This is a genomic window from Hymenobacter defluvii (genome assembly GCF_017589435.1).
Lineage (GTDB): Bacteria > Bacteroidota > Bacteroidia > Cytophagales > Hymenobacteraceae > Hymenobacter > Hymenobacter profundi.
In genome coordinates, this window is sequence record NZ_JAGETX010000005.1 from 287,136 (window position 1) to 342,167 (window position 55,032).

Here is a 55,032-nt window from a genome sequence, read left to right on the forward strand (position 1 = left end):
AACTGCTGTGTGCCTTCAAGCACTGGCCTACCCGAATATGGGGCAACCAGAAACTGTTGAATGATAGTATACGAGAAGTTATATATGAAACGTTGTTTCATATATAACTTCTCTTCGTAGCTTTGCGGCGTACTTAATACGCATCGTATGTCACTTTTTTACGCTCGCCCAAAACGGACTCTGCTCACCCTCTTTCTGGTATTTGTTGGCTTGCTCACTAGCTTTGGGCTCTTTAGCTGTCAAAAAGAAGAGGTAATAGAAAACATCAATTACGGCTATTTACCCCCTTTTACGTTGCCTGATTCTTTGACGCTGGTCTATGGTCAGACGGTGCAGCTCTCCCTACCTGCTGAGTACAACAATCTGAAGGATGCCACTTTGGCTTTTGATTTCAAAGCCAACCCGCGTATCAAACTAAATGATACGGACTCACTGAGTACTTTTATGCGCAACGCTGTTACATTTAACAGCAGCACAAATACTGTGACTGTTGATGCTGGTAAGCTGTATCCTAACGGTATGACTTCCATCACGACCAGCTACCAAACGCCGCGGGTGTATACGGCTACGCTGGTAGCCACTTCCACAGCAGGCTTCCAACCCGTAAAGTCGACTATCAAGATTCGGGTGGTGCCTACACAACTGGCTATCAAGGACCTTAGTGCCACCGACAAGATTCCGTATGCGTACGCTATTTACAGCAAGCAGGAGGAACGATATACAGTTGACTACCAAGGCATCAACCCCGCCAATACCTACCTCTACCTCCACGTAAACGGCCGCCCCGATGGCAAAGTGAACTTGGTGAAAGACGAGGTAGTGGTGAGTGCCGACGCGGGTGACCCCGCGCAAAAGAGCGAGTGGATATACGACTTAATTCCCATTCTAACGAAAGATGGGTATGAAGTGGCCCGCAAGCAGTTCCGGGTGGTGTTGATGCCCAAGCCGAAGTTCTTTTTTGGCACCTACTACTCCGATTACGACCTGACGATTCTGGAAAACCGCATCGTTATGGGCCTGGGCAATGCCTACACGTCCAAGGCCCCTACCTTCTCACCCGATAAATACAAAGGCAAGTTCTCGATGATCGGTATCAAGAAAGACGGTGCCGCTTTCACGGATACACAACAGTTGTTTACGGTAGACGAAGCAACCGGCAAGGTATCGGTGGCTGCTAACACAACGCTAAAGGCAGGCGCTTACGAAGTGACGGTGCAGACGCAAGCCACTACGGGCCTCGTGCTTACAGCAACCTTCACGCTTGTGATGGAGCCAATAGACGGCTAACGCTACAACAGCGTTGGCGTCAGCCAGCATAGATTACCCCCAACAGGGCAGCCATCCAGGAAGTGGAGGACCGCCCTGTTGGGGGTAACGCTTGTTAGTATGCGTTGTTAGTATGCGCCCTTCACGCGCATTGGGAGCTTGTAAATTCCTTCTGAGGCGGTGATGAACAGCATTTTATGGTCTTTGCCGGCAAAACAGATGTTGCCGGTCCATTTTTCGGGTACGTCGAAATGGGCGAGTTTCTGGCCAGCGGCGCTGTACACGGTCACACCATTGCCGGTGAGATACACGTTGCCTTTTTCGTCCAGGGTCATGCCATCGGAGCCCTGCTCCACAAACAGCTGCTTGTCGGTGAGGTGGCCGTTGGGGCCGAACTGGTAGCGGTAGGTTTTGTCGCCGTCGATGTCGGCCACGTAGAGGTAGCGGCCATCGGGTGTGCCAATGATGCCGTTGGGCTTGCGTAGTTGGTCGTCTACTACCACCGGTTGGGTCTGGCCAGGGGCCAGGTAAAACACCTTTTGGCCTACCATATCGGGGCTATTGCGTGCCCAGTAGTCGCGCTGGTAGTAGGGGTCGGTGAAGTAGATACCGCCGGTTTTGGGGTGCGCCCATACGTCATTAGGGCCATTTAGTCGCTTGCCGCCAAAGTCTTTCACCAGCACCTTCACCTTCTTATTGTTGGGGTCGATGGACCACAGCTGGTTGTGCTCGTCGGCGCAGGCCAGCAGGTGGCCTTTGGCATCGAAGTACATCCCATTGGCTCGCCCCGCATCAGCCATAAACAACGACAGCTTGCCGCTGGTGTCGTATTGCCAGATGGTGTTATTAGGCTGATCGGTGAAAAACACGTTGCCCTGGCGGTCTACGGCCGGGCCTTCCGTGAATTTGAATTGCCGGGCAATAAGTTGGGGCGTAGCAGAATCGGCCACCAACTGAGCGGTTTGGTTGTCGGGTGTATCCATAGCAATAGTATCCGTAGCCATTGCGCGTTTGGTTACGACGGCGGGTATCACTAGCAGCACTGCTACCACAATGGCGGGCAATCGGCTACCGGGTTTCATCCATTTCATATACAGCATATAAGCGTTTTGCAAGCCGTTCGGACTTTCTGGCGGCTATTTAAGTAAGTAGAATCTTTTCGCAACGTCAGGTGGCGTGCCCCCTCCCCCAGCCCCTCCCCTCCGGGAGAGAGGTGCATTCAACAATTCTCGTGTGTATCGTCTGGCACCCCTATCCCGGAGGGGAGGGGTCAGCCTATTCGCGCACCATCTTCTTACTGATTTCCTCCAGCAGCTCGGGCGAAATATCCAGCGTACGAATGGGGAAAGGAATCACGATGCCTACCTTATCGAAGGCGCGCTTGATGCGCATGATGGCTTCGCTTTTGGCGCCCACGTAGTCGACCTGCTTACGGTAGGGAATCCAGAAGCGCAGGGTGAAGTCGATAGAGCTTTCGCCGAACCCCGTGAACATCACCTCCACGGGCCGGTCGGTGAGCAGGTTGGGGAAGCCGCGCATGCAGTCCAATACCACGTCGCGGGTTTTTTCCAGGTCGGTGTCGTAGGTCACGCCGCACTCCACGTCTACGCGGCGGTGGGTGGTCACGGTGTAGTTAATCACGGAGCTTTCGAACACCTTGCGGTTGGGCACGCGCACCAGCTCGCCCGTTACCTGGCGCAGGTCCAGGGTGCGCAGGTTGATGCTCTCGATGGTGCCGAAGTAGCTTTCCGTCTGAATAACATCGCCAACCGTGAACGGCCGCTGAATGGCGATGATGATGCCACTGATGAAGTTGGCCGCAATATCCTGAAACGCAAAACCCAGCGCCAAACCAATAATCCCGACGCCCGCCAGCAGCGACGTCACGGTTTTATCGAGACTGAGCACTTCTAAGGTGAAGAACAGCCCCACAAGCAGTACACCCACGTAGGTGATGGTGATGACCAAGTTGTTGAGCGTAGCGCTGTGCGACACGCGCGGCAACAGATTGCTTACCACCCGGCGCACCAACCGTGCTACAAAGTAGGTGATGACCAGAATCAGCACTGCCATGATCATATTGGGCAGCAGCAAAATAAACTGCCTTACCCAGCGGCCAAGCTTATCTGTTAGTAAAGTGAAAATACGATGGAAGTCAGTTAATCCGAACATAGGATAGTAAGTCTGTTGCCTAAACATACGGGGAACCCATAGGATTGGTCAAATTGTGCAGCGCGGGCACGCAGCCTACCCTGGCCATTGCGCGTATCTTTGGGCATGACAGCTTCTCCTATTCAAACAGGTTTGCTGGCCTACGGTATGTCGGGCCAGATTTTTCAAGCGCCCTTTGTGGCGGCTCACCCTGGTTTCGCGCTGCGCGCCGTAACGGAGCGCCACCAGCAGCGCGCCGCCCAAGACTACCCTACCATCCAGAGCTACCCCAGCGTAGAGGCGCTGCTGGCCGACCCCAAGCTGGAACTGGTGATTGTAAACACGCCCAGCAACACGCACGTGGACCTGGCTACCCAGGCCCTACTGGCAGGCAAGCACGTGCTGGTAGAAAAGCCCGTAGCCATTACCACTCCCGAATTAGAAGGGCTCTTGGAGCTGGCGCAGCGGCAAGGCCGGCACTTCCTGGCCTACCAAAACCGCCGCTGGGACAGCGACTTTAAAGCCGTACGGGCCGTGGTAGAAAGCGGGCAGCTCGGCAAGCTACACGAGGTGCACTTCCGCTACGACCGGTTCAGAACGCCGCTCAACGCTAAGAAATTCAAGGAAGAGCCCGGACCCGGCGCCGGTCTGTTCTACGACCTGGGGCCGCACCTGCTCGATCAGGCTATCAGCTTGTTTGGGGCACCGCTCAGCTGCACCAAAACCCTGACCAGCCACCGCCCTCATTCCCGGGTAGACGACTACTTCCACCTGCACCTGCGCTACCCCGAGGGGCTGGAAGTGTTTCTCACCAGCGGCTTACTTGTGGCGCAACCAAGCCCAGCCTTTGTGCTGCACGGCACGCGCGGCAGCTTCAGCAAGATGCGCTCCGACGCGCAGGAGGCCCAGCTGCAAGCCGGCATGCGCCCCACCGAGCCTGGCTACGGTCAGGAAGCACCCGAGCACGCTGGCCGCCTCACGCTGGCCGCGCCCGGCACCGACAACCTCACCACCACGCCCTACCCTGGCTTGACGAGCAACTACCTAGAGCTGTTCGAGGCCGTGTTTCAAACCATTCGGCACGACGCGCCCTACCCTATCCGCAAGGAGCAACTGCTGCAGCAGTTGGCGTTGTTGGAGCAGCCAGCTAGCTAAGCAAATGGGCGCCTCTCTCGGCCCCTCTCCCTTTTCGGAGAGGGGTCGAGGGAAGGACCCTACTAGAACGACTAGATGCTTGCATTAGCTCTGGCATTCCACTAACTCTGCTATTATATAAACCTTTTGCCCTGTATATTTGTAACCTATTCTGTTACACACTTTGTATATGAACACCCGCTTCGTCGTTGCTACCCATATTCTGGCTTACCTAGCCCGTGCCAACGGGCAGCCGGTATCATCGGAGGTGGTGGCGAAAAGCGTGGGCACGCACCCGGTGGTAGTGCGCCGTTTGCTGGGTGATTTGCGCCGGGCGGGACTAGTACGCACACAGTTGGGTACGGGCGGTGGTGCTCTCCTAGACCGCGCCTTGGACGATATCACGCTGCTGGATGTGTTGCACGCCATGCTGGAGCCCGAAGCCGACCTGTTCGCCGTCAACAATGCCAACCCGAATACTGGTTGCGACGTGGGCCGCGTCATCAGCGACTCGCTCGACGATTTGTTGGGGCCCGCCAAAAAGGCCATGCAAGCAGCCCTGGCAGCCGTGCCCCTCACTGAGGTGATCCGGCAAATCCGACTGCGCCTGAACAGCGAGGACTGCGGCTGCCCTGCCGATGATGGCAGCTAACAGCTTCTTTTTGGTGCTTTACCCCCGTGCGTTAAAGTAAACGCCCTTCTCAAACGTCATCTTATTTGTAAGCCGAAACAACGCTCACTACGCTCTGCTTACTGCCTTTAAATGTAACCGTTGCGATTACGGTTATTCTTTCCGCTTTGAAATCATGAAAAAAAACCTGGGATTTTTCTTTATCCCGCTAGCCGCCATCGGTAGTCTTACCCTACCTCACTGGCTGCATCCACATCGTGCTACCCCGCAAGCTGCCATTGTAGTAGAAGCTCCCGCCAATGCGCCACTGGTAGCAACGGGACAGGCAGTAGCCGCGGGTGTGCGGGGCCGCTTGTGGCAGCTCTACGTGGTGCCGGGCCAGCGGGTACGCCAGGGCGAGGTGCTGGCCAAAATGGCCTCTACCCTACCCACACAGGGCACGGCGCCGGCTGCCTTGGGCTTCGAGTACGTGGTGGCGCCCGCCGATGGCACCATTGCGGCTACCGTAGCCGAAACCGGCGCTTACCTTGCCGCCACCGAAACGGTGCTGTTATTTCAGCCTACTGAGTAAAGTAAACAGCCACTTTTTCGACTCTAGGTATACCAAACCTTTACTTCCCGGACGTTACACGTCCACCATTGTTTACCTTTTTCTTGCTTTTCTGATGGAACAACTCGTCCGCCAGCAAGTAGAGCGCCTGCTTCGTCGGAAGGGGCGCCGCACTACCCAGCCCCTCCTGCCTACCTCCCGCCTGGCCGAGGATATAGGGCTGGATTCGATTGAAACGGTGGAACTGGTGATTGATTTGGAGCATCGTTTCCACATCGAGATACCGGACCCCGAGGTGGAAACCTTGCGCACCGTGCAGCATGTGTTGGACTGCGTAGAGCATCACCTCACCAGCCACCACTTGGCCGTGGCGTAGTGCTCTGACACTTGCGTACACGACAAACTGACCCGCCCGCTGTTACTCTGGGCGGGTCAGTTTGCTTTCGGGGTAGGTGGGGTTGAGGTCGGCTAGGGTGTCGCGCAGGGTGCGGGCTACCTCGTAGGCTTTGTACCAGTTTTGGTCAGATGGCACAAGGTGCCAGGGGCAGCTGGGTGGGCTGCAATGCTTGAATACGTCCTCGTATACTTGGCGGTAGGCGGGCCACTGCCCAGCCTTGTGGTCATCGCCAGGCTCATACTTCCACTGCTTGCTGGGATTATTAACACGCTCCGCTAGGCGCTCCTCCTGCTCTTCCTCCGACACATTGAGGTAGAACTTCAGCACTGTGGTGCCAGCCTGCTGCAAGAGTTCTTCAAAGTGATTGATGGCCGCGAAACGCTGTTTAGCCGTAGCGTCATCGATTAGCTTATCTACGCGAGTGACCAGCACGTCTTCGTAGTGCGAGCGGTTGAACACGTGAATCATGCCGTGGCCGGGGGTGCGTTGGTGAATGCGCCACAGAAAATCGTGGGCCAGCTCGTCCTTAGTAGGCTCTTTAAACGAATACACCCGCACGCCCTGCGGATTGATACCGCTGAACACCCGCCGAATCAGGCCGTCTTTGCCGCTGGCATCCATACCCTGCAACACCACCAAAATGCTACGCTTGTTCTCAGCATACAGGCGTTCCTGCCACTCCACCAGTTCCTCCCGGATTTTGCGCATTTCGCGCTTGGTTTCGTCTTTGTGTACGTGCTTCGGTGCGCGAGTAGGCAGCTTGGTCAGGTCGACGTCGGGTAGGGTGGAGTTCATGAAGTGGTATTAGAGTAGTAAATACTATAGTACGAGCACGGCTTCAGCGCAGCTGAGTGGTGCTGCCCAGGGCAGCCAGCGTCACGGGGCCTTCTGATACGTATTGCAGGCGCGCCGGCAGGCCGGCTTCATCCAGATCATCGAGCAACGCCCGCCCATCGGCTTCCGACTTATACGAGTCGATGGTGGTAGCGATGACGGTGACAGGCCGGTTGGGTAGGGCTTTCAGGGTAGCGCGGCGGTCTATTTCGGGCGGAAACACGGCGGCGTACAGAATCAGGCGGTCGTAGCGGGTGCGCTGGCCGGCCAGCCAGCGGGCCGCCGCCGCGCCGCCGTGCCCGCAGCCCAGCACCGTCACGGTTACTTCGGGTGGGCACGCGGCCAGCACCTCCGCCGCCAACGTGTCGAGGTAGTTGCTCAAGTCCGTCAGGTCGGGCACCAGGTCGCCCACCGCAAACCAGTCAGCCCCAATGCGGCGCGGCGCTTGCCCATCAGATGGCAATCCGTAGCGCGACAGCGCCTCGGGCAGCACCAGCAGGCGCTCGGGCGTATCGAGGGCAACTAATTGAGCAGCCAGCTCCGGCACCGGCTGGTTTTCGCCGTGCAGACAAAACCATACCTGCTGAATAGCGGGTCCGGGCTCGCCCAACAGGTAGTAGCGAGCCGTGCGGGAAGTAGTAAACGTAATGGGCTGCATAGGCAGTGCGGAACAACGTATCTGAAAGCGGAGTGGTATTTTGTTGGTATCCAGTCTTCGCTCACCCGCTTAAGGGTAGCAATTGCCAGGTACTACGGTCAAATATCGGAAGCCTATACGCAGAATCGACTCCAACTGATCAGGCAAGAGCGAATAGTTTATTGCCGCATTATACCGTCAACATGGCACACTTGCTACATGAATCAAGTTGAAAATATGTCATTATGGCCATATTATGCGGTTTTCGCTGGTATTACTTGGCTGGTACACCGTTTGATTAAGTATAGTTGAAACTAAGAGAAGAGGAGACACCATGAATCTGATAAGCAAAGAATTTATTCATAACATCGCCCCGCAACTCGATCTGCTCAACACGATTGGCGGTGGTATTGCGCAGGCCATGCTGCGGGTAGATAAGCGCGAAAAGGGCGTGGTTATTCGGGTGGCGGCTCCCTCCATCAACCCCGAAAACTTCCACGTGCTGCTGAACGACCGTAACCTGACCATTTTCTGCGAATACCGCCACCAGCCCGATGACCAGCTGGCTGCGCCGCTGTTCAACCAAACACTGGCCATCCCCGCCGGCCTGGACCTGGAGCGCATCGACGCCGTGCACGAAAGCAACGAGTTGCGTATCCGTATTCCCTACAAGGACAACGCCACCAAGGGGCGCGAAATCGACATTAAAATTCGGTAGAACTCACTCCCTATCCTAACCAAAAGCCACCCTAGCGGGTGGCTTTTTTTGTGGCTATCCTACCCAAACAATGGAATCAGCAGCACAAAGCCCATCAGCAGCGATAGGTAAAACCAGCCCATCAGCTGGCCACGGTAGCGGCGCGGCAGTTGGTTGCTGAGCACCAACACGGCCACTACCACCAGCAGCAGGTGTAACAGCAGAAACACCACCGTCTTCACCCAGTTGCTGACAATGGTGTTTTCGGCCTGTAGCTGGTTGCTCTCGCCCAGGCCCGAGGTAGCAAACCGCAGCAGGTAGTACACCGCCACCTCAAACGCCACAAACAACCCTAGCCCTGCTAGCCACGTCAGAAAGCCGTTTTTTTGGGTTACATCAGCCATGAAGCGGTGAAGTTGTGAGTGGTGAGGTTGTGAGTAAATATACGTGTGTCATCCTGAGTGCAGCGAAGGACCTTCTCACTGTTGAACGAGTCGTTGGTATGGCTGTCGTTCTTATGTGAGAAGGTCCTTCGCTCTGCTCAGGATGACAGCCGTTTTTGCTACTGTCTATTCATCATTTCACTGTTCACCACTCACTTCCTTTGTGCGAGTATGGATGTAGAGGTCTTCTACCTTAGTGCGTGCCCAAGGCGTGCGGCGCAGAAACGTGAGGCTGGATTTGATGCTGGGGTTGACAGCAAAGCAGTTGATACGGATGCGCTCATCCAGCCCTTCCCAGCCGTAGTGCGCTACCAGATACTCCAGAATGTGCGCCAGCGTAACGCCGTGCAGCTCCCGGATGAGGTGGCCGTTTTCGTCGCGAGCTTCGGAGGCGGAAGAGGTAGGCATGGTAGCAAGTAAAAGTATTATACAGACCGAAAGATACGCATCAAGGTAAAAAAAGGCATCTTTTACGCGCCGGCGGGCACCATCGCGTCGAAATCCTGCGTTACTTTCGGTGTGGCTACTCTCACCAACCGCTCCCGTCGTGCTACCGCTGCTGCGGCTGCCCGCGCCGCCAACATTCGGCGCACGTGGCGGCTAGTGGCGGTGTTGCTGTTGGTAGGGACATTGTTCGTGTATGTGCGCTATCGGCGGCAGCTACACCGCTACGTGCGCCACACCTACGCCACCCTCATTACCGGCCACCTCACGGGCCTGGAGGCCACGCCGCTACTGGCCGGCTATTCCGTGCACGGCATCGATGTATCGTCTTACCAAGGCCGCATCAACTGGAAGCTGGTAGCGGGGCACCAAGTGCAATTTGCGTTTATTAAGGCCACGGAGGGCGTAACGCTGCGCGACCCGCGCTTCCGGGCCAACTGGCGGGGCGCCCGCAAGGCAGGCGTATACCGGGGGGCCTACCACTTCTTTCAGCCCAACTACGATGGCGCAGCCCAGGCCAACCTGTTTACCCGCACCGTGCCCCTGCAAGCCGGCGACTTGCCCCCCGTGCTCGACGTAGAGGCCCCCAATTTTCATGATGTAGCCACCATGCGCCGCAACCTGGCTACTTGGATGCGGCTGGTGGAGCGGCACTACGGCGTGCGGCCCATTCTCTACTCCAACTACGGCTTCTACCGGCGCTACCTGGCCGGACACTTCGATGAGTACCCGCTGTGGCTGGCGCACTACGAGGTAGACACCCCCCGCCTACCCGCCGATAAGTGGATTATCTGGCAGCACTCCGACGAATCGTATGTACCTGGCATCCGAGGCACCGTCGATTTCAACGTATTTCAGGGAAGCTTTGAGCGGCTACGCAGCCTACGGATTCCGGCTCGGCCGCGCCCTACCCCGAAGCCTAACCGGTAGGCAATTGCCGCTTTTCGCCTACTTTCGTGCCATGCCCATACCTCTTTTTTACCGGTTTTGCCTACGTTGGCCGGGGCTGTTTTTGGGTGGCTTGTTGCTGCTCACTGCCTGCGGTGGCGGACGCAACGCCTTCACCCAGACCGGCAAAGCTTCCTACTACGCCGATAAATTCAATGGCCGCAAAACGGCCAGCGGCAGCACCTACCGCCCTGGCCGGCGCACGGCAGCGCATAATACCCTACCCTTTGGCACGGTGGTGCGCGTGACCAACCCCAGCACCCACCGCTCCGTCAAAGTCACCATCACCGACCGGGGGCCGCACGTCAAAGGCCGCGTCATCGACTTATCGCGCAAGGCCGCTCGTAAGATTGGGCTGCTGGATGCGGGCGTGACGCCTGTGCAGCTGAAAGTGGTGCGGGCCGTTCGCTGATTCACCCTTAACCCTACCTTATGCGTATCCGCAAAAAAGTGAAATGGTCGTTTCCTGCTGCTACCAGCCGGTTTGTGGCATTGGGCGCCTTTGTGAAAGCGGCCGAGGCCCAGCACTGGTCAGAAGCCGAAATTCAGTTTGTGATGGATGAAGTGGTGGAGGCCAAAGACGACGCAGAGGCCTTTGATATCCTACGCGACTACTCGGAGTAAGGTAGCAAGACGACAGGCTGCTGAGAAGATGCTCGCATTAGCTAAAAAAGGGCATTAGAACGATGTAGAGACGCCTACTTGCGTCTCGTCGTTGAACGATTTCGGCCATCTGGCGCGAACGACGAGACGCAAGTAGGCGTCTCTACACCGTTCACTATTCAACGCAAACAGCCTCTAATTCCGCTTGCCCTTCTTTTTGCCGCTTTTGGCTTTGTCCATCGTGGCGCGGGCCAGGCTGTCCTGAGCAGCCACGGAGGCGGCCGTGGTGAGGCGCCCCGTGGGCGATACCATATCGCCTTCCTGCAAGGTAACGCTGCGGCCATCGGTGGCGGTGAGCGTGCCGTTGGTGGCTACTTTGACGCCGCTGGGTAGGGTCACGTCGTCGCGCAGTGGATTGGTGGCGCCGCTTTGCGTACGCATCACTTGCCCATCTTTCATCATAAAACCCTCTTTCATGGTGGCTCCTTTGGGCGTCACACGGGGTTTGGGCTGTACTGTTTTGCGGGCGGATGGGGTGGTTTGGGCCTGGGCTGTTAGGGCGGTGCTACTCAGCAACAAGGCGGCGAGAAGTACGGTAACTTTCATGGGTAGGGTAGGAATAGGTGAAGAGTGTGGCGAGGAGCCGGAGCTAGGTAGCAGGTGATTTGCCAGTCAGCAACATGGCAGTAACCAGAAGGCGCTGCCACTCGTTTTTGGTAAGAAATACGGGTGTTTCCCCTGTCCGGATCTACTGACCTTTCATTCTCCCACTACCATGAGCAAAGCCTCTAACGACACCGAAAACGAAGAAGTATACAAGCAGTTCAAAGACCAAGTAAACATGACGGCCTCCGAGCTGGAGAAGTGGCTGAAAACTGATGAGTCGAAGGAGGTAGGACAGGACAGCGGCGACGGGGAAAGCATCGGCCATAAGTCGGGCGAGCACATCATCGACATTCTGCACAAGAAGAAAGCCGACCTTACCGACGACGACTACGCCCATATGCACAAGGTGCACAGCTACATCGGCCGCCACTCGGCTCAGGGTCCTGAGAAAGACAAAGAACATTCGCGCTGGCGCTACTCCCTTATGAACTGGGGCCACGACCCGTTGAAAAAATAGTTTTTGATGTGCTGTTGTGCTGCTGATTGATTCGATGCTTTATGCAGCGCGTCCATCAGCAGCCCAGCATACCTCCTCCATCAGCACATCAAACCATCAACTGCTTTGGACTACAAGGATTATTACAAGGCCCTGGGCGTAGAAAAAAACGCGACGGCCGATCAGATCAAGAAAGCCTACCGCAAGCTGGCCCGCCAGTATCACCCCGACGTGAACCCCAACGACCCCGAAGCGGAGCGTAAGTTCAAGGAGGTGAACGAGGCCAATGAGGTGCTCAGCGACCCAGAAAAGCGTAGCAAGTACGACCAGCTCGGCGCCGACTGGCAGCGCTATCAGCAAGCAGGCGCGGGTGGCGCACAGGGCGCGGGCGGCGGCTTCGATTGGTCGCAGTATGCACAGGGCGGCGGGTTTGGCGGGGGCGGTGAGGACCCGTTTGGCGGGGCCGACTTCTCCGACTTTTTCGGCAATATCTTCGGCGGCATGGGCGGCGGCCGGGCCGGGGGCACCCGCGCCCGCGCCGGCCAGGATTACCAAGCCGAGTTGGTACTGACTCTAGAAGAAGCCTACCAGGGCGGCCCGCGCACCATCACCGTGAACGGCAAAAACCTACGCCTCGCGGTGAAGTCGGGCGTGGAAGACGGCCAAACCATTCGGCTGCGCAACCAAGGCGGGCCGGGGCTCAACGACGGCCCGGCCGGTTCGCTGTACCTCACTTTCCGCATCGAGCCTGACCCGCGCTATACCCGCACCGGCAACGACCTGACCCAGGAAGTACCCGTGAGTGTGTACAAGGCTATTTTGGGCGGCGACCAAGTAGTGGATACCTTATCAGGTAGCGTTAAGATCAAGATCAAGCCCGAAACTCAAAACGACACTCGCCTGCGTCTGCGGGGCAAGGGCTTCCCGGTCTACGACCAGCCCGGCCAGTTCGGCGACTTATATCTGCGCCTTACCCTCAGCCTACCCCAGCAACTCACCGAGCAGGAAAAAGACCTGTTCCGTCAACTAGCCGCACTGCGCAATGAGTGATGTTAGAGGGTAGCGGTTAGTTGTCAGCAGGTAGTTGCTGGTACCATTTAACTGGCAACTACCTGCTGACAACTAACTACTATCCCCCTAATAACCAACAACCAATCACTGATAATCAGCAACATGGAAACGCACGTCATCACGATTACTTATCACGATTGCGCCACCACGTACGGCCTGCGTGAGCAGGACCTGCGCGAGTTTGTGGAGTTGGGCTTGGTACAGCTTGCTCCCGGCGCCCCCGACACCATCCGCGACGAGCCCGAACACCTAGCCCGCCTGGCCCGTCTTCAGCACGAACTAGGCCTGAGCACCACGGCCATCGATGTAGTGCTGGCCATGCGCCGCCGCATGCAGCAGCTCCAGCAGGAGCTGATGCGGCAGCGGGCCCGCGCCCTGCAATTAGAGCAATTTGTATATGGCAGCGGGCGCACGCTGGAAGCAGACGAGTATCTATAAATCAAGTGATTATACCCGTTCGCAACCCAACTCGATAGTGCGTCAAAAAATTAGCTTTCGGAAATATAGATAGAGAGTAACCTTTCTGGTGAAGGGTGGTATAATTCTGTGCTGGCCGGTCAAATTCCAACGACCAGAATCATTCAATTCTCTTCTTTATTTATATGTCTTTGACATTCTCTACCCTTCGGGCATTGAGTGCGGGCCTGGCCATCAGCGCCTTAACTCCACTTATGACCCAAGCACAAACCTCTGAGTACAAAACGGTTGTCGGTATTTCGGCTAATGGTTTTCAGTACAAAGGCAATCTGGGTTCCGACTACTGGGACTTCAGCCGTGCAAAGTGGGGACCTGGCATCTCCATCAGCCAATACGTTGCCCCTGGCCTGAGCATCGGTTTGCAGGGTAGCTATGTGGAGTTGAAAAAATCGTTGGGCACCAACAGCAGCAACTTCAACACCAACGTGGTGAGTGCGAATGTGCCCATTAAGTTGATGCTGAACAATGGCTGGGCTTTGAAGGAAGACGCCTTTATTCAGCCATACATCCTGTTGGCGCCCGGTATTCTGTACTACAGCAGCGATGGGCAGTATCGTTTGAATAATAGGAATACTGTATTCAGCCGCGACGAAACTAAATTTGCCGGTCAGGCTGGCTTGGGTATCAACTTCCGCATTAGCGGCAACCTTGGCATTTTTGTGCAGACTTCGCAGGTGGTAGGCTACAAAGCGAACCTCGATGGCAACCCCAACCACGACAACGACGGCTGGGACGACCGGTTATTGCAACACTCGGCAGGGCTGAACCTTGCCTTCGGCAAAGCCAAAGATGAAGATGGCGATGGTGTGTCAGACCGCAAAGACAAGTGCCCTGGCACCCCGGCTGGTGTAGCTGTTGACGAAAACGGCTGCCCGCTTGACCGCGACGGTGACGGTGTACCCGACTACCAGGACAAGTGCCCCGACGAGAAAGGCCTAGCTACCTTGGAAGGCTGCCCCGACCGCGACGGTGACGGCGTACGTGACTCTGAGGATGCCTGCCCCGATACGCCTGGCAAGCCGGAGCTGCAAGGCTGCCCCGATGCCGACGGGGATGGTGTAGCTGACAAGGACGACAAGTGCCCCAACACCCCCGCCGGCGTAGCCGTTGACGCTACCGGCTGCCCATTGGATAAAGACGGTGATGGCGTGCCTGACCACGAGGACCGCTGCCCTAACACGCCAGGCCCGGCTTCCAACAAAGGTTGCCCCGAGGTGAAAGCCGAAACCAAGAAGGTACTCAACGAGGCTACTAAATACATCCAGTTTGAGTTCAACAAAGCGGCCTTGAAGCCTTCTTCCTACCCCAAGCTAGAGCAATTGGTGAGCATTCTAAATGAGTATCCCGACTATAACCTGAGCATTGCCGGCCATACCGACAGCAAGGGTAGCGACGCTTATAACCAGCAGCTGTCGTATGACCGCGCTTCCAGTGCCCGTCAGTATATGATTGAAAAAGGCATTGCCGAGTCGCGCATTGAGTCGCGGGGCTATGGCGAAAGCAAGCCTATTGCCACCAACGATACGGAGGCCGGCCGCGCCCTCAACCGCCGCGTGGATTTCGACCTGTACCTGCCCGGCGACACGAACCCCGCTGAGGCCAAATATGGCCCCCAGCCTACCCTGAAGGAACTGAACGAAACAAAACCCGCTGCACCTGCCAGCAAGGCTAAAAAAGCACCGGCTAAGAAAACGCCGGTTCGTAAAGCTCCCGTACGGAAGTAGGGCTTTCCCCTACCCTCCGTTAATTGAAAAGGCGGCCTGCTATACAGCAGGCCGCCTTTTTGGGTTTTGTGGTGGAAGGGTTGTAATGGCTTGCCATTCCATACTGCTCTCCGTAACATACAGGACAACAGTTGCTTTTCTAACTCCTGTTAGTCCCCTGCGCTATAGCACGTCTACGGCTAGGGCCAGCAGGGCACCGGCCAGTGTAGCCACCAGTTTGCGGGTGTTTAGATGATGCTCAGGGCTGGTTTCAAATAGGATAGTAGTCGATACATGCAGAAAGTTGCCGGCCACCAAGCCCAACAGGGCAGCATACCACCCGCTGTGGAGCAGCTGTTCCAGTACTATATAATTGCTAAATACAATGCCTGCCGGTGCGGCTAAAGCAAACAGCAATAGGTAGGGCAGTGCCCGCCGGAAGCTGCCCAACTGCAACAGCAGGGTGCCCATCAGCGCAAATGCCGCCGGAATGTGGTGCAGCGTAATACCAATCAGTACGGCATACAGATTACTTGCTACGTCGCCTGCCTGCGGCGCCTTAACCAGAATACTACCCTCCAAGAAAGAATGCAAGACCAGCGCGCCCAGCAACGCGTAAGGCACTCGGCCTATCGGCCGCTCGTGGGCGTGGGCGTGCACATGCCCGTGCTCTACCCCCTGCGAAAACACCTCTAGCAGCAACTGCCCAAAAAAACCCGCCAGCACATAGTAGCCCACGCGGTGGGGTTGCTCTGGCAGCAGCAGCAACGCCTCCGGCAGCAGGTGCATTACAGTGAGTGTGAAAAGGTAGGCTCCCCCAAAAGCCAGCAGCGGCTTCAGCCAAACGGTATGCAGGGTAGGCACTAGTCTGGTCAACAAACCAGCTCCCAACACCGTCAGGAACAAACTAAAAATGGCAAGCCACATACGATGCTCTAAAAAGAAAAATGCCTGCCACTCTCACACCGAAAAGAAAGGGGGCGCTATCCGCGCCCCCTTTCTTTTCGGGTATTTAACAGACATTATTTTGAAACAACGTTGCAAAAAATAAGTTTTCGTTGATTCTATTCTGTAGCTGGAGTAGCTTGGTTAGCAACTAAATCCATTTCACACACGGGGCATTTACCCGGCTTGTTGCTTTCACTACCCTGGCAACCCATAGGGCACACATAGGCAGCGGTATGCGCGGGAGTAACTGCTTCTGTGTTGGCAGGCGCGGCGGTGGTAGCTGGCTCCGACTGGCAAGCACCTAGCAGCAACATTGCCCCTAGCAGCAAACCCGTTGCCGGACGAAGCATCAACTGGCCCAACGAAAAATCCATCTCTATTGGTGCGAGTCGTCGTCCTGTACCGAGCGGGAGCGGGCTTTTGCCTTTTCCTGGGCGGCTTCGCCCTGCTCATGCCGAATCTCTTGGTCGTTAGCCGACACCGTTTTCTTTGGATTAGGCATAGCGCGCTCGTCAAGCGTTACGCCCGAGTTGATGGGGCGTGGGATGGCAGCACCATTTGCCTGCGTTTCAGGCTTGCTGCCACCCTGCTGTTCTCCCTCATTCATAAAGTAAGTATCAGAGCGCGTGCCAGGGGCAACTAGGTCTGTCGATACTTTCTTATCCGGACGCCAATCCGAAGGTTCGCTGCTGCACGCGTTCAGGGCGAGGGTGGCCAGGGCAAGGCCGGAGAGCAGAAGTTTTTTGGTCATATCAATAAGGAAGAAAATGCCGAAGCGGACTACGTAAAAAAGGAAGCTTACCTGCTTACGAGTACAAAGGTACACACAGATGTACCCGCGGCGCCACCCAAATGTTACGCTGCTTTGGTTTCGGCGGGCAGCAGGTTTTTGCGCCGCAAAATAGCCTCAAACAGCTTGATATCGTTGGGCGAGTTGAAGATGCGCGGTGGCAGCAGCATAAACACTGGCACGTCGAAGGTGCGGGCCACCCAGCGGCGCCAGCCGGCCAGCTCCTGCGGGGCCTCGCCCTGCTTCAGGTACAGCATGTAGCCATCGGGCGCCACGCGGGCGCGGCCAATCATTTCCCAGCCGATGTTCATGCCCTGCTTTTCGTTGAGGCGGGCAATGAGCTGGCGGTTGTCGATTTCGTAGCTCACGCGTTCAAATAGCGGCTTGCTCTGCTCCATCTGCGTCACGCCCGTAATCTGCGCCGAACGTAGCAGCACGTACAGCACCGTAAGCACTACCCCCGACGCCAGCCACCACCACGAGGGCCAGATCAAGGCAGGCAGCACTCCCACTACAAACGGGATGAGAGCGTACCACCATTCCTTTTTCCAGACCTGCGCCATAGCCAGGCGCGTGTAGGTATTGGTATCGAGCTGCGTTTTCTTCGTGCGAATCGCGAGGGGCGAGGGCTGTTGCGCCTGCCGCACTCCTCGCTGATTAGGTTGTTGCATGGTATATTGATGTGCTGATTTTTAATGGGTTGATATGCTGATTTTCTGACAGTTTGATATGCTCCTAATTAACTAAAGTGTTGTTTCCGAGCCAATAACCAGCTCGTCCACCAGCACACCAACTCATCGAAAATCAGTACCTTAGAATGCTTTCAGGCTCATGTCCAGCGTGCCGGCCGAGTGTGTGAGGGCACCCACCGAGATATAGTCGACGCCGGTGGCAGCTACTGCGGCCAAGGTTTCTTCCGTGATGCCCCCCGAAGCTTCCAGCTCGTAGCGGCCGGCTACCAATTCTACAGCCTCGTGCATTTGGGCGGGCGTCATGTTATCGAGCATGATACGCGAGATTCCGCCCGTGTCCAGGGCTTCCTGCACTTCGGCCAGAGTGCGGGTTTCTATTTCCACGGGTAGCGTGCGGCCGGTGCTCGCCAGGTAGGCATGCGTAGCCTCAATGGCCGCCCGGATTCCACCAGCGTAGTCCACGTGGTTGTCCTTCAGCATAATCATGTCGAACAGCCCGTAGCGGTGGTTTACGCCCCCACCAATGACCACAGCCCACTTCTCGCACAAACGAAAATTGGGGGTAGTCTTGCGCGTATCGAGCAGGCGGGCCTTGGTGCCGGCCAGTAGCTCGGTGAGGCGGGCCGTGATGGTAGCAATACCGCTCATGCGCTGCATGCAGTTGAGCACCAGCCGCTCAGCCGTGAGAATGCTACGGGCAGGGCCCTCTACTACAAAGGCCACGTCGCCGGGTTGGATGCGGCTGCCATCGGGCAGGTAGACGGTTATCTGCAAGGCCGGATCCACTTCCCGGAAAATCAACTGGGCCAGCTCTACCCCGGCAATCACGCCTGTGCCCTTCACCAGCAGTCGGGCGCGTTTGCGGGCGGCAGCCGGAATGGCGGACAATGTGGAATGGTCCCCATCGCCTACGTCTTCGGCCAGCGCCGTGCGGATAAACGTCGTCAGGGCGTCTGGGGTAAGGTAGGGGGTATTTTTCACAGGGCAAAAATAGAAAAATGGGCTGATATAACGGTGTGGAAACGCTATGGCCTGCGCAACTACAGGGGAATGGCGTAAACAACCTCGGCAGCGACGCAACAGTTAGTACGCACAACGCCCCCGCAGCAGCTGGCTACGGGGGCGTTGGGGGCAGTACGAAGAGGCATCGCGGGGCAAATGCACAAACCTTCTCTAAAAATCAGAATGCTTACTCTTTGGTAAACTCAATCGTGTCGATTTTGATAGCACCGTTGAACGACTTCATCTTCACAAAAACCCGATAAGAGCCGCTTTTACTGGCATATTTACCGATGGCATAAGGCACACCCTCGGGGCTAGCACCTTTGTGAATATACTCGAAGCCGCTGCTTGCATTCTTGGCAAAGAAGTCCTTCATCACAAACTCAGCCTGCGTGGCGCTGTAGCTTTGCTTGTCCCCATCGAAGCCTAACTCGACGGTATTAGCAAAATACTGGGCCAAATCACGCGAGGAGCCATTGCTAATAGCCGTACGGGCAGCAAGCAAAGCGTCCCCCTGGGCGTACGCGGCAAGCGTACTTAGCGTGAGCCACAGGAAGAGGAAAACCCGGGTAAAAGTGCGTTTCATATTGGAAAAAGTATACTTCACCTCCGATTGCTAAAATTATGCCAACAGCCGCTTCCTAGTTTGCGTATGTTGTGCGGTTTCTTTCCGGAGGGAAGAACACAACAAATTGTGCCCGTTCCGGGCCAGGTACGTTATCTTTGCTGCATGAACAAACAGGTATTGCTGGTCATTTTGGACGGCTGGGGGCTGGCCCAGAATAAGGAAGTATCCGCCATCGATAAAGCGCGTACGCCCTTCCTCGATTCGTTGTTTCAACGCTATCCGCATAGCAAGCTGCAGGCCTCGGGCGAGGCGGTGGGGCTACCCGAGGGGCAAATGGGCAACTCAGAGGTAGGGCACATGAATATTGGTGCCGGCCGCGTGGTGTACCAGGATCTGGTGCGCATCAACAAAGCTATTCGTGACCGGAAGTTGGGCTCCGTTCCGGCACTGGAAAAAGCTTTTGAGTACGCCCGTACCAACCAGAAACCGGTGCACTTGCTGGGCCTGCTCTCTGATGGCGGCGTGCACTCGCACATCGACCACGTGAAAGCCCTCTGCACCCTGGCCCGCGACCAGGAAGTACACAACGTGTTCATCCACGCCTTCACCGACGGCCGCGACACCGACCCCAAAGGGGGAGTAGGCTACGTGAACGAGCTGGAGCAGCACCTGCAACATGGTGCCAGCGGCCGCATTGCTTCCATCGTGGGCCGCTACTACGCTATGGACCGCGACAACCGCTGGGAGCGGGTGAAAATTGCCTACGACTTGCTGGTGAACGGCAAAGGCACGCCTTCGCAAAACCTGATTCAGAGCATGCAGGACTCCTATAAAGAGGGCGTGACCGACGAGTTCCTGAAGCCGATTGTGAAGGTAGGCGCCGACGGGCAGCCCCTGACCACCATTCAGGAAGGTGATGTGGTCATTTTCTTCAACTTCCGCACCGACCGCGGCCGGGAGCTGACCGAGGCTCTCACCCAGCAGGACCTGCACGCCTACCAGATGCACCGCCTGAACCTGCATTTCCTGACCATGACCACCTACGACGCGTCGTTTACGGGCGTCACGCCGATTTTCGAGAAGGACAACCTCGAAAACACCCTGGGCGAGGTGCTGGCCGCCAACCACAGAACCCAGATTCGCATTGCCGAAACCGAGAAGTACCCGCACGTGACGTTCTTCTTCTCGGGGGGTAGGGAAAACGAGTTTGAGGGCGAAAGCCGGATTATGCGCAATTCGCCTAAGGTAGCGACCTACGACCTGCAACCCGAAATGAGCGCCTACGAGCTGCGCGACGCGCTGGTGCCGGAGCTGCAAGCTAATGCGGCCGATTTTGTAGTGCTGAACTTCGCCAACCCCGACATGGTGGGCCACACCGGCGTATTTGAGGCTGCTGTGAAGGCCGTAGAAACTGCCGACACCTGCGCCCAGGCGGTAGTAGAAGCTGCTCAGGCGGCCGGCTACGCTAGCATCATCATTGCTGACCACGGCAACGCCGACATGATGGTGAACCCCGACGGCACGCCCAATACGGCCCACACCACAAACCTAGTGCCCTGCATCTTGGTTGATAACGACTACCAGGGTACCCTGGCTGATGGCAAGCTCGGCGACATTGCTCCTACCGTTCTGGCACTCATGGGGTTGGCTCAACCCGCCGAGATGTCGGGGCAGTCGTTGCTGCGCGCGGCGGGCACTACTTCTACTCATGCGTAACGTTTTTGTTTTTTTATTCGGGGCGGGGCTATGGGCCGGTGCCACGGGCTGCGGCTCGTCGGCAGGGGCCGATAGCCCCGCTTCCGCTACTACGGTGCGGCCAGCCTATTTCCCGCTCAAGGAATACCTCGATGCCCAGGCCGCCCGCCTCAACCAGCAACAGCCCCCCGTAGAGAAGCGCGTAACCCTACGTGGCTCTGCTCCGGAAACTACCCGTGTTCCCAAAATTGAGTGGGACAAGGAATTACAGGTTTTTTACCAAGCCGATATCAACAAGCCTGCCTTGCGCGGCGCTTACGCGGTGGATTCTACTACCCTACCCAACGGAACTCGACAAATTATTTATACCCGTAAGCCCGGCTTCGATAATGCTGTGGTGCGCCTGACTGTCGTACGCGACGCATCCGGCGTCCGCTCCGTTGATGCGACGCTACAAAAGAACAATCCCCTATTCTACTCCGAGAAGAAGCTACAACTGCGGGGCCAAGCCGGCACGCTGGACGCCTACCAAGTACAAGGAGTACAGAAACTGGTGCTGTTTGATACGTTGCGCTATGCGACGAACGCGCGGGTGGTGCGGTAGGAAGCAGTAGTAGTGTAAGTCGCTCATCAATTACTTTTTGAGCTATTTATTTTTGGGAAAAGTATGGTATTGAATATATTACAACTATATTATTCAATACTGTTCTATGACTACTATTACTCGGTTCGCGTTTATCTCCGTACTGGCACTAGCTATCTGCAATAAAGAGCCAGACCCTATTCAACCTGCACCCGTTGCCAGTTTCTCAGTTGCTGGCGCGGCTTCTAATGATGTCATTAAGGTAGGCACGTATGACGCGATTGTAGTGACTAATACTTCTACAAAGGCTGATACATACACTTCGTCTCTGGGCAACGACAGTATTAAAACCGGAGCTGACCCAAGGATATTTCGTTATCCTAAAGCAGGCACTTATTCCCTTACCCTGACGGTCCAAAACGCCGATGGACAAAAGTCATCAACCAGTCGCACTATTCGAGTGCTAGACCAGGTAGTGAAGCAGGTAGCAATTGTGTTTGCCCGGTTTGAGAATGCCTCTCCACCCCATATTTTTGACCGCCCTACTTTGCAGGCAGTTGTACGACTAGGTCCTGATAAAGTAACTTATCCTGATCCTACGAATCGATATACTTCTTACAACGCGCCTGTTGTATTTCGGAGCCCGCTGGTGCAGAACGTCACAGAGAATCAATTTCCTCTTATTTTTCCGCTTACAGAACGCCTAGTATCAGATATCCCCACGCTAACCAACCCACTAGAGTATCGCGGGAGAAATAAAACAGGATATAGTGGTGTAGGCTACGGGCTGGAGTTATATATGCAGGATGCCACCGGCACTTACTTAGCTTCTTCGTCTTACCAAAGCTTGTATCTCACTCAGGCTGGAAATATCACGTTGCGGGATGATATTCCGAATAACAAATTCACAGTTCAGTATTCTAACATTAAGCTGCAGGGTCAATACGAATAAGCATAAGGCTTGCATATAGTGAGCACAAAAAGGGCTGCCGATCTGTAGATCGGCAGCCCTTTTCATATAACGAAGAAGTTTTTGCTTACTGATTTCCCCTACCGCACCGACGACGTAGACGTTTCCAATCCCCAATTCCTACCCTTCTCCACGGCGGGCACGCCGCGCTCCAGCCACACAGGCGCCGGGGCACCTTTCAGGTAGTGGTCGAAGAACTGTAGCTCGCGGATGGAAATGTCCTTGCGGTTTTCGCGCTTCACCAGGTTGTGGGCCTCGCCGTTGTATTGCAGCAGCCATACGGGCTTGTTGAGGCGGCGCAGGTCCGTAAACATCTCGATGCCCTGGTACCACGGCACGGCGCCGTCGGCGTCGTTGGCCATGATGACCACCGGCGTCTCTACTTTGGGTAGGTAGAACAAGGGCGAGTTGCGGATATACAGATCCTGATTTTCCCACAGGGTAGCGCCCAGGCGGCTCTGCGTGCGCTCGTACTGAAACTGCCGGCTCATGCCCGACTCCCAGCGGATGCCGCCGTAGGCCGAGGTCATGTTCACGACGGGCGCGCCGGCCCAGGCGGCGGCGTACATGGGCGTTTGGGTGATGAGGTAGGCCACCTGGTAGCCGCCCCAGCTTTGGCCCTGAATACCAATGTGGGCACCGTCCACCCAGCTATTTTTCTTTAATGCTTCCACCCCCGAGTTCACAAACTCCACTGCCGAGGCGCCCGGCTCGCCGATGGTGTAGCTGATATCGGGTGTGAACACCAGGTAGCCGTTGCTGGCAAACATGGCAATATCGAGGCGAGAGGGGGTAGGCGCGGGCGCGTTGTAGCGGTACAGGCCGTCGGACACTTTCTCGTAGAAATACGCCACCATAGGGTATTTCTTGTTCGGGTCGAAGTTCTCGGGCTTGTAGAGCACGCCGGTGGCGGCGTAGCCCTTGGGCGTGGTCCAGTGCACCAGCTCGGCCGTAAACCAGTTGTAGTCTTTCTGCTGGGGGTTGATGTTGCTGAGCTTGGTTTCCTTTTGCAGATTGCGGCTCACGTAGAGGTCGGCGGGGTTCTGTACGCTGGTCTTCGTGTAGAGGAACACGTCTGCGTTTTTAGCCTGCATCAATTGCGAGTAGGCCATGGGCACCAGCGTTACCCGCTGGGGCGCCTTGGCGCTGGTAATGTTCTTTTTGTAGTAGCCCCACTGCTTGGTGGTTTCGTCCTGCACTTGCAGCCACAGCTCATCTTTGGGCTCAATGAAGTCTTGCTTGGCTACCGGTATTTCGTAGCGGAACCGCAGCTTCTGCTGGCGCCCTACCCCGTTGGTGAAGTTGGAAGCCGCGCCGGTTTTGGGGTCTACTTTCCAGATGTCGTACCGGTCGTAGAGCAGCACGGCGTCGTCGTTTTTGGTCCAGGCGGCAATGCCGTAGGGCTGGGGGTCGGTGGGCGAGTCGTTTTCTTCGTCCGTGAAGTCTACCTTGGCTTTGGCGGCTAGGTTGATGGTTTCACGGTCGGCCACCGAGTAGGCAAACCAGCCTTTCGCGTTGTAATCGTACCAGATGGCGTACTGCCCACCAGGCGAAAGCTGGAACCGGCTTTTACTACCCTTGGGATTGATAGCCACCCGCTCGCCGGTGCGCGTGGAAACCAGGTAGGCGCGCTTCATGGTATTGCCCTGCCACTGCATGGCCACGCGGTTGGCGGTATCGGTCACCGCTAGCACGTACTCCGCATTCTTTTTATCGGCCATGTAAGCGTCTTGCAAGTACTCGTCGGCCAGCTGAATGTACTTGCCGCCCTGCTTGGGGTAGGCCACCGCCAGGTAGCTGCGCTGCAATTCCTTTTTCAGGTTTTTCAGCTGCATGGGTTGCAGATAGTCGTCCTTGTAGTTCCAGATATCGAGCTTGGCGTGCTCAAATTCTACGAGGGTTGTGTCTTGCGGAATCAGATCGGGCGCGGTACCGAAAAACAGCTTCTCGCCGTTTTCGCTGAACAACACTTTGCCGAACCCGCTGGGCGACCAGCCCTTTTTCAGCCCGTTGGCGCTGGGCGCCAGCAGCACGCGGGCACTGTCGGCAAAGTCAGAATAGTAGAGTGTGAACGGCTTGCTAAGGGCTTTTTCGGGGTACTTTTCGGCGGTGAAAGCCAACTGCTTGCCCGCGTCGTCGAACGCTAGGTTTTTGTAGGTGCCCTTGCCGGCGCTGAGCTGGCGTAGGTTGCCCGTCGCCACATCAAACACAAACAGTCCCGAGCGCACGGTTTTGTTGCCCTTAGGCGCGGCCACTGCAAACGCCACCTTGTTGCCCGACTTGCTCACCTTGTAGTCCGTCACGGCTTCGAAGGTGCGCGGCTGCCCTTTTTCAAGGTTCAGAATGGTGAGGATGGCGCCGCCTTTTTGGGTTTCCAGCAGCTTGTCGGTGATTTTTTTCACCGTATCCACAGGAGCCTTTTTCAGTGTGTCTTTCAGCAGCGGCTTGGTGGCCAGAAACGCCAGCACCGTGCCTTCTTCGGCCAATTGAAAAGACTTCACGTCGGCATACTTCGTGAGCTTGCCAGTGCTCAGCCCATAAATACCCAGCGAATCCTTGGGCATCTGGTCGGGCTTTTTCTTCTTGATGCGGGCCTGCCGCACGTCCTGGTAGCGCGGGCTAATGCTGAACACCGCGTACTTAGAATCAGCCGAGAAGACGGCCGAGTCGCCCCGACTGATCTGGCGTAGCGTTTGGTTGCCAGCCGTTTTGAGGTAGAGCGTACCGTCGCCCTGCTGGGGCTTCACCTGAAACAACACGTATTTGCCGTTGTGGCTAATACGCTGGCCCGCTACACTTTGCCACTGGTCGTACACCGAGTGGTCGAGGGGTTTCTTGGGCGCTTGTTGCGCAAAGGCTGGCGCGGACAGCAAGCCGGTAAGCAGAAGAAGGGAAGAACGCATGTGCACGAAAGAGTAGCAGACAGACAACAGTTGACGTAGCTCTAAAGGCACAACTATCGGCTATAAGGTTGCAAGTTATATAAGCTGTTAGCCTGTAGCTGTTAGCTGATAGCTTTCGGAATGGAAGCTATCAGCTAACAGCTACAGGCTAACAGCTTATATAACCTTAGTCCACGTAATACTGCACCTGCACGGCGCTAAGCTGACCTTTGTGCAGGGTCATAGCTACCGTGTTGAGGCGGTTGGAGTCGCCGATGCGGAGGCTGTCGCAGTTGCCAGTCTGGCGGGCGTAGCGGGCGCGGTAGGCGCTACCCAGCTTCTGCTGGAGCTGCTGGCCATACTGCGGGGCGAAGTCTGTGACGGTTACTTCACGCAGCAAGTCTTTTTCGGCAGCCCGGTAAAACTCGAACTGGTTGCCGTGGTGGCGCAACACCAGAATGGTATCTACCTGGTTGCGCTCGTGGCGGTTCTTGAACGGTGTGCGCGACACAATGGTAGCGCCTGCCTGCTGCAAATCGGCCACCGTAATTTCGGCTCCAAAAGGGTCTTCGGCTACCTCATCATCTACCAACGAGCAGGCTGTTTTTGCCGTCTTAGGCGGCACTGGGGCAGCCGGCGGCGCAGACGCGGGCCGCGGTCGGGCAATGGGTGGCGCCGAAGCCGTTGGTTTCTTCTCCTGGCATCCCGTAGCCAGCAGCAAGCCACAGCTCAGCGTGAGAGCATGGCTGCCAGAGCGCGAGAAACAGGTAGCAAGCAGAAGCATAGGCATGGAGGTTAGCGTGGTAGAGTATACGCAGAAAAGGAGGGTTCTGCTTTTACTCAGGCGTTATTTATCTGATTTTTTTCCCATCAGCGTCACCACTACCCAGCGGCGGCCGCCGTGGTTGCGGTGCTCTCCCAGATAAATCCCCTGCCAGGTGCCTAGGGCCAGCTCGCCCCGCGTGATGGGCACCGTGACGGAGCTACCCAGCAGCACGGCCTTCAAGTGGGCCGGCATATCGTCGGAGCCCTCTTGGGTGTGTTGGAAGTAGCTCGCGTTTTCGGGCGCCACGCGGTTGAAATACTCCTCCATATCGCGGCGCACGGTAGGGTCGGCGTTTTCGTTGATGGTGAGGCTGGCGGAAGTATGCTGAATAAAGAAATGCGCCGTACCCATTTCAATCTGCTCCAGCTCAGGCAGTTCGGCCGTCAGCAGGTCAGTTATCAAATGAAATCCACGGCGCACCGCCGGCAAGCGCAGTCGTTTCTGAATCCAGAGCATGATTGATGTGCTGATGTGGTGATGAAAAATACGCTTGTCATCCTGAGCTTGCGAAGGACCTTCTCACACGAGAACAACAGGCGTAACAACGACTCGTGCTACCGTGAGAAGGTCCTTCGCAAGCTCAGGATGACAGATAAACAAACGGAAGGTCTACTTCTTCCCTACCCTTCTACGGCGCTGCGCGCTCGTAGGCGCCCATATCTGGCGTGCGGGGGTCGCGGGGGGCGTTCAGCAGGTCGCGCATGAGGGTGAATAGGGGCACGGCCTTGTTGCTGGCCGGCGACCCAGGCCCAAGGCGGTAGTCAAACCGATTGGGGTAGAGATTAGGCGTACGCCGGAATTTTGGGTCCTGGTTGAGCACATTGCCGCTATTGCTAAAGCCCAACGTAGTAGCCGTGCTAGTAGCTGCTTTATAGCGCTCCGTTTGCAACAAGCTATTCTGAATTGCTACCTGCTGATACTGAGCACCATTTGCCAAAAGCAGCTCGTCTCGCAACCCACCCCATAGAATGGAGTTGCGCATTACCAGGCGCAGGGGGTAGGGACCTTTGGCCGCCGTGCTGGGCGCCTCGTTGCTGAGTGTCAGCGACTCGGTAGAGCGGTTGAAATTGCCCCGGTAGTTGGCAATGGTGCAGTAGTCAAACGTGAAATTGCCACCGCCTACCCCCAGTACTGCATACTCGCCGCAGTTTGTAATCAGGCAGTTATGCATCTCCACATCACCCGACAGGCTCAGCACCCCGGCCCCGGTGGGTAGGGTTTGGGCAGCGCTGGCAAAGCTGATGCTCTGCCCCGAAATATTGCGGATAACCGTATTTTCTACCCGCACCGCCGGTCGGGGTAGGCGGTTGCGGTAGTTGAACAGCAGCAAGCCGTAGGCAGCATTCTTGATTTCGGCGTAGCGCACCACGTTGTCGTGGCTGCTGGCCAGGAACTGAATACCCGCCCACTGGCCCGGAATATTGTCGTAGAACGGCTCCAGCCGGTCGCCGGCAAAGCGTACGATGTTTTCATCATTAACCTCCACTGAGTCGGTACCGGGCTGATAGTCAAGATTTACGCGCAGCGTACCGGCCACAATCAGAATAGAACCCGCGTGCGAGTACACCCGCGTACCGGGCTGCATGGTGAGCGTGCAGGCCGAGTCTACCCGCACCGAGTTGTAGATGACGTGGGGCTTGTCGTTGGTCCAGGTGGTGTTGCAGGGTAGGGTTTCGCCATTGTGGAAGTAGGCGTTTTGCCCATAGGCTATCAAGGCAATCTGCTGGTCGTTGCCGTTGGTACGAAACCGTAGCTCATCCGTTACAATAAACGGTTTGGCATCGCCAGGCGTCGGGTCGATGGTGGCGCGCACCAGCACCAGCAGGCTGTCGCGCCCCCTGATTTCCACGTTGTTGATGCTGGGGCCGGCGTCGCCGCCTACCAGCAAGCGGTAGGGTGAGGCACCGGGGTTAGTCAGTGTAATCTGCTCTACACGCACGGCGCGGGGGTTGCGGTTGTAGACCCACAGCCGCCGCGTGGCCGTGCCGGTGCGCACAAACACCGTATCAAACAGCACTGTATCCTGCGAAAACTCCAGCCGCGCGCTGCTGTCCGTCGTCACGATATCTGCCTTGGGCTCGCAGCCGGGTAGCAGAAGTAGGGTGAAACTCAGCAGGAAAAGCAGGGGCAGGAGGTAGCGCATAAGGCTACAAAGGTAGGGGGTAGACGGGGTAAAACGTCTGTCATCCTGAGCGGAGCGAAGGACCTTCTCACGCGTGAAAGAGTCGTTGGTACGTCGGCCGTTCTAGCGTGAGAAGGTCCTTCGCTCCGCTCAGGATGACAGACGTTTTTTCTACTTCCGATTTCCTCCTACTCCTCAAGCTACCTCCCTACGGCACGTACTGGCGCACCACATCCACAAAGCGGTGTAGCTTCTGGCTGTCCAAGTGTCCATCGGTGCGGACGCCGCTGCACACGTCTACCCCAAACGGGTGCACGGTTTCGATGGCTTCGCGCACGTTCTCGGCATGTAGGCCGCCGGCCAGAAACACCGGAATATCTAGCGCTTCGCGGATGCGGCGGCTGATGTCCCAGTTGTGCACCCGGCCGGTGCCGCCCAGCTCCTTCACGGGCAGTTTGGGGTTGCCGGAGTCGAGCAGCACGCCATCTACGTGCGGCGCCACGCGCTTGGCTTCGTCGAATGCCTCGGGGCCGTTCACGTGAATCACTTGCACCAGGCTGATGCCGGGTAGAGCCGTGCGCAGGTCTTTATAGGTGCCTTCACTCAGCGCATCCACGATTTGCAGCGTGTCGGCGGCCGTGCGGCACTGGTGCGCAATGATGGCCTGGGTGGTGGTTTCGCTGGTGAGTAAGAAAGAGGCTACCGAGGGTGGCGTGCGACGGCAAAGCTCCCGCACCAAGTCGTCGGGGATGATGCCGGGTCCGCTGGGCATGCGCGCCACCAGCCCCAGGGCATCTACGCCCAGCCCTACGGCCGCTTCGAGTTCCTGCCGCGTGCTGATGCAGCAAATTTTGATGCGCGGACGCAAAGTAGGATTCATACCCTGAGTTAGCGTATCTATTCGGAATTATAAAGAGTTACGCTAATTATTTATGGAAAAGCTGCCCTGAATACTTGCTTTCCATCTGTCATCCTGAGCGGAGCGAAGGACCTTCTCACGCGTGAACGGGTCGTTGTTACGCCTGTCGTTCACGCGTGAGAAGGTCCTTCGCTCCGCTCAGGATGACAGATGAGAAAGAGGATGCCAGACAATTCTCTAAAACCGCCGCTTAAAGATCTTCCGGGTTTTCATGGTATAAAACTCAGCAATACCCTGGCGGGTAAACTGCACTTTCCACGTACCTATTGCTTCGCCTACCCGGTAGCCCAGCGGCACCTGCGGGTAGCGTTGCCGAATCAGGGTAAGATCGGCCGGCGCTATGTCGGTTTCGGTGCCGTGGCAGCGCAGGCAGGCCGCATCGGTGACCAGCAGCGGCCGTTCGTAGGTAAACACTTCATTTGAAGGCCGTTTCACTACCCGGCTAGTATCATTGACAATGCCGCCCGGAGCGCGGCGCACGTGCGTGAGCGTAGCTTGCAGCACCTGCGCCAACGAATCAGTAACCGCAAAGGCAGCAGTATGGCCAGCGGGTAGGGCATCGACCACGCTGCCGGCTTGCAGCTGCGTGGCTACTTGTTGGCGCAGGGCACGGTCGGCGGTGCGGGTGAGGGAGTCGCCCGCCCAACGGGTAGCGCGTAGCAAATCGGCGGGCAGGATGCGCTTCACCTGCCGGTTTTCGGCCTCCACGGCCAGCTCTTTCGTGTTCGAGAGGTGCTCTACCTGATCGGGGCGGCAGGCCGACAAGAGCAGCAGCCCTACCCCGCCCCACATTCGCAAACGCATACGCAACGGGTTAAAGAATCTACTGCAAGGTACGAAGCCGCCGCGGCTCCCCTACCCTATCGGCTCAGCAAAAAATCCCGAAGCGCCGCGTACTCGGCCGGCAGCTGCACCCGCTCGATGGAGCGCTGCATAAGCGGCTCCAAGGCGGTAGGCAACGGCACGGCTTCGCCCAACAATGGCTCCACTACCTCCCGAAACTTCACCGGATGTGCCGTTTCAAGCAGAAATCCGCCCTGGGGCGTGGGGTTTTCACTGAGATACTGCTGCATAGCTCGGTAGGCCACGGCACCGTGCGGGTCCAGCAAATAGCCGGTTTCAGTGTGCACGGCGCGGATGGTTTCCTCCGTTTCGGCGTCCGTCACGGAGTAGCCGGTCATTAAGCCGGTGATGCGGGTGTGCTCGGCTTCAAACAAGGCCAGAATGCGGCCGAAGTTGCTGGGGTTGCCTACATCCATGGCGTTGGAGATGGTAGCCACGGCTGGCTTGGCCGCGTACTCGCCGCTGAGCAGGTAGGCGGGCACGGCGTCGTTGGCGTTGCAGGCGGCCACAAAATGCGCCACCGGCAGCCCCGACACGTGGGCCAGCAACCCCGCGCACAGGTTGCCGAAGTTGCCGCTGGGCACCGTCACTACCGGCGGCAGTTGGGGCTGCCATTGCTGCCAGGCCAGGCAGTAATAGATCTGTTGAGGCAGCCAGCGCGCCACGTTGATGGAGTTGGCCGAGGTGAGGCGCTGCTGCTGCATCAGGTCCACATCGGCAAAGGCTTGTTTCACGAGGCGCTGGCAGTCGTCGAAGTTGCCCTGAATTTCGAGGGCCGTGATGTTCTGGCCCAGCGTGGTGAGCTGGCGCTCCTGCAGGGGGCTCACTTTGCCGGCGGGGTATAGAATCACCACCTGCACGCCCTCCACGCCCAGAAAGCCGTCGGCTACGGCCCCACCCGTATCGCCGGAAGTAGCCACTAGCACCGTAACGGGGGCCGTTTCCTGCCGCGAGAAGTATCCCAGGCACCGACTCATAAACCGCGCCCCCACGTCCTTAAAGGCCAGGGTAGGCCCATGAAACAGCTCCAACGCCGCTATTTGCTCCGTGACGGGCACCAGCGGAAACGGGAAATTGACCGTCTCGGCGCAGATGCGACGTAGCTCGTCTTCCGGGATGGTGTCGCCCACATAGGGCGCCATCACCTGGTAGGCCACCTCGGCAGCGGGTAGGGTTTTCAAATCCAGCAGGAAATCGGCCGAAAAGCGCGGAATGGTTTCTGGGAAGTATAAGCCGCCATCGGGCGCCTGCCCCTGGATGGTTGCCGTGCGGAAATCAACGGCCGGCGACTGGTGGTTGAGACTATGATATTGCATTGCAGTGAGAATAACGATTGTAAGAAGTAGTGCGCAACGCTGCGTGCGCTAAGGCTGCGCCACTACCCGCACGCCCTCCGTGTTCATGCGGGTCACGTAGATAAACTTCTCAATGCCCAGCCGGTCGTACACGCTTTGCATGGCAGCGGCCACGGCGCGGGCGGTGGCTTCTTCCCGGCTCAACATGAAGATCGAGGGCCCCGAGCCCGAGATGCCGCCGCCTAGTGCCCCGGCTTCGCGGCTAGCGGCTTTCACCTCGGCAAAGCCCGGAATCAGGATGCTGCGCACGGGCTCCACGATGTAGTCTTCCAGGGAGCGGCCGATGAGGTCGTAGTCTTGCAGGCAGAGGCCGGCCACCAGCCCGCCCACGTTGCCCCACTGCCGGATGGCGGCGGGTAGGGCCACTTGACGCTTCAGAATGGCGCGGGCATCGGCAGTTTTCACTTCAATTTGGGGGTGCACCACCGTTACCCAGAGCGGTGGGGTAGGCAGTGGCACAATGTCGAGTGGGGTGGTGCTGCGGATGAGCGTGACGCCCCCGTACAGGCACGGCGCAATGTTGTCGGCGTGCTGCACGCCCGAGGCCACTTCCTCCCCAAACATGGCAAAGCGCACCAAGTCCTCTTTACTGAACCGATTGCCTAGCAACGCATTAGCCCCTACCACCGCGCCCGCCGCACTGGCCGCGCTGGACCCAATACCACTACCCGGCCGGATGGCTTTGTTAATGCGCACCTCTATCCCTACCCCCGGTGCCTCGCGCAATAAGGCCAGCAGCGCCCCACCCGCCACGTTGCGCGTGGGCTCGGTAGGCAGGTCGAACTCGTCCTCGTTGATGATGGTGACGCCGGGCGTATCGGTCAGGCGCAGGTGCATGGTGTCGGCGGGCTCGGCCAGCGCGAAGCCCAGCACATCAAACCCACAGACCATATTGGCCACGGTGGCCGGAGCCAAAACGGTAACGGACATTTGTTGAAGTGTTAAGTTTTGAATGTTGATAGAACGTCATGCTTCGACTTCGCTACGCTCAGCATGACATTCTAACTCAATAGTTCTACTGCCGTGTGGCGCGCATGATGTCGGCGAAGACGCCGGAGGCGGTTACGTCGGCGCCGGCGCCAGCACCCTTCACCACCAGCGGCTGCTCGGGGTAGCGGGCGGTGTAGAAGAGCACGGCGTTGTCTTTGCCTTGGAGGGAGTAGAAATCGTGGTCGGGGCCGACGGCTTGCAGGCCCACAGCGGCGGCACCGTCGGCGTAGCGGGCCACGAAGCGGAGTTGCTTGCCGGCATCGGCGGCCTCGCGGTAGAGCTGCTGGAAGTGCGGTTCCTGGCGGGCCATTTCCTGGTAGAAATCCTCTACGCTACCATCCATGCAGGAGGCGGGTAGGAAGGCTTCGTTGTCGATGTCGCTCATTTCCAACTCTTGCCCGGCTTCGCGGGCCAGAATCAGAATTTTGCGGGCCACGTCTACCCCGCTCAGGTCGAGGCGCGGGTCGGGCTCGGTGTAGCCCTCGGCCTGGGCCTGGCGCACCACGTCGGCAAAGGGCACGGTGGCGTCGTAATGGTTGAACACGAAATTGAGCGTACCCGACAGCACAGCTTCGATGCGGTGCACCTCGTCGCCGCTGCGGGTAAGGTCGTTAAGTGTGCCGATGATGGGTAGGCCCGCGCCCACATTGGTTTCAAACAAGAATGCCGCCCCAAACTCACGCGACAACCGCTTGAGCTGCTGGTAGTAGCTCAGCTCAGCCGAGCCGGCAATTTTGTTGCACGCCACCACGGCCGCGCCCCGGCTCAGCAGCTCGGGGTAGCAGCGGGCTACCTCGCCGCTGGCCGTCACGTCCACAAAAATGGTGTTGCGCAGGTTGCGACTCTTGATGACTTGCAGAAAATCGGGCAGCGTGCCTTCGTCGCTCTGGGCTAGGGTTTCGCGCCAGTCGCCTAGCTCCAGGCCTTGCTCAGCAAAGGCAAACCGGCGGCTATTGGCCACCCCTACCACCCGCACTTGCAGACGCAGGTGACGCAGCAGGTAGGCGCGCTGCCGGGAGAGTTGCTCCAGTAGCTTGCCGCCCACGTTGCCGGCGCCTACCACAAACAGGTTCACTTGCTTGGTCTGCACCTCAAAAAACGACTCGTGCAGCACGTTGATAGCCTTGCGCACATCCTGCGCCCGCACCACCACCGAAATGTTCTTCTCCGACGAGCCCTGCGCAATGGCCCGAATATTTACCCCATTGTTACCCAGCGCGTTAAACAATCGGCCGCTCACGTTGGGGTGGTCTTTCATCTTCTCGCCCACCAGGGCCACAATGGCCAGATCGGCCTCCACCACCAGCGGATCTACCTTGCCGGTGCCGATTTCGAAGGCAAACTCGTCGTCGGTAGCGGCTTTGGCGCGCACGGCGTCGGCGGTGCGCACGGCCACGCAGATGCTGTACTCCGAGGAGCTTTGGGTGATGAGAATAACGTTGACTTTCTCTCGCGCCAGGGCCGCAAACAACCGCATCGAGAAGCCCGGAATGCCAACCATACCGCCGCCTTCCAAGCGTAGCAGCGTAACCTGACCAATGCTGGAAAGGCCGCGCACTACCTCGCCGGTAGCCGGCGGGGCCACTTCCACGCGGGTGCCTTCATCGGCGGGGGCAAAGGTGTTCTTGATGAGCAGCGGAATGCCGCGCTGCCGCACCGGCTGGATGGTAGGCGGATACAACACCTTTGCCCCGAAGTGCGACAACTCCATGGCTTCTTGGTAGCTGATGCGCGGAATGGGCCGGGCCTGGCGCACCAAGCGCGGGTCGGCCGTCATCATGCCGCTCACGTCGGTCCAGATTTCCAGCACTTCGGCGTCCAGCGCGCCCGCGAAGATGGCGGCGGTGTAGTCGGAGCCGCCGCGGCCGAGGGTAGTGGTAGACCCCTGGGCATCCGAAGCAATGAAGCCCGGCACCACGTACACGGCATGCGGGTGGTTGCGCACGTAGGTTTGGATTTGCCGGTTAGTGGTCTGAAAATCCACCAACGCGTTGCCGAAGCTGCTATTCGTGCGGATCAGCTCGCGGCTGTCGTGGCAAACGTGGTCGATACCGCGCACCAGCAGGTTGGCTGCCACTAGCCGCGCCGACAGCAGCTCCCCGAAGCTCATGAGGCGGTCTAGCGTCCTCACCGACAGCTCGCCCAGTGCAAATACACTGTCGCAGAGCGTTTCCAGATCATTGCACTCCTGCTTCACCCGGCTCAGCAAACTGCTCTGGCTGGTAACGGGAGCCAGCTCCTTGGCCGCGTCTAGGTGGCGCTGCTCAATGGTTTGCAGCAGTTGCCGGTAGCTTTCTTGCCCCGCCGCAGCTTGCTGACCGGCGGTAATCAGCGCATCCGTCGTGCCACCCAACGCCGACACGACCACGACGGTAGGCCCGCGCTGCGCAGCCTGCGCTACCAGTTCGCCTACTTGTTGGATAGCTGCTGCCGTGGCCACCGAAGAACCACCAAATTTCAGAATCTGCATAAAGAGTAAGGAAGAATAAACGCGAAAAAGCAGCGCTTCGGGTCGGTGGCCACCTCTTGTCAGGAGGGTGGTACCGGTGAAGGGCTGCTCGGAAGATGTGAAAGTGAGAGGTAGAGCAGCCCCGCTAACCGGTAATAATACCGGTAGTGGCTGTCGGTGTCATGGTAATGACCGGCAGGGTAGGGAAAAGCGGACCGATAGCGGCGAAGGGGCGCATACGTGCTCTAAGGTTCGGACCAAAGCTAGAAAAGATTTGTTACCAACCAAATTCATGATTCGGCCCGCCTACGTTTTCCAACAAACCACGAAGGGAACAAGCCCGCTGGTTCCGCGTGTTAGTTTATGTACCTTTGTGCATATAAATATAATTCTCTGACAGGCAGATGCTAGATAAACTGGAGGCCATTCAACAGCGCTTCAACGACGTGAGCGAGCAACTCACGCAACCTGAAGCCATGAGCGACATGAAACGCTTCAAGGCCCTCAATAAAGAATACAAGGACCTGGGCAAAATCGTGACGGAGTACAAAGCCTACCAGCAGGTACTCAGCAACATCGACAATGCCAAGGAGGTGATTTCCACCGAAAAGGATCAGGACTTCCGCGAAATGGCGAAGGCTGAGCTGGACGAGCTGCTGCCCGAGCAGGAGCGCCTGGAGGCCGTCATCAAGGAACTCCTGATTCCGAAGGACCCCAACGACTCCAAGGACGTGATTATGGAAATCAGGGCCGGAGCCGGGGGCGACGAGGCCGCCATCTTTGCCGGCGACTTGCAGCGCATGTACATGCGCTTCGCCGAAAAGCAGGGCCTGCGCATGGACCTCATCGACGCCACCGAGGGTACCTCGGGCGGCTACAAGGAAATTGTGCTCTCGCTGAAAGGAGAGGACGTATACGGCAAGCTGAAGTTTGAATCGGGGGTGCACCGCGTGCAGCGCGTGCCGGCCACCGAAACCCAGGGCCGCATTCATACCTCGGTAGCCTCTATCGTAGTAATGCCGGAAGCTGAGGAATTGGATATTGAACTGGATATGAACGACATCCGCAAGGACTTGTTTATGTCGAGTGGCCCCGGTGGACAGTCGGTAAACACCACCTACTCAGCTGTGCGCCTTACGCACTTGCCTACCGGCCTAGTGGCCCAGTGCCAGGACCAAAAGTCGCAGCTCAAGAACTTCGATAAGGCGTTGCAGGTACTCCGCTCACGCATCTACGAGATTGAGCTGGCCAAGAAAAACGAAGCCGAAGGTGCCGCCCGCAAGAGCATGATTGGCGGCGGCGACCGGTCGGACAAAATCCGCACCTACAACTACCCCCAGGGCCGCGTAACCGACCACCGCATTGGGTTCACGGTGTACAACCTGCCCAGCGTAATGGACGGCAACATCGATGATTTCGTGGAGCAATTGCGCATAGCCGAAAGCGCCGAGCGCCTGAAAGAAGGCGTAGGGTAGTTAGCTATTGAGTATTGACTTGCGCTCGTCATGCTGAGCGGAGTGCAACGAAGCCGAAGCATCTCTACTGATCACTAACGGTAGAGATGCTTCGGCTTCATTGCACTCCGCTCAGCATGACGTTCTATTTTTACCGTTCAGCGCCAACCTTACGGCGCCTTTTGGAGTTTGCCGGGGTATGGCTACTTCCTCTGCATCTCTACCTATTATTATCATCGGCGCTGGTATGGCTGGCCTCACTTGCGCCAACTACCTGCACCGGGCCGGCAAATCTGTATTGATGCTGGATGCTGCCGACGCCGTGGGTGGCCGCGTACGCACTGATATTACACCCGAAGGCTTCCGCTTAGACCGTGGTTTTCAGATCCTGCTCACGCGCTACCCCGAGGTGCAGCGCCTCATGGACTACGGCGCTCTGGACCTAAGGGCTTTCGAGTCGGGTGCCGTTATTCAATTGCCTACTGGCCGAGAAACGACGCTAATCAACCCGTTGCGGCAACCGTTGGCGGCGTTCGAAGCCCTCACTTCGCCCATTGGCTCCCTGGCCGATAAGCTCCGCATTGCAAACCTGGTGAGACATGTGAGCAAGTATACCGCCGGCCAACTCATCAGCCGCAACTCCTCCAACCAAGAAGACACTCTGACCTACTTGCGCCGCAATGGCTTCAGCGAGCGGATCATTGATACCTTCTTCCGTCCGTTTTTCGGCGGGGTGTATCTGGACCGGCAGCTGCGTACGGCGGCCAATTTCTTCGAGTTTGTATTTCAACAGTTTGTGGTGGGTGATGCCGCTGTGCCCAATCTTGGCATACAGGCCATTCCGGAGCAATTGGCGGCTCGCCTACCCACCGGCAGCGTGCGCCTTAACTCACCCGTATCGGCCATCGACGGTACCCGCGTGCGCCTCTGGACAGACGAGGTACTGGAAGCCGCTGCCGTGGTCATAGCCACCGATGGCACGGCAGCGCAGCAACTCCTACCCACCCAGACGCTCAGCGCGCCTACCCCTACCTCCGAGTGGCGCAAGACTACCTGTACCTACTTTGCGGCGCCCCACTCTCCCGGCCATGGCGATAAGCTATTGCGTATCAATGCAATGCCGGGCGCCCTGGCACACAACGTCGTATTCCCCAGCGATGCGGCCCCCAGCTACGCCCCCGCTGGTCAAACACTGGTTTCGGTGAACACCCACGGCGCGCACGGCCTTACGGAGGAGGACTTACCAAACCGGCTGCGAGCCGAACTGGCTGCCTGGTTTGGGCCGGCTACGGCCCAGTGGCAGCACCTGCGCACCTATGAAATTGCGCACGCCCTCCCCGCCTACCCCGCAGGGCAGCCCTACCGCCAGAGCCTCCGTCTAGCCGATACCCTCTACCAGTGCGGCGACTACACCGCATATCCGTCGCTGAACGCCGCCATGGCGACCGGCCGTGAGGTAGCGGAGATGTTGCTGGTGTAAAAGCTACTCCTGCTCACAAACTACCCGTACGGCCGCCATCTACAGCCAGATTGGTGCCTGTGACGTAGCCCGCCGCCGGTGAAGCGAAGAATACAGCCGCGGCAGCTATTTCGTCTGCTTCGCCAAAACGGCGGGCAGGAATTTGTTGCTTGGCGGCGGTTTCTACCTCAGCTACTTGCTTGCCGGCTGATGCAGCCTGCTTTTCCAGCAGACTTTCCAAGCGCTGGGTTTGCGTCATGCCGGGTAGCACGTTGTTGACGGTGATGCCATCGGCCGCCAGTTCGTTGGCCAGCGTTTTGGCCCAGTTGGCCACCGCCGCCCGGATGGTATTGGACACGCCCAGCCCCGGCAGCGGCACCTTCACAGAGGTGCTTATGATGTTGATGATGCGCCCATACTGCCGCGCCCGCATGGCCGGCACCACGGCTTGCACAAGCAAATGGTTGCACACCACATGCTGCTCAAACGCTGCCCGAAAGGCATCGACAGACGCCTCGATAATAGGCCCACCGGGCGGGCCGCCCGTGTTATTGACGAGCACGTGAAAGCCTATTGGGTGCGCCTTGAGGTAGTCGACCACGCGTGTGGCTACTTGGTCGGGCTGGGTGAAATCGGCCACGATGTAGTCGTGCGGCTGGTTGGTGGGCGTGGGTAGGGCGGCAGCAGTTTCGCGCAGCGTGGTTTCGTTACGGGCCAGCAGCGTAACGGTAGCGCCTTGCCGGGCTAGTTCTTCGGCAATGGCTCGCCCAATTCCCTGCGTGCTGCCGCTCACCAGAGCTTTTTGATCGGAGAAAGGAGTAGTGGAACTCATACTATTAGAAACCGAGATGGAAGCCGATGTTTTGAGATATTTGTTGAAATCATGAGCAAATAGCCTATAGTTCGTCATGCTGAGCGGAGTTAAACCATGACGGCCTACTAATTTCCATTACACCTTACCCTCGACCTCCTTCTCTCTTCAAAACCAAACCACATGAATCGACCGATCAACTTACAAAAGTGGGTGGATGAGCACCGCCATCTGCTGAAGCCGCCCGTGGGCAACCAGCAGGTATTCAAAGACAATAAAGATTTTATTGTGATGGTGGTGGGCGGCCCCAACTCCCGCAAAGACTACCACGTGGACGAGGGCGAGGAGTTGTTTTGGCAGCTGGAAGGCGACATCGTGGTGAAAATCATCGAGGATGGGCAGCCGGTAGATATTGAGATTAAGGCCGGCGAGATGTACCTGCTACCTCCTGGTGTGCCCCATTCGCCGCGGCGGCCAGCCAACACCATTGGGCTGGTGATGGAACGCTACCGCACGACCGGCGAGCTAGATGGCTTTCAGTGGTACTGCGAAAACTGCGGCAACAAGCTCTACGAGGAATTTGCTGAGATTACCGATATCGTGGCGCAGCTGCCGCCTATCATGAACCGCTTCTGGCAAGACGAGCACAAGCGCACCTGCACCGTGTGCGGTACCGTGATGGCGCCACCTACACCTGCCCCTGCTCCGTAAGTACTTCCTGGCGGCCCTCGCCTTTGCCCCCTACCTTTGCCCGCATGACCTTTGAACCCACCCCCGCCTTTGCCGCCCAACTCGATGCCCAGGACCCACTGCGTGAGTTCCGCAGTCGCTTCCTGATTCCGCCCGCGCCGGGTGGTGGCGAGAGCCTCTATCTGTGTGGCAACTCGCTGGGTCTGCAACCCCGTGCCGTACGCGAAGCGCTGGATCAGGAGCTGAATACCTGGGCCACGCTGGCAGTAGATGGGCACTTTGATGGTCCTTCGCCGTGGATGCACTACCACGAAACCCTAGCCGAAACCGAAGCGCTGGTGGTAGGAGCCAAGCCCATCGAAGTGGTGGTGATGAACAACCTGACCACCAACCTGCACCTGTTGCTCACGTCGTTCTACCGCCCTACCCCTACCCGTTACAAGGTGTTGATGGAAGGCGGCGCGTTCCCTTCGGACCAATACGCCCTGGAAACCCAAACCAAGCTGCACGGTTTCGACCCCGATGATGCCATTGTGGAGCTGGAGCCCCGCCCCGGCGAGCACACCTTGCGCACGGAGGATATTGAGGCGAAAATTGCCGAGTTGGGCGATTTGCTGGCGACCGTCATCATGGGCGGCATCAACTACTACACCGGGCAGGTGTTTGATATGCAAGCCATTACACGGGCCGGGCACGCGGTAGGCGCCATGGTAGGCTTCGACCTGGCCCACGCCGCCGGCAATGTAGAGCTGCACCTGCACGACTGGGACGTGGATTTTGCCTGCTGGTGTACCTATAAGTACATGAACTCGGGGCCGGGTAGCGTGGGCGGCGCGTTTGTGCACGAGCGGTTTGCTGACCGGCCTGACCTACTACGCCTGGCCGGCTGGTGGGGCCACGATGCCGATGAGCGCTTCAAAATGCAAAAAGGCTTTAAGCCAATGGTCGGCGCCGCGGGTTGGCAACTAGCCAACGGCAACGTGCTGACACTAGCGGCACACCGGGCGGCGCTGGCGCTGTTTGCGGAGGTAGGCGGCATGGGCCCGTTGCGCCGCAAAAGCGAGCAGCTCACGGCCTACCTGGAGTTTCTCATCAACCGTCTGGAGCTACCCACTTCGCGCCTCGAAATCATTACGCCCACTGACCCCGCGGCCCGTGGCTGCCAACTTTCCTTGCTGGTGCACCAAGGCGGGCGCGAGCTGTTCGACCACCTCACGCAGGCCGGCGTGGTAGGCGACTGGCGCGAGCCCAACGTAATTCGGCTGGCGCCGGTGCCCTTCTACAACTCGTTTGCCGATGTGCAACGGGTAGGCGAAGTACTGGCCGCCTGGGCTGGACAATAGCGCAGGCAAGAAAATTTGGGCATTTGTTACCTATTCAGCACAACTTGCGTTCAGTCTAGTAGCAACTTAGCAGCTGCTTTCATGTCCGGTTTGGCCTTGCAACCCAGCCGCACCCATTTGAGTCTATTTTTCAATTACCGTTTTCACTATCCCAATGGCTGAAGACTACGCGGCCAAGATGGGCCGCAAAACCGACGCCGAACTGCGCCAGTACGTCGACCAGTATACTAACTACCTGGAAGAAGCCGTGTTGGCTGCTCTCGATGAGCTGGAACGCCGGGGGAAGGTAGTGGCGGAAGCCAGCGCCATCCGCACGGACGTGCAGCCCGTGGTGGCGCAGCGTGCCGCCGAAGCCGACACTGTTCGCGCCGCCGAAGCCGCTGCTGTAGCGGAGCCGGAGCAGGAACAAGTCGCCGGACCCGCATTGTACTCGCCGGCTACCATTGCTATCTTCTCCGTCATATTTTCTTTTCTGGCGGGAGGCGTGCTGATGGTTATCAACCTGTTTAAGCTGGACAAGCAAAGCAAGGCGTTACGCCTGCTGTTGTTTATTGTTCTGTATCTCTTGGGCAGCTCCTACCTGCTACAATGGGCTGTGTTGCAGTTTGGTGAGAGTGCCAAATGGATTAGTGCAGCTGTCAATTTGGGTGCTGTGGTAGCATATTTGTGGTTTTTCTGGCCGCGCTACGTAGGCCGGCGCTCCTACCTTAGTCGGGGTTGGCTGCCGGCACTGGTGGTCTGCTTGCTGATCTTCGGGATTATGTATTACCTGATGATGCCCATGCTGGGGCAAATGGGCGGTGCTGCGCTGCCGTAGCAGCCGCCTTATGCCGCTTACGCTGCTCCCCCTACCCCACGCCGAAGTCTGGCTCGACGAGCATTTTTTGCCGTTTGATGCTGCTACTGCCCTGTTGCACGAGTTGGAGCAAACCATTGCGTGGCGACAGGAAGCCATTCGGCTCTATGGGCGCGAGGTGCTCCAACCGCGCCTCACGGCTTGGCACGGCGACCCGGCCGCTACCTACCGCTACTCGGGCCTCCAACTCACGCCCCAGCCCTGGACGCCGGCACTGCAAAAACTACGCGGGCAAGTGGAAACCGCTACCGGAACCGCTTTCAATAGCGTACTACTCAACCTCTACCGCTACGGGCAGGATAGCATGGGCTGGCATGCCGACGACGAGCCGGAACTAGGCTCCGCACCGGTTATTGCTTCCTTGAGTTTGGGTGCTACCCGCCGTTTCCGGTTGCGTCCCCGCGATGCCCGCGAAACGCCGCACGCGCCTGTCTCCCTCGATTTGCCTTCTGGCAGTTTACTGGTGATGCGCGGCCCTACTCAACAACACTGGCTGCACGCCGTGCCGAAAACTGCCCGGCCCACGGATGCTCGCCTCAACCTAACTTTTCGATTAATTGTAAACGCTATGTAAGCCTCATCGGCTTAGTAGCGGATTTCTGGGTGCCCGAAAAGGTTGATGTCCACGTTTTCGCCAATGCTGTATGTGCCAATCTGTAGCTGGTCGTTTGCTAGCTGCAAGTGTGCAGATGGCATTTTTGGGGTGAAAACCTGCTGATCTTCTGTGAGTAAGGCAGTCCAGATCATGGCCGACCACGTGAGATAAGTAGCTGTTGCCAGCGATGAGTAGGAATGTTGCACAGGCCGATAAGCAGCCTTAGAAACGCAGGGGGTAGAAATTGGCATAGAAACAGAGCAAGTGGTTCGTCTTACAATACAACCCTACGATGCGCTGTAAGCCACCGGATTCTATTTAAGCTTAAACAAATTGTATTACTCGATGAATAGCTTTTCCTACCCGACAAACGACGCTATTTCGTAACCGTTTACCTTCGCTGTTCCATTCCCTTTTTGCCGTGTCTATGTCCGCTCCTGTTCCTGCCGCTACTTCCGAGCCGCTCACCATTATTGGCGGAGGTCTGGTAGGCTCCCTACTCGCCCTCTACCTGGCGCGGCGCGGCTATCAGGTAGCCATCTACGAGCGTCGGCCCGACCCGCGCTACCAGGAAGCCGCCGAGGGGCGTTCCATCAACCTGGCTCTTTCGGACCGGGGCTGGCGGGCGCTGGAAGGCATTGGCGTGCAGGAAGACGTGCGCCAGGTGGCCCTACCCCTCTACAAGCGCGCCATGCACAGCCTAGACGGGCAGCTCACCTACCAGGCCTACGGGCAGGAGAACCAGGCTATCTACTCCGTTTCGCGCGATGGCCTCAACCGTACCCTACTCGATCTGGCGGAGGCGCACCCCAATATCAGCCTGCACTTCAACCAGCGGTGCCTGGAGGTAGACCTGCGCCGGCGCCAGCTTACCCTGCGCGACACGACCACCCAACAGACGCACACGCTTGCCTACCACCGGCTGTTTGGTACCGATGGGGCTTTTTCGGCGGTGCGGGGGGCTATGCAGAAAACTGACCGCTTCAACTACGCACAGAGCTACCTGGAGTACGGTTACAAGGAATTGCAGATTGCAGCCGACGCAGCCGGCAACTGGCAGCTCGATAAAGAAGCGCTTCACATCTGGCCGCGCGGGCAGTACATGATGATTGCCCTGCCCAACCTCGACGGCTCTTTCAACTGCACTTTATTTTTCCCCTACGAAGGCGAAACGTCGTTTGCTTCCCTGCAAACGCCCGCCCAGGTACAGGACTTTTTTGAGCGCGTATTTCCCGATGCGGTACCGCTGATGCCCAATTTGCTACCCGAGTTTGCCGAGCACCCTACCAGCTCCCTCGTCACGGTGCGCTGCTACCCGTGGTCGTACCAAGGCGAGGTGGTGCTAGTTGGGGATGCCTCGCACGCCATTGTGCCCTTCTACGGCCAGGGTATGAACGCGGGCTTCGAGGATTGCACCGTGCTCGACCAGTTGCTGACAGAGTTTGACGGCGACTGGGACACCGTTTTTGCAGAGTTTCAGCGCCGCCGCAAGCCTGATGCCGACGCCATGGCCGACCTAGCGGTGTATAACTTCCAGGAAATGCGCGACCGGGTGGCTGACCCGCGTTTTCTGCTGCAAAAGAAAATCGAGAGCAAAATATCCGCGCAGTACCCCGATCAGTGGCTGCCGCTGTACTCGCAGGTCACGTTTTCGCATACGCCCTATGCCGAGGCCCTGGCCAACGGCACCCGCCAGGAGCACATTATGCAGCGCCTGATGCCTCTTATCCAAACCGAAGCCGACTACGACACACCCGCCGTGCAGGAAATGGTGCAGCAGGAAATGGCCCAACTGGCTTAGCAGTAAACTCTGCGTTTTCGCCGTTTTCAATGTACTCAACTAATTGATATCATTTTGCTTCGGGGCTATCTATGCATAGTATTTTGGCCGATTAATTGCAACTATCTTGATTAGTACTAACGGTTTTCTCGGCGTAATACCTTCTTTTATAGGCGAGTTGTACCTTTACCTAGTCAAACGCTCCTTGGCCACGGTGGCCATCTACAGTTTCTTTGTGTATGCCTGCTACCTCTGCGCTTTCCTGCCTCATTGTGGATGATGACCCCATCAACCGTCTGACGCTAGAGCACTATATTTCCCTGACAGATTCGCTCTCACTCACGGCCTCCCTCACCGATGGGTTGGAAGGGCTGACTTTCTTTCGCAATGGTAACCAGGTAGACATTCTGTTCTTGGATGTGCAGATGCCCCAGCTTAGTGGCCTGGAGTTGCTGCGGGTGTTGCCCAATCCCCCGCTGGTTATTCTGACAACTGCCCACGAGGATTTTGCCGTTGATGCCTTCAACCTGCAAGTGACCGATTACTTGGTCAAGCCCTTTGACTATGCCCGTTTCAGCCGGGCCGTGCAACGGGCCCAGCAACAAGCCGGCGCCCTCACCCACGCAACGGCTACGCAGGCACCAGCCCTCCCCGATTCCGACCTATTTGTGAAGGTCAACAACAAGATGGTGCGCATCAATTTCGATGATGTGCTCTACGTGGAAGCGCTGTCTGACTACGTTATCATCGTGACCGACAAGCAGAAGCATATTGTATACACCACGCTGAAGGCCTTTGTGGAGCGCCTACCCTTCGACCACTTTGTACGGGTGCACCGCTCCTACATCCTGAATTTACGGCGGGTAGAGGCCATTGAAAACAACATGGCCCTGATGCCCAGCGGCCAGGAAGTACCCATCAGCAAATCCTACCAGGACATCGTTTTCCGGAAGATCAACCGCATCTAGCACACCGGAGTACCACGACAAGGCCCGTTTCGTAGCTACGAAACGGGCCTTGTCGTGGAGCAAACTTTCTCGCCTACCTAATAACCAGCGGCCTGCAACTCAGCCACCACCGCCGCAGTGGTATTCAGGAGCGTTGTGGCCGCAGCTTGCAAGGTCGTTTCTGTAGGGCGGTCGGCGGGGGATGCGTGGGGGTAGGATTCCAGCAAGCGCACTGGTTCCTCGGTGGTTGTCACGGCCAGCAGCTTCAGCGTGGGTTTCAGGCGGTGCGCTATTTCGGCCGCCGCGGTCCAGTCGGATACGGCGGTGGCAACCTTCAGTTGGTCCAGCGCGGGCGGGGTATGTTGCAGGAACGTCGTCAGGATTTTTCGCACGAAGTTCTCACTGCCGTGGGCGGCTTCCTGCAACTGGGCCAAGTGGTAGAGCGGCGCAATGGGCGCGTTGCGCACAGCGGCTACCTCGGCCGCGGCCTCCACTGTACGACCCAGCTGAGCCGCAATTTTCAGGAACAAGTCGCGCTCCTCGAAGGGCTTAAGCAGGTAGTCGTTGATGCCAGCCTTTTGGTACACCTCGTGGTCGGAGCGCATGGCATTGGCTGTGAGCGCAATAACGGGTAGCACAGCTTTCAACGGGTCGGCGTGCTTCCGAATCAGGCGGGTAGCATCCAGGCCGCTCATGCCGGGCATCTGAATGTCCATCAGCACCACGTCGTACGTGTGCTGGTCCAGGAACGCCAGGGCTTCGGGGCCGCTGTCGGCGGCATCCACCTCAAAGCCCCATCCTTGCAAAATCAGCAACGCCAATTGCTGGTTCACGGGGTGGTCTTCTACCAGCAGCACGCGCGTGCCGCGCAGGGTAGCATAGTCGGGTGAGGCGGGCTCAATGGCTAGAGCCGTCTGCTGGGCTTTGGGCAGCGTGAGCACCAGGAAAAATGTGCTGCCACGGCCCGGCGTGCTCTCTACCCACAGACGCCCGCCCAACTGCTCCGACAAGCGCCGGCTGATGGTGAGGCCCAGCCCCGTGCCCCCAAACTGGCGGGTAGTATCCGTATACGCCTGCCGGAAGCTCTCAAAAATAGCTTCCTGCTTTTCGGCCGGAATACCAATGCCGGTGTCGGTCACCTGGAACTCGATGCTGAGCTTCTCAGGCGAATCGTGCAGCACGCGGCCGGTCAGCTCCACAAACCCCCGGTCCGTGAATTTAATGGCGTTGCTGAGCAGATTCAGCAAAATCTGATTCAGGCGGAATGGGTCGCCTACTACCATGGGCTCGGGTAGGGTAGGCGGCTCCACGAAGAACCGAATGCGCTTCTCTTCGGCTTTATAAGCCAGCGTTTGGGCCGCCCCGCGAATCGACTCGATGATATCGAAAGGAATTTCTTCCAGGTGCAGCTGCCCCGATTCAATCTTGGCAACGTCCAGCACATCGTTGATAACCGCCAGCAAGTGCCGGCCCGAGCTTTGAATAATGTTGAGGTGGTCGCGCTGGGCCTCCTGCAATTCCGTTTTGGCCAGCAGCCCGGCCATACCCAGAATCCCGTTGATGGGCGTGCGAATTTCGTGGCTCATGTTGGCCAGGAAATTTTCCTTGGCCTGCGCCGATTCCTCGGCCGCTTCTTTGGCCCGCTTCAGCTCCTTTTCCATTAGGATGCGGTCCGTCACGTCTTGCCCGTAAGCAATTACGTAGGGCTCTTGGCCGGTTTCGTCTACTAGGGAGTTGTTGTAGAGGATGAAGCGCCGCTCCCCTGTGCGCGACATCAAAGTCATCACGCCGCCTAGCTCGCGCTGCTGCGCAATGGTAGTGAGGTAGGCGCCCATGTCGGCGTGCAACTCGGGCGGCGATACCATCTGCAAGGGCTGCCCGATTATTGCCTCCGCCGGACGGCCAATTACAGCTGCCGCGGTGGGGTTAATAGTCAGGATCCGACCTTGTAAGTCGTGCGTACAGATGAGCGCCTGACTGAACTGCATCAGGTCGCGGTACTGCTTTTCGCTGCGAATTAGCGTTTCGTGGGCCAGGCGAGCCTCCGTGATATCGGTGCTCACGCCCAATATGCTAACGGTGCCATCGGCGCGGCGCAAAGGGCGCTTCACTGACCGCAGCCAGCGGGTTTCGCCATTTCGTAGCGTTGCGGATACCTCCACGGTTTGCTCCTGCCCCGTTGTAATAATCTGAATGTCATCATCTACTACCTTTTGCAGCTCGCGCCAGATCGATAGGTCTTCGGGGGCTACCTCTACCTCCGTTAAACCCACCAGCTCGATGTGCTTGGTACTCTGCACAAAATCCCTCATTGATTGATTCATGAAGGAAATCTTCGTGTTGATATCACGCACAAAGATGTAGTCGGGCACCGTGTTTACTACCTGCTGCACAAAGGCTTGCTCTTCTTGCAGGCGCGCTTCGCTTTCCCGCAACCGGCTCTCGGCCAAGTAGCGCTCCGTGATGTCGAGGCCATAGCCCAGCATCAAGCGCAGGGAGCCATCGGGGTTATATACGGGCAGCATGTTGCGCAGGGCCCGGCGCTGGCCCTGCGGACTTTCCAACGACTCTTCCCACTGCACGGCCTGCTTGGTAGCCAGCGCCTGCTCGAAACGGGCATGGCGCTCCTCGGCCAGCGCCACAGGGCGCTGCCGGTATTCGCAAAACTCGAAGTCGTTGCGGCCAATAATCCATTCGCGCACTTCGGGGTTGGCAATAGCCGCCGGGTTCAGGAACAGGTAGCGGTGCTCGGGGTCGAACACGGCTACATCTACCGGCAACAGGTTTAGGATGGTTTCGTAGAACTCGCGCTGCTGCTGCATCCGCCGCTCGACATCCTTGCCCTGCGTGATGTTGGTGAGGTAGACATCCGCGTACTGCTCGTTGCAGGAAGGCACCACAAACAGCAGGTAGTGGTTGAAGTTCAACGCGATTTCCTGCTGCACTACCTTGTCAGTTGCCAATGCCTGCCCAATGGCTTGCTGCACCAACTCCTCCAATTGCGGCAACATACCCGCCTCTTCTTCACGTTGCCGCAGATTTTCGGCTGCTTGGTTCAGAAAGAGCGTTTCGGCGGTAGCGCTCAGGCGCCACACCGGATTAGGGTTGCGCCGGGGTAGCTGTCCCAGGTCGAGGGTAGGCGAAGAGGGAGCGCACAGCTGCTCCAACTCCGCTACGCGCTCCTCGGCAAGCTGTCGGGCGGCGCGCTCCTGCTGCAATTGCGCTAGCAGATCGGCCGTTGTAAGATCGGAAGTAGAGGAAGAAGCCATAGCCACAAGCAGACAAATACCGCGCCCAGAGGCAGGGGCGAAAACTGAATTTCGGGAATGATCTATATTGTTGGAGCGCGGGCAAAGCTATGGCTACCAACAGCCACGCTACCTTCTGTAAAGCTACAATTCCAGTGCTACCCTCCTGCTTTTCGGAATGACTTTTTACGGCCGTATAGTCCCGCTCTCCTACCCGTCAGGCCAGTGCTACCCCTACGCCTACCCCCGCCACCAGACTCACGCCCAGCACCAACCCGGCCCATACCTGAGTAGGTGTGTGGGACTGTAGCTGTAACCGGGCACTTAACACAGCCCCCGCTAGCAAAATGCTACCCAGCAGCCACCACAGTGCTTCCTGATCGGCGAGGCCGCTGAGCTGCAACAAGGCCAGCAGTCCCACGGCGCCCCCCACCCCCACGGCATGGGCGCTGATTTTCCAGCGCAATGAGATTAATAGTGTCAGCAGCACGGCAATGGCCATGCCCACCATCATATAGCGCAACAGAGCATCCAGGGCAAAGCCAGTATGCGTGAAAAACCAGGCCGCTACCCCAAAGCTGATGGCCGCAGCCAGAAAGGGTAGGGCGCGTTGCCGCCTGTCGTACAGCTCCAGCGAGTCGATAACGCCGGCCCAATATAGCCCACTCGTGCAGAGGGTAGGCAGCAAAAAGGTAAACCCGAACGCAAACGCTACCACCAGCCACCGGTCGGGTAGCAACGGGTAGAGCACCACGCCCGGTAATTGATAACAAACAATATAGTAGAGATACGATGGGACCAGCAGCGGGTGAAAAATCACCGATAACGCCAAAGCCAGAGAATTTTTCAACGGAATCGGATTAAAGCCGAATACGAATATAGAGCTTGAATCCTAAAAAAACAGGATAAAGTACATTAGATAAAATGGTGGGATAGTAATTTTGCAAAGATGCGTGTCATCCTGAGCGCAGCGAAGGACCTTATGCCAGTTGAACGAGTCGTTGATACGTCAATCGTTCTAGCGTGATAAGGTCCTTCGCTCCGCTCAGGATGACACGCATCTTCGCAAAATCACTATCTCACTACCCAATATATCAGCGCTTTACAACTCTTTCCGCAGGCGCGCTACCGGGATATTCAATTGCTCGCGGTATTTGGCTACTGTGCGGCGGGCAATGTTGTAGCCGCGGGCATTGAGCATCTTTTCCAGTTTGTCATCCGACAGTGGCCGGCCTTTGCTTTCGCCGTCGATGATTTCCTTCAAGATGTGCTTCACCTCGCGCGAGCTGGCATCCTCGCCTGAGTCGGTGGCGATGCCTTCGGAGAAGAAATACTTGAGGGGGTAGATGCCAAACTCCGTTTGCACAGCCTTGGAATTCACTACCCGGCTCACGGTGGAAATATCCATCCCGATTTCCTGGGCAATGTCCTTCAGAATCATGGGGCGCAGGCGGCCTTCGTCGCCCTCGGCAAAGAAGTCGTGCTGGTAGCGCACAATGGCATCCATAGTGCGCAGCAGGGTTTGCTGGCGCTGCCGGATGGCATCAATAAACCACTTGGCCGAGTCGAGCTTCTGCTTCACGAAGGTGACGGCTTCCTTCATCTTCTTGTCCTTTTTCGAGGCCTTGTCGTAGGCCTGAAACATCTCCGTGTAGGCCGGCGACACACGCAAATCCGGCGCGTTGCGGGCGTTCAGCGACAGGTGAAACTGGCCGTTGTCGTTGGTCAGGATGAAGTCGGGAATGATGTACTGCACCTTGCCCATACCTACCGGGCCAGAGCCGCCGGGCTTAGGGTTCAGCTTCAGAATCAAAGCAATAGCATCCCGTATTTCCTCGTCTTCTAAGTCCAGCCGCTGCTGAATGCGGGCGTAGTGCTTCTTGGTGAACTCTTCGTAGGTTTCGGCCAAAATACGCTCGGCGTTTTCCACATCGGGGTCGGCGGGGCGGCGCTCTAGCTGCAACAATAGGCACTCCTGCAAGTCGCGGGCCCCAATGCCGGGCGGGTCAAACGACTGAATCAGGCGCAGCACGGTTTCGATTTCCTCCGTCGTGACTTCCACATTCTGGGAGAAAGCCAGGTCGTTGGCAATGGCCGACAAGTCACGCCGGATGTAGCCGTCGCTATCGATGGAGCCAATAAGCTGAGTGCCAATGATGCGCTGCTTGTCGGAGACGGCCACAAAGCCTAATTGGTCCAGCAGGCTATCAATCAACGAAGCGCCATTGTCGGCCAGGGGCATTTCGCGGTCCTCATCGGCGTCGCCGGGTCCGTCGCCTTGCATCTTATAGCCGGCTATTTCATCGTCGTTGAGGTAGTCGCCTAGGTCTAGGTCGTCGCTGGTCTCTTTTTCGGCCGTAGATTCTTCGATTTGCGGTAGCTCCAGCTCGGGCTGCTCTTCGGCACGGTCGAAATCCTCGTCGAGGGTGTTGTCGTCGTTGTCGAACTCGGCGTCCGGGTCGTCGAAATCGTCGTCGGCGTCGTCCTCCTCCCGGTCCTGCTCCTCAAAGTCCTCTGCGTCGTCGCCCTCTTCCAGCGCCGGATTTACTTCCAGCTCTTCTTTGATGCGGGCTTCCAGCTCGGCAGTCGGAATCTGCAGCAGCTTGATAAACTGTATCTGTTGGGGTGACAGCTTCTGCGAAAGAAGCTGTTTCATATCCAGTCGTTGCATACTATTTCGGCGCTTTCTAAATCCTCGGCACAATGCTTGTGGCAGCTCTCAAATATATGCCTTTCTGTACTTTGGCATAGGCAAAAAAGTTGGATAGCGGGCAGCTATTGTATCATTCGAGGGCTGCTCAGGATTTTGAATAGAAAGCTTGGCAATAAGCCAAAATTTTATACATCAATAGCCAATCTCTTCTTTTGTACTGCTACCCCTGCTAAAACTTCTACCTTTGCGGCTCAGAACTTTAACCTGAATCTGAGTCCCAATGACTGTAAGAAGAACGAACGTGCAGGCGCTGCTCGGCAGCCAGGAGCTGGAGCGCGAAGTAGTGGTGAACGGCTGGGTGCGTACGCGCCGCGGCAATAAATACGTGCAGTTCATCGCCGTGAATGACGGCTCTTCGATTCATAATATCCAGGTAGTAGCCGACGCCGAGAAATTCCCGGAGGAGTCGCTGAAGGACGTGACGACGGGTTCGTGTGTGGCCGTGCGCGGCCAGTTGGTAGCCTCGCAAGGCAAAGGGCAAAGCGTAGAAATTCAGGCCGCCGAAATAACGGTGCTTGGGAAAGCCGATGCCGAAACCTACCCGTTGCAGAAGAAAGGGCACACCCTGGAATTCCTGCGCGAAATAGCTCACCTGCGCCCCCGCACCAACACCTTTGGGGCGGTGCTGCGCGTACGCCACGCGCTGGCCTTTGCCGTGCACCAGTATTTCAACGACCACGGCTTCTATTACATCCATACGCCCATCATCACGGGTTCCGATGCGGAGGGCGCGGGCCAGATGTTTCGCGTGACCACCCTACCCGACCAAAACCCGCCCCTCACGGAGGACAAAGCCGGCGTAGACTACAAGCAGGATTTCTTCGGCAAGCAAACCAACCTCACCGTATCGGGCCAACTCGAAGGTGAGGTAGCGGCTATGGCGCTGGGCAAGGTATACACCTTCGGTCCTACCTTCCGGGCCGAGAACTCCAACACGGCCCGCCACCTAGCTGAGTTCTGGATGATTGAGCCGGAAGTGGCCTTCAACGATTTGCAGGACAACATGGAGCTGGCCGAGGACTTCTTGAAGTACCTCGTGCGCTACGCCCTGGATAAATGCGCCGATGACCTGCAATTCCTCAACGACCAATACGACAAGGAGTTGCTGGAGCGCCTACGCTTCGTGGTCGACAATGATTTCCAGCGCCTGACCTACACGGAGGCCATAGAAATCTTGAAATCGGCGAAAAAGAAGTTTGAATTCCCGGTGGATTGGGGCACCGATTTGCAGTCGGAGCACGAGCGCTACCTGGTAGAAAAGCACTTCAAGAAGCCCGTTATCCTCACCGACTACCCCAAGGATATCAAGGCGTTCTACATGAAGATGAACGACGACGACCGGACCGTGCGTGCTATGGACGTGCTGTTTCCAGGTATCGGCGAAATCATTGGCGGCTCGCAGCGTGAGGAGGACCTGGAAAAATTACGCGCCCGTATGGCTGCCATGCACGTGCCCGAAGACGAGCTGTGGTGGTATATGGAGCTGCGCAAGTTCGGTACGGCGCCGCATGCGGGCTTCGGCTTGGGCTTCGAGCGTCTCATCCTGTTCGTGACGGGCATGGCTAATATCCGGGACGTGATTCCCTTCCCGCGCTTCCCGAAAAACGCGGACTTCTAGATCACGGATTGGCGCGTATTTTTCCGGATTATACGGATTTTGTGAATAGGGCGGCTTCCTGATGGGGCCGCCCGCTTTGTGACAACTTGGGCCTGCTGCGTCGGGTCTGCGAGCTGTGCAGTATTACCTTATCTTCCATCCTCCGGCTGGTAGCGTAAAAGCCAGCTGCTTGTTACGTATGCTTCTTATTATCGTGTTCTGGGCGTGGGCGGCTGGGGTAGGCCTGGGATTTGGCCTGGGTTTAGAAAAACTGCTGAAACGGATGTGGGGGCCTCTACCTCGCTTGCTGACAGACAGCCCAGAATTATTGATAATTGGAGGCTTAGCGGTAGTGGCGTGGTTAGTGGCAATCCTTAGCTTCGCATTACCGGTGGCCCTACCCATACAACTAGGAGTAACCGCTTTAGCTGGTGTACTACTGGTCGCAAACCGCGTCCGATTACGTCTACTCCTGCTCAGCTATGGCGGCAGTTGGCAAGAAGCGGGGACGCTTGCTGGCCTACTGGCCGGCGCGCTGGTAGCGCTAATCCTAACGCACGCTGCCCAACCACCAACATTTCCCGACTCGGCCCTGTACCATGCGCAGTTTATTCAGTGGATGCATCGCTACCCGCTGGTACCAGGATTAGGTAATCTGCGTGGACAGTTGGCTTTCAACTCACATGCTCACTTATTAACGGCTTTTTTCAGTCCAGCCACCCCACTTAGCCAAGCTCCAGCATTTCAGCAAACGGTGAGTAGTCTAGGCTTTTTGTTGCTGACCATTCACCACGTACGTCGGGCCGGCAGGCAGCTACGGGTAGGCCCTCGACCCTGGTTGGCCATTTTCTATCTAGGTAGCATACTCCTGCTACTGATGACGATGCGTCCTTGGATTTCTTCCCCCCTAGCCGATAGCACCGCAGCCGTACTCGGCTTATTACTACTAGGGCTGTTGCTCGAAACGCCCCGTTTGTCTTCCGCTGGCCTTATTTGGGTAGGCGTAGTAGCTGCTACAGCCGTTACTGTAAAGTCATCAGCTGGCACTATGCTGCTGTGGCCGTTGGTGGCGGCTTGGTGGCCCGCACAGGGGCGTTGGCGACGTTTGGGGTTGCTATTGGGTGTCATCGTACTGGTTCTGCTTCCCTGGATAGGGCGGAACGTAGGGTTATCGGGCTACCTCGCTTATCCGCTGGCGGGCAGTTTGGGGCCTGTCGTACGCGATTGGGCCGTAACGCCTACCCAACTAACTGCTGATTTAGTAGAGATTCGCCTTTTTGCCCGACGTCCTTTGGGCGACTGGCCCCTGGCAGCGAAGCAGCCAATAGGTGAGTGGCTACCGTTGTGGTGGATGCAGCAGGAACCAGCCGATAAGCTGCTGCTGCTAGTGGTTGTGGCAGGCGTCGGGTTACTAGTAGGATGGCTGGTTTGGCAATTAGTAGCGAAGAAAACTACCTACAGCACTTTAATAAAACGCACAGATCTGACACTTTATCTGCTGCTTTTGCTTGGCTGCGGCAGTTGGTTTGTGGCAGCCCCCGCTATGCGTTTTGCTTACGCCTATCTAATTGGGGCTGCTCTACTGAGCCCGTTGATCATTGCTCGTGAATTGCCCATTCGGTGGAGCCGAATAGCTGGTTGGGGCTTGTGTGCTCTTAGCCTGCTCTATACACTAAACGGCCTGCGCCACGAACTAGCAAAACCGGCCGCACCGGCCTACGTCACCTGGCCGGCCGACTACCCGGAAGTACGCACACAGGTGGCTGGTCAGGTGGGCTCCTACCCTGTACGAACAGGCGTACGGCCCAATAGACGCTGCGGAAACGCCCTGCTGCCTTGTACCGATTCGTTGTCTCTAGGTCTGCAATTGCGTGGCACTACGCTACGTCAGGGCTTTCGGATGGTGCAAGACTAATTACCCTATTCATTCTTTCAAAGACATTATATAGCAAGTATCTTATAAACAGCTATATGATGTCTTTCTAGTAGCCACACAACGCTGTAATAGTAGACAATAATTCCCTTCCCGCGCTTCCCGAAAAACGCGGAATTTTAAGTTTCGCACAACTGTTTATCTCTTACCAACCGGCCAAGTTTAGTTGCCCATGGGGGCACCTGAATTTGGCCGGTGGCGTATGGAGATACTCGTTATGCAGAACATTATTTTCTTTGGCGACAGCCTCACGGCGGGTTACCAGTTGCCCGGTAGCGCCGCATTTCCTTCACTCATTCAACAGCGTATCAACACGCTTTCCCTACCCTACAAAACCTTTAACTACGGCGTAAGCGGTGAAACGTCTGCTGGTGGTCGGCAACGCATTAGCAGTGTGCTGGCGCGGCAGCCCGTGGATGTATTTGTGCTAGCGCTGGGAGCCAATGATGGCCTGCGCGGTATTCCGCCCCGCGATACCATGCAAAACCTGCAATTCATTTTAGACGAGGTGAGTCGCAGCTACCCACAGGCGCGGCAGGTGCTGGCGGGCCTGGAGTTTCCGTTTGACTTGGAACCGTTGGGTGGGCACCATTTAGGTGCATATGCCACGGAGTTTAAGGCGCTGTTTCGTACGCTGGCCGAGCGCAATCAGCTGGCTTTCGTACCCTTCCTGTTGCAGGGTGTGCTGGGCCACCGCAACCTCAACCTCCCTGATGGCGTGCATCCTAACGCTCAGGGACAGAAAATTCTGGCTGAGAATGTGTGGGAAGTACTGGAAGGAGTGGTGACGTAGGGTGCACAGATAGCATGCATTAAAAAGCGTCTGTCATCCCGAGCACAGCGAAGGACCTTCTCACGTTTGAACGACGGTTATACTAACGACT

Annotated in this window: 54 protein-coding genes; 27 read left to right on the plus strand and 27 right to left on the minus strand. The window is 57.3% G+C overall.

Translation table 11 applies throughout. From position 1 onward, the window contains the following. Window positions 1-294 precede the first annotated feature (294 nt). Window positions 295-1,287 (plus strand): hypothetical protein, encoded by a 993-nt coding sequence (locus J4D97_RS11615; protein WP_208307721.1) that lies wholly within the window; start codon window positions 295-297, stop codon window positions 1,285-1,287. 107 nt (window positions 1,288-1,394) lie between these two features. Here J4D97_RS11615 and J4D97_RS11620 read toward each other — a convergent pair whose 3' ends face one another. Continuing rightward, window positions 1,395-2,357 (minus strand): SMP-30/gluconolactonase/LRE family protein, encoded by a 963-nt coding sequence (locus J4D97_RS11620; protein WP_347879340.1) that lies wholly within the window; start codon window positions 2,355-2,357, stop codon window positions 1,395-1,397. A gap of 184 nt (window positions 2,358-2,541) precedes the next feature. Further along, complete coding sequence (locus J4D97_RS11625) at window positions 2,542-3,438, minus strand: mechanosensitive ion channel family protein (RefSeq protein ID WP_185282014.1); 897 nt, start codon at window positions 3,436-3,438, stop codon at window positions 2,542-2,544. A gap of 105 nt (window positions 3,439-3,543) precedes the next feature. On the opposite strand from J4D97_RS11625, the gene J4D97_RS11630 reads away from it, so the two are divergent. The 4 genes from J4D97_RS11630 to J4D97_RS11645 all read left to right on the plus strand — a co-directional run bounded on the left by J4D97_RS11630 (window position 3,544) and on the right by J4D97_RS11645 (window position 6,108). Further along, entirely contained in the window at window positions 3,544-4,572 is a 1,029-nt protein-coding gene (locus J4D97_RS11630) for a Gfo/Idh/MocA family oxidoreductase (protein WP_208307722.1), read from the plus strand. A gap of 169 nt (window positions 4,573-4,741) precedes the next feature. Then, a complete protein-coding gene (locus tag J4D97_RS11635) occupies window positions 4,742-5,203 on the plus strand; it encodes an Rrf2 family transcriptional regulator (protein ID WP_185282012.1) in 462 nt (153 codons plus the stop codon). 154 nt (window positions 5,204-5,357) lie between these two features. After that, a complete protein-coding gene (locus J4D97_RS11640; RefSeq protein WP_185282011.1) occupies window positions 5,358-5,753 on the plus strand; it encodes a biotin/lipoyl-binding protein in 396 nt (131 codons plus the stop codon). Between the two features lie 94 nt (window positions 5,754-5,847). Next, window positions 5,848-6,108 carry an acyl carrier protein gene (locus tag J4D97_RS11645; protein ID WP_185282010.1) on the plus strand — a complete coding sequence of 87 codons (261 nt, stop codon included), beginning with the start codon at window positions 5,848-5,850 and terminating at the stop codon, window positions 6,106-6,108. A 42-nt stretch (window positions 6,109-6,150) separates the two neighbouring features. Here J4D97_RS11645 and J4D97_RS11650 read toward each other — a convergent pair whose 3' ends face one another. Both J4D97_RS11650 and J4D97_RS11655 read right to left on the minus strand, forming a co-directional pair. Then, the gene (locus J4D97_RS11650) at window positions 6,151-6,924 is read right to left on the minus strand and encodes a PPK2 family polyphosphate kinase (RefSeq protein WP_208307723.1); all 774 of its coding nucleotides are present in this window, start codon (window positions 6,922-6,924) and stop codon (window positions 6,151-6,153) included. A gap of 43 nt (window positions 6,925-6,967) precedes the next feature. Beyond that, complete coding sequence (locus J4D97_RS11655; protein ID WP_208307724.1) at window positions 6,968-7,621, minus strand: hypothetical protein; 654 nt, start codon at window positions 7,619-7,621, stop codon at window positions 6,968-6,970. Window positions 7,622-7,934: 313 nt separating this feature from the next. Between J4D97_RS11655 and J4D97_RS11660 the strand changes: the two genes are divergently transcribed. Beyond that, window positions 7,935-8,318, plus strand: a complete 384-nt coding sequence (locus J4D97_RS11660; RefSeq protein ID WP_208307725.1) for an Hsp20/alpha crystallin family protein — start codon at window positions 7,935-7,937, stop codon at window positions 8,316-8,318. Between the two features lie 59 nt (window positions 8,319-8,377). On the opposite strand, the gene J4D97_RS11665 is transcribed toward J4D97_RS11660, so the two are convergent. Both J4D97_RS11665 and J4D97_RS11670 read right to left on the minus strand, forming a co-directional pair. Further along, the gene (locus tag J4D97_RS11665; RefSeq protein WP_208307726.1) at window positions 8,378-8,701 is read right to left on the minus strand and encodes a hypothetical protein; all 324 of its coding nucleotides are present in this window, start codon (window positions 8,699-8,701) and stop codon (window positions 8,378-8,380) included. 177 nt (window positions 8,702-8,878) lie between these two features. After that, the gene (locus J4D97_RS11670; protein ID WP_185282005.1) at window positions 8,879-9,148 is read right to left on the minus strand and encodes a VF530 family DNA-binding protein; all 270 of its coding nucleotides are present in this window, start codon (window positions 9,146-9,148) and stop codon (window positions 8,879-8,881) included. Between the two features lie 111 nt (window positions 9,149-9,259). Between J4D97_RS11670 and J4D97_RS11675 the strand changes: the two genes are divergently transcribed. Genes J4D97_RS11675 through J4D97_RS11685 form a run of 3 tightly spaced genes read left to right on the plus strand, consistent with a single transcriptional unit; the run spans window position 9,260 to window position 10,756 of the window. Further along, the gene (locus J4D97_RS11675; RefSeq protein ID WP_185282004.1) at window positions 9,260-10,114 is read left to right on the plus strand and encodes a glycoside hydrolase family 25 protein; all 855 of its coding nucleotides are present in this window, start codon (window positions 9,260-9,262) and stop codon (window positions 10,112-10,114) included. Between the two features lie 31 nt (window positions 10,115-10,145). After that, entirely contained in the window at window positions 10,146-10,544 is a 399-nt protein-coding gene (locus J4D97_RS11680) for a septal ring lytic transglycosylase RlpA family protein (RefSeq protein WP_208307727.1), read from the plus strand. A 20-nt stretch (window positions 10,545-10,564) separates the two neighbouring features. After that, a complete protein-coding gene (locus tag J4D97_RS11685) occupies window positions 10,565-10,756 on the plus strand; it encodes a hypothetical protein (RefSeq protein ID WP_185282002.1) in 192 nt (63 codons plus the stop codon). A 174-nt stretch (window positions 10,757-10,930) separates the two neighbouring features. Here the strand turns inward: J4D97_RS11685 and J4D97_RS11690 are convergent, their stop codons facing one another. After that, window positions 10,931-11,341, minus strand: coding sequence for a DUF6799 domain-containing protein (locus tag J4D97_RS11690; protein ID WP_208307728.1), 411 nt, complete (start codon window positions 11,339-11,341; stop codon window positions 10,931-10,933). 169 nt (window positions 11,342-11,510) lie between these two features. Here J4D97_RS11690 and J4D97_RS11695 point away from each other — a divergent pair, with 169 nt between their 5' ends. From J4D97_RS11695 to J4D97_RS23740, 4 genes are all read left to right on the plus strand, one after another. Next, a complete protein-coding gene (locus J4D97_RS11695; RefSeq protein WP_208307729.1) occupies window positions 11,511-11,858 on the plus strand; it encodes a DUF3140 domain-containing protein in 348 nt (115 codons plus the stop codon). 105 nt (window positions 11,859-11,963) lie between these two features. Continuing rightward, entirely contained in the window at window positions 11,964-12,887 is a 924-nt protein-coding gene (locus tag J4D97_RS11700; RefSeq protein ID WP_208307730.1) for a DnaJ C-terminal domain-containing protein, read from the plus strand. Between the two features lie 123 nt (window positions 12,888-13,010). Next, window positions 13,011-13,346 carry a chaperone modulator CbpM gene (locus J4D97_RS11705; protein WP_185281998.1) on the plus strand — a complete coding sequence of 112 codons (336 nt, stop codon included), beginning with the start codon at window positions 13,011-13,013 and terminating at the stop codon, window positions 13,344-13,346. Between the two features lie 164 nt (window positions 13,347-13,510). Continuing rightward, window positions 13,511-15,109, plus strand: coding sequence for an OmpA family protein (locus J4D97_RS23740; RefSeq protein WP_279592432.1), 1,599 nt, complete (start codon window positions 13,511-13,513; stop codon window positions 15,107-15,109). Window positions 15,110-15,271: 162 nt separating this feature from the next. Here J4D97_RS23740 and J4D97_RS11715 read toward each other — a convergent pair whose 3' ends face one another. The 6 genes from J4D97_RS11715 to J4D97_RS11735 all read right to left on the minus strand — a co-directional run bounded on the left by J4D97_RS11715 (window position 15,272) and on the right by J4D97_RS11735 (window position 19,106). Continuing rightward, entirely contained in the window at window positions 15,272-16,015 is a 744-nt protein-coding gene (locus J4D97_RS11715) for a ZIP family metal transporter (protein WP_185281996.1), read from the minus strand. A 137-nt stretch (window positions 16,016-16,152) separates the two neighbouring features. After that, window positions 16,153-16,410 carry a heavy metal-binding domain-containing protein gene (locus J4D97_RS23975; RefSeq protein WP_219733350.1) on the minus strand — a complete coding sequence of 86 codons (258 nt, stop codon included), beginning with the start codon at window positions 16,408-16,410 and terminating at the stop codon, window positions 16,153-16,155. 2 nt (window positions 16,411-16,412) lie between these two features. Next, window positions 16,413-16,787 (minus strand): hypothetical protein, encoded by a 375-nt coding sequence (locus J4D97_RS11720; protein ID WP_185281995.1) that lies wholly within the window; start codon window positions 16,785-16,787, stop codon window positions 16,413-16,415. 104 nt (window positions 16,788-16,891) lie between these two features. Then, window positions 16,892-17,497, minus strand: coding sequence for a hypothetical protein (locus J4D97_RS11725; RefSeq protein WP_185281994.1), 606 nt, complete (start codon window positions 17,495-17,497; stop codon window positions 16,892-16,894). 141 nt (window positions 17,498-17,638) lie between these two features. Beyond that, window positions 17,639-18,499: a carboxylating nicotinate-nucleotide diphosphorylase gene (nadC, locus tag J4D97_RS11730; RefSeq protein ID WP_185281993.1), complete on the minus strand. Its 861-nt coding sequence runs from the start codon at window positions 18,497-18,499 to the stop codon at window positions 17,639-17,641. Between the two features lie 208 nt (window positions 18,500-18,707). Next, window positions 18,708-19,106 (minus strand): DUF4783 domain-containing protein, encoded by a 399-nt coding sequence (locus tag J4D97_RS11735; protein ID WP_185281992.1) that lies wholly within the window; start codon window positions 19,104-19,106, stop codon window positions 18,708-18,710. Window positions 19,107-19,250: 144 nt separating this feature from the next. Between J4D97_RS11735 and gpmI the strand changes: the two genes are divergently transcribed. The 3 genes from gpmI (at window position 19,251) to J4D97_RS11750 (ending at window position 22,318) form a co-directional block, all read left to right on the plus strand. Further along, window positions 19,251-20,804, plus strand: coding sequence for a 2,3-bisphosphoglycerate-independent phosphoglycerate mutase (gene gpmI, locus J4D97_RS11740; protein ID WP_208307731.1), 1,554 nt, complete (start codon window positions 19,251-19,253; stop codon window positions 20,802-20,804). Then, on the plus strand, window positions 20,797-21,387 hold the full coding sequence (locus tag J4D97_RS11745; RefSeq protein ID WP_208307732.1) for a hypothetical protein: 591 nt from the start codon (window positions 20,797-20,799) through the stop codon (window positions 21,385-21,387). The genes gpmI and J4D97_RS11745 overlap by 8 nt, the downstream gene beginning before the upstream one ends. A gap of 106 nt (window positions 21,388-21,493) precedes the next feature. After that, entirely contained in the window at window positions 21,494-22,318 is an 825-nt protein-coding gene (locus tag J4D97_RS11750) for a PKD domain-containing protein (protein ID WP_208307733.1), read from the plus strand. A 98-nt stretch (window positions 22,319-22,416) separates the two neighbouring features. Here the strand turns inward: J4D97_RS11750 and J4D97_RS11755 are convergent, their stop codons facing one another. The 9 genes from J4D97_RS11755 to thrA form a co-directional block, all read right to left on the minus strand. After that, window positions 22,417-25,239, minus strand: coding sequence for a S9 family peptidase (locus J4D97_RS11755; protein ID WP_208307734.1), 2,823 nt, complete (start codon window positions 25,237-25,239; stop codon window positions 22,417-22,419). A gap of 166 nt (window positions 25,240-25,405) precedes the next feature. Further along, on the minus strand, window positions 25,406-26,002 hold the full coding sequence (locus J4D97_RS11760; protein ID WP_185281987.1) for a hypothetical protein: 597 nt from the start codon (window positions 26,000-26,002) through the stop codon (window positions 25,406-25,408). A gap of 63 nt (window positions 26,003-26,065) precedes the next feature. Continuing rightward, a complete protein-coding gene (locus J4D97_RS11765; RefSeq protein WP_185281986.1) occupies window positions 26,066-26,500 on the minus strand; it encodes a secondary thiamine-phosphate synthase enzyme YjbQ in 435 nt (144 codons plus the stop codon). Window positions 26,501-26,672: 172 nt separating this feature from the next. Beyond that, entirely contained in the window at window positions 26,673-28,187 is a 1,515-nt protein-coding gene (locus J4D97_RS11770) for a right-handed parallel beta-helix repeat-containing protein (RefSeq protein WP_208307735.1), read from the minus strand. Window positions 28,188-28,374: 187 nt separating this feature from the next. Then, window positions 28,375-29,046 (minus strand): phosphoribosylanthranilate isomerase, encoded by a 672-nt coding sequence (locus J4D97_RS11775; protein WP_185281984.1) that lies wholly within the window; start codon window positions 29,044-29,046, stop codon window positions 28,375-28,377. A gap of 216 nt (window positions 29,047-29,262) precedes the next feature. Beyond that, window positions 29,263-29,889, minus strand: a complete 627-nt coding sequence (locus J4D97_RS11780; RefSeq protein WP_208307736.1) for a c-type heme family protein — start codon at window positions 29,887-29,889, stop codon at window positions 29,263-29,265. Between the two features lie 56 nt (window positions 29,890-29,945). After that, window positions 29,946-31,244: a threonine synthase gene (gene thrC / locus J4D97_RS11785; protein WP_208307737.1), complete on the minus strand. Its 1,299-nt coding sequence runs from the start codon at window positions 31,242-31,244 to the stop codon at window positions 29,946-29,948. A gap of 48 nt (window positions 31,245-31,292) precedes the next feature. Continuing rightward, complete coding sequence (locus J4D97_RS11790) at window positions 31,293-32,213, minus strand: homoserine kinase (RefSeq protein ID WP_208307738.1); 921 nt, start codon at window positions 32,211-32,213, stop codon at window positions 31,293-31,295. Between the two features lie 85 nt (window positions 32,214-32,298). Beyond that, window positions 32,299-34,743, minus strand: coding sequence for a bifunctional aspartate kinase/homoserine dehydrogenase I (gene thrA, locus J4D97_RS11795; RefSeq protein ID WP_208307739.1), 2,445 nt, complete (start codon window positions 34,741-34,743; stop codon window positions 32,299-32,301). A 383-nt stretch (window positions 34,744-35,126) separates the two neighbouring features. On the opposite strand from thrA, the gene prfA reads away from it, so the two are divergent. Both prfA and J4D97_RS11805 read left to right on the plus strand, forming a co-directional pair. After that, window positions 35,127-36,197: a peptide chain release factor 1 gene (prfA, locus tag J4D97_RS11800; RefSeq protein ID WP_208307740.1), complete on the plus strand. Its 1,071-nt coding sequence runs from the start codon at window positions 35,127-35,129 to the stop codon at window positions 36,195-36,197. A gap of 178 nt (window positions 36,198-36,375) precedes the next feature. Continuing rightward, complete coding sequence (locus J4D97_RS11805; protein WP_208307741.1) at window positions 36,376-37,656, plus strand: protoporphyrinogen/coproporphyrinogen oxidase; 1,281 nt, start codon at window positions 36,376-36,378, stop codon at window positions 37,654-37,656. A 13-nt stretch (window positions 37,657-37,669) separates the two neighbouring features. On the opposite strand, the gene J4D97_RS11810 is transcribed toward J4D97_RS11805, so the two are convergent. Next, window positions 37,670-38,467, minus strand: a complete 798-nt coding sequence (locus J4D97_RS11810) for an SDR family oxidoreductase (RefSeq protein WP_208307742.1) — start codon at window positions 38,465-38,467, stop codon at window positions 37,670-37,672. 162 nt (window positions 38,468-38,629) lie between these two features. Here J4D97_RS11810 and J4D97_RS11815 point away from each other — a divergent pair, with 162 nt between their 5' ends. From J4D97_RS11815 to J4D97_RS11830, 4 genes are all read left to right on the plus strand, one after another. Then, window positions 38,630-39,157, plus strand: a complete 528-nt coding sequence (locus tag J4D97_RS11815; RefSeq protein ID WP_208307743.1) for a 3-hydroxyanthranilate 3,4-dioxygenase — start codon at window positions 38,630-38,632, stop codon at window positions 39,155-39,157. Window positions 39,158-39,201: 44 nt separating this feature from the next. Next, a complete protein-coding gene (gene kynU / locus J4D97_RS11820; protein ID WP_208307744.1) occupies window positions 39,202-40,479 on the plus strand; it encodes a kynureninase in 1,278 nt (425 codons plus the stop codon). 154 nt (window positions 40,480-40,633) lie between these two features. Continuing rightward, window positions 40,634-41,296, plus strand: a complete 663-nt coding sequence (locus J4D97_RS11825; RefSeq protein ID WP_208307745.1) for a hypothetical protein — start codon at window positions 40,634-40,636, stop codon at window positions 41,294-41,296. Window positions 41,297-41,306: 10 nt separating this feature from the next. Next, on the plus strand, window positions 41,307-41,909 hold the full coding sequence (locus J4D97_RS11830; protein ID WP_208307746.1) for an alpha-ketoglutarate-dependent dioxygenase AlkB family protein: 603 nt from the start codon (window positions 41,307-41,309) through the stop codon (window positions 41,907-41,909). An 11-nt stretch (window positions 41,910-41,920) separates the two neighbouring features. Here J4D97_RS11830 and J4D97_RS11835 read toward each other — a convergent pair whose 3' ends face one another. Continuing rightward, complete coding sequence (locus J4D97_RS11835) at window positions 41,921-42,181, minus strand: hypothetical protein (protein ID WP_208307747.1); 261 nt, start codon at window positions 42,179-42,181, stop codon at window positions 41,921-41,923. Window positions 42,182-42,357: 176 nt separating this feature from the next. On the opposite strand from J4D97_RS11835, the gene J4D97_RS11840 reads away from it, so the two are divergent. Together J4D97_RS11840 and J4D97_RS11845 are read left to right on the plus strand one after the other, a co-directional pair. Next, complete coding sequence (locus J4D97_RS11840) at window positions 42,358-43,731, plus strand: FAD-dependent oxidoreductase (RefSeq protein ID WP_208307748.1); 1,374 nt, start codon at window positions 42,358-42,360, stop codon at window positions 43,729-43,731. Between the two features lie 218 nt (window positions 43,732-43,949). After that, on the plus strand, window positions 43,950-44,678 hold the full coding sequence (locus tag J4D97_RS11845; protein WP_185281970.1) for a LytR/AlgR family response regulator transcription factor: 729 nt from the start codon (window positions 43,950-43,952) through the stop codon (window positions 44,676-44,678). 77 nt (window positions 44,679-44,755) lie between these two features. Here the strand turns inward: J4D97_RS11845 and J4D97_RS11850 are convergent, their stop codons facing one another. From J4D97_RS11850 to rpoN, 3 genes are all read right to left on the minus strand, one after another. Beyond that, window positions 44,756-47,926, minus strand: coding sequence for a PAS domain-containing protein (locus tag J4D97_RS11850; RefSeq protein WP_208307749.1), 3,171 nt, complete (start codon window positions 47,924-47,926; stop codon window positions 44,756-44,758). A 196-nt stretch (window positions 47,927-48,122) separates the two neighbouring features. Then, window positions 48,123-48,755 carry a hypothetical protein gene (locus tag J4D97_RS11855; RefSeq protein ID WP_185281968.1) on the minus strand — a complete coding sequence of 211 codons (633 nt, stop codon included), beginning with the start codon at window positions 48,753-48,755 and terminating at the stop codon, window positions 48,123-48,125. A 252-nt stretch (window positions 48,756-49,007) separates the two neighbouring features. Then, window positions 49,008-50,576, minus strand: a complete 1,569-nt coding sequence (gene rpoN / locus J4D97_RS11860) for an RNA polymerase factor sigma-54 (protein WP_208307750.1) — start codon at window positions 50,574-50,576, stop codon at window positions 49,008-49,010. 262 nt (window positions 50,577-50,838) lie between these two features. Here rpoN and asnS point away from each other — a divergent pair, with 262 nt between their 5' ends. From asnS to J4D97_RS11875, 3 genes are all read left to right on the plus strand, one after another. Continuing rightward, window positions 50,839-52,236, plus strand: coding sequence for an asparagine--tRNA ligase (gene asnS, locus J4D97_RS11865; protein WP_208307751.1), 1,398 nt, complete (start codon window positions 50,839-50,841; stop codon window positions 52,234-52,236). Between the two features lie 178 nt (window positions 52,237-52,414). Continuing rightward, window positions 52,415-54,130: an LIC_10190 family membrane protein gene (locus J4D97_RS11870; protein ID WP_208307752.1), complete on the plus strand. Its 1,716-nt coding sequence runs from the start codon at window positions 52,415-52,417 to the stop codon at window positions 54,128-54,130. Between the two features lie 235 nt (window positions 54,131-54,365). Continuing rightward, on the plus strand, window positions 54,366-54,941 hold the full coding sequence (locus tag J4D97_RS11875) for an arylesterase (protein WP_208307753.1): 576 nt from the start codon (window positions 54,366-54,368) through the stop codon (window positions 54,939-54,941). Window positions 54,942-55,032: the final 91 nt, after the last annotated feature.

Bases quoted from the DNA above. Each gene is read 5' to 3' on its own strand.
- J4D97_RS11620 (WP_347879340.1), bottom strand. From the start codon at position 2,357: ATGAAATGGATGAAACCCGGTAGCCGATTGCCCGCCATTGTGGTAGCA.
- J4D97_RS11625 (WP_185282014.1), bottom strand. From the start codon at position 3,438: ATGTTCGGATTAACTGACTTCCATCGTATTTTCACTTTACTAACAGAT.
- J4D97_RS11630 (WP_208307722.1), top strand. From the start codon at position 3,544: ATGACAGCTTCTCCTATTCAAACAGGTTTGCTGGCCTACGGTATGTCG.
- J4D97_RS11635 (WP_185282012.1), top strand. From the start codon at position 4,742: ATGAACACCCGCTTCGTCGTTGCTACCCATATTCTGGCTTACCTAGCC.
- J4D97_RS11640 (WP_185282011.1), top strand. From the start codon at position 5,358: ATGAAAAAAAACCTGGGATTTTTCTTTATCCCGCTAGCCGCCATCGGT.
- J4D97_RS11645 (WP_185282010.1), top strand. From the start codon at position 5,848: ATGGAACAACTCGTCCGCCAGCAAGTAGAGCGCCTGCTTCGTCGGAAG.
- J4D97_RS11650 (WP_208307723.1), bottom strand. From the start codon at position 6,924: ATGAACTCCACCCTACCCGACGTCGACCTGACCAAGCTGCCTACTCGC.
- J4D97_RS11655 (WP_208307724.1), bottom strand. From the start codon at position 7,621: ATGCAGCCCATTACGTTTACTACTTCCCGCACGGCTCGCTACTACCTG.
- J4D97_RS11660 (WP_208307725.1), top strand. From the start codon at position 7,935: ATGAATCTGATAAGCAAAGAATTTATTCATAACATCGCCCCGCAACTC.
- J4D97_RS11665 (WP_208307726.1), bottom strand. From the start codon at position 8,701: ATGGCTGATGTAACCCAAAAAAACGGCTTTCTGACGTGGCTAGCAGGG.
- J4D97_RS11670 (WP_185282005.1), bottom strand. From the start codon at position 9,148: ATGCCTACCTCTTCCGCCTCCGAAGCTCGCGACGAAAACGGCCACCTC.
- J4D97_RS11680 (WP_208307727.1), top strand. From the start codon at position 10,146: ATGCCCATACCTCTTTTTTACCGGTTTTGCCTACGTTGGCCGGGGCTG.
- J4D97_RS11685 (WP_185282002.1), top strand. From the start codon at position 10,565: ATGCGTATCCGCAAAAAAGTGAAATGGTCGTTTCCTGCTGCTACCAGC.
- J4D97_RS11690 (WP_208307728.1), bottom strand. From the start codon at position 11,341: ATGAAAGTTACCGTACTTCTCGCCGCCTTGTTGCTGAGTAGCACCGCC.
- J4D97_RS11695 (WP_208307729.1), top strand. From the start codon at position 11,511: ATGAGCAAAGCCTCTAACGACACCGAAAACGAAGAAGTATACAAGCAG.
- J4D97_RS11705 (WP_185281998.1), top strand. From the start codon at position 13,011: ATGGAAACGCACGTCATCACGATTACTTATCACGATTGCGCCACCACG.
- J4D97_RS23740 (WP_279592432.1), top strand. From the start codon at position 13,511: ATGTCTTTGACATTCTCTACCCTTCGGGCATTGAGTGCGGGCCTGGCC.
- J4D97_RS11715 (WP_185281996.1), bottom strand. From the start codon at position 16,015: ATGTGGCTTGCCATTTTTAGTTTGTTCCTGACGGTGTTGGGAGCTGGT.
- J4D97_RS23975 (WP_219733350.1), bottom strand. From the start codon at position 16,410: ATGGATTTTTCGTTGGGCCAGTTGATGCTTCGTCCGGCAACGGGTTTG.
- J4D97_RS11720 (WP_185281995.1), bottom strand. From the start codon at position 16,787: ATGACCAAAAAACTTCTGCTCTCCGGCCTTGCCCTGGCCACCCTCGCC.
- J4D97_RS11725 (WP_185281994.1), bottom strand. From the start codon at position 17,497: ATGCAACAACCTAATCAGCGAGGAGTGCGGCAGGCGCAACAGCCCTCG.
- J4D97_RS11735 (WP_185281992.1), bottom strand. From the start codon at position 19,106: ATGAAACGCACTTTTACCCGGGTTTTCCTCTTCCTGTGGCTCACGCTA.
- gpmI (WP_208307731.1), top strand. From the start codon at position 19,251: ATGAACAAACAGGTATTGCTGGTCATTTTGGACGGCTGGGGGCTGGCC.
- J4D97_RS11745 (WP_208307732.1), top strand. From the start codon at position 20,797: ATGCGTAACGTTTTTGTTTTTTTATTCGGGGCGGGGCTATGGGCCGGT.
- J4D97_RS11750 (WP_208307733.1), top strand. From the start codon at position 21,494: ATGACTACTATTACTCGGTTCGCGTTTATCTCCGTACTGGCACTAGCT.
- J4D97_RS11755 (WP_208307734.1), bottom strand. From the start codon at position 25,239: ATGCGTTCTTCCCTTCTTCTGCTTACCGGCTTGCTGTCCGCGCCAGCC.
- J4D97_RS11760 (WP_185281987.1), bottom strand. From the start codon at position 26,002: ATGCTTCTGCTTGCTACCTGTTTCTCGCGCTCTGGCAGCCATGCTCTC.
- J4D97_RS11765 (WP_185281986.1), bottom strand. From the start codon at position 26,500: ATGCTCTGGATTCAGAAACGACTGCGCTTGCCGGCGGTGCGCCGTGGA.
- J4D97_RS11770 (WP_208307735.1), bottom strand. From the start codon at position 28,187: ATGCGCTACCTCCTGCCCCTGCTTTTCCTGCTGAGTTTCACCCTACTT.
- J4D97_RS11775 (WP_185281984.1), bottom strand. From the start codon at position 29,046: ATGAATCCTACTTTGCGTCCGCGCATCAAAATTTGCTGCATCAGCACG.
- J4D97_RS11780 (WP_208307736.1), bottom strand. From the start codon at position 29,889: ATGCGTTTGCGAATGTGGGGCGGGGTAGGGCTGCTGCTCTTGTCGGCC.
- thrC (WP_208307737.1), bottom strand. From the start codon at position 31,244: ATGCAATATCATAGTCTCAACCACCAGTCGCCGGCCGTTGATTTCCGC.
- J4D97_RS11790 (WP_208307738.1), bottom strand. From the start codon at position 32,213: ATGTCCGTTACCGTTTTGGCTCCGGCCACCGTGGCCAATATGGTCTGT.
- thrA (WP_208307739.1), bottom strand. From the start codon at position 34,743: ATGCAGATTCTGAAATTTGGTGGTTCTTCGGTGGCCACGGCAGCAGCT.
- prfA (WP_208307740.1), top strand. From the start codon at position 35,127: ATGCTAGATAAACTGGAGGCCATTCAACAGCGCTTCAACGACGTGAGC.
- J4D97_RS11805 (WP_208307741.1), top strand. From the start codon at position 36,376: ATGGCTACTTCCTCTGCATCTCTACCTATTATTATCATCGGCGCTGGT.
- J4D97_RS11810 (WP_208307742.1), bottom strand. From the start codon at position 38,467: ATGAGTTCCACTACTCCTTTCTCCGATCAAAAAGCTCTGGTGAGCGGC.
- J4D97_RS11815 (WP_208307743.1), top strand. From the start codon at position 38,630: ATGAATCGACCGATCAACTTACAAAAGTGGGTGGATGAGCACCGCCAT.
- kynU (WP_208307744.1), top strand. From the start codon at position 39,202: ATGACCTTTGAACCCACCCCCGCCTTTGCCGCCCAACTCGATGCCCAG.
- J4D97_RS11825 (WP_208307745.1), top strand. From the start codon at position 40,634: ATGGCTGAAGACTACGCGGCCAAGATGGGCCGCAAAACCGACGCCGAA.
- J4D97_RS11830 (WP_208307746.1), top strand. From the start codon at position 41,307: ATGCCGCTTACGCTGCTCCCCCTACCCCACGCCGAAGTCTGGCTCGAC.
- J4D97_RS11835 (WP_208307747.1), bottom strand. From the start codon at position 42,181: ATGCCAATTTCTACCCCCTGCGTTTCTAAGGCTGCTTATCGGCCTGTG.
- J4D97_RS11840 (WP_208307748.1), top strand. From the start codon at position 42,358: ATGTCCGCTCCTGTTCCTGCCGCTACTTCCGAGCCGCTCACCATTATT.
- J4D97_RS11845 (WP_185281970.1), top strand. From the start codon at position 43,950: ATGCCTGCTACCTCTGCGCTTTCCTGCCTCATTGTGGATGATGACCCC.
- J4D97_RS11850 (WP_208307749.1), bottom strand. From the start codon at position 47,926: ATGGCTTCTTCCTCTACTTCCGATCTTACAACGGCCGATCTGCTAGCG.
- rpoN (WP_208307750.1), bottom strand. From the start codon at position 50,576: ATGCAACGACTGGATATGAAACAGCTTCTTTCGCAGAAGCTGTCACCC.
- asnS (WP_208307751.1), top strand. From the start codon at position 50,839: ATGACTGTAAGAAGAACGAACGTGCAGGCGCTGCTCGGCAGCCAGGAG.
- J4D97_RS11870 (WP_208307752.1), top strand. From the start codon at position 52,415: ATGCTTCTTATTATCGTGTTCTGGGCGTGGGCGGCTGGGGTAGGCCTG.
- J4D97_RS11875 (WP_208307753.1), top strand. From the start codon at position 54,366: ATGCAGAACATTATTTTCTTTGGCGACAGCCTCACGGCGGGTTACCAG.